The 56,178-nt window shown below is 69.1% G+C and carries 55 protein-coding genes, 1 tRNA gene and 3 pseudogenes; 26 read left to right on the top strand and 33 right to left on the bottom strand.

Annotation, left to right across the window (positions count from 1 at the left end; all coding sequences use genetic code 11):
• Positions 1-558: pseudogene (locus tag AB0B72_RS35865) on the top strand (2-oxoacid:ferredoxin oxidoreductase subunit beta); the annotation flags it as partial.
• A gap of 231 nt (positions 559-789) precedes the next feature.
• Here the strand turns inward: AB0B72_RS35865 and AB0B72_RS35860 are convergent.
• Positions 790-1,065 carry a MarR family winged helix-turn-helix transcriptional regulator gene (locus tag AB0B72_RS35860; RefSeq protein WP_367743933.1) on the bottom strand — a complete coding sequence of 92 codons (276 nt, stop codon included), beginning with the start codon at positions 1,063-1,065 and terminating at the stop codon, positions 790-792.
• A gap of 4 nt (positions 1,066-1,069) precedes the next feature.
• Here AB0B72_RS35860 and AB0B72_RS35855 point away from each other — a divergent pair, with 4 nt between their 5' ends.
• Together AB0B72_RS35855 and AB0B72_RS35850 are read left to right on the top strand one after the other, a co-directional pair.
• A complete protein-coding gene (locus tag AB0B72_RS35855; RefSeq protein WP_367743932.1) occupies positions 1,070-1,426 on the top strand; it encodes a cupin domain-containing protein in 357 nt (118 codons plus the stop codon).
• A complete protein-coding gene (locus AB0B72_RS35850) occupies positions 1,347-2,504 on the top strand; it encodes a dihydrofolate reductase family protein (protein ID WP_367743937.1) in 1,158 nt (385 codons plus the stop codon). The genes AB0B72_RS35855 and AB0B72_RS35850 overlap by 80 nt, the downstream gene beginning before the upstream one ends.
• Here the strand turns inward: AB0B72_RS35850 and AB0B72_RS35845 are convergent.
• Positions 2,495-2,656 (bottom strand): hypothetical protein, encoded by a 162-nt coding sequence (locus AB0B72_RS35845; protein WP_367743931.1) that lies wholly within the window; start codon positions 2,654-2,656, stop codon positions 2,495-2,497. The two genes, AB0B72_RS35850 and AB0B72_RS35845, sit on opposite strands and share 10 nt — an antisense overlap.
• A gap of 480 nt (positions 2,657-3,136) precedes the next feature.
• Here AB0B72_RS35845 and AB0B72_RS35840 point away from each other — a divergent pair, with 480 nt between their 5' ends.
• Both AB0B72_RS35840 and pntB read left to right on the top strand, forming a co-directional pair.
• Positions 3,137-4,672, top strand: a complete 1,536-nt coding sequence (locus AB0B72_RS35840) for a Re/Si-specific NAD(P)(+) transhydrogenase subunit alpha (protein WP_367743930.1) — start codon at positions 3,137-3,139, stop codon at positions 4,670-4,672.
• Positions 4,673-4,674: 2 nt separating this feature from the next.
• Entirely contained in the window at positions 4,675-6,081 is a 1,407-nt protein-coding gene (pntB, locus tag AB0B72_RS35835) for a Re/Si-specific NAD(P)(+) transhydrogenase subunit beta (protein WP_367743929.1), read from the top strand.
• Between the two features lie 12 nt (positions 6,082-6,093).
• Here the strand turns inward: pntB and AB0B72_RS35830 are convergent, their stop codons facing one another.
• From AB0B72_RS35830 to AB0B72_RS35815, 4 genes are all read right to left on the bottom strand, one after another.
• The gene (locus AB0B72_RS35830) at positions 6,094-6,588 is read right to left on the bottom strand and encodes a DUF1992 domain-containing protein (protein WP_367743927.1); all 495 of its coding nucleotides are present in this window, start codon (positions 6,586-6,588) and stop codon (positions 6,094-6,096) included.
• 134 nt (positions 6,589-6,722) lie between these two features.
• Positions 6,723-7,409: a hypothetical protein gene (locus tag AB0B72_RS35825; protein WP_367743926.1), complete on the bottom strand. Its 687-nt coding sequence runs from the start codon at positions 7,407-7,409 to the stop codon at positions 6,723-6,725.
• Positions 7,406-7,891: a sigma-70 family RNA polymerase sigma factor gene (locus tag AB0B72_RS35820; protein WP_367743936.1), complete on the bottom strand. Its 486-nt coding sequence runs from the start codon at positions 7,889-7,891 to the stop codon at positions 7,406-7,408. The genes AB0B72_RS35825 and AB0B72_RS35820 overlap by 4 nt, the downstream gene beginning before the upstream one ends.
• Positions 7,892-8,033: 142 nt before the next feature.
• On the bottom strand, positions 8,034-8,933 hold the full coding sequence (locus AB0B72_RS35815; RefSeq protein ID WP_367743925.1) for a LysR family transcriptional regulator: 900 nt from the start codon (positions 8,931-8,933) through the stop codon (positions 8,034-8,036).
• 141 nt (positions 8,934-9,074) lie between these two features.
• On the opposite strand from AB0B72_RS35815, the gene AB0B72_RS35810 reads away from it, so the two are divergent.
• From AB0B72_RS35810 to AB0B72_RS35795, 4 genes are all read left to right on the top strand, one after another.
• Complete coding sequence (locus tag AB0B72_RS35810; protein ID WP_367743924.1) at positions 9,075-9,488, top strand: nuclear transport factor 2 family protein; 414 nt, start codon at positions 9,075-9,077, stop codon at positions 9,486-9,488.
• Positions 9,489-9,544: 56 nt separating this feature from the next.
• On the top strand, positions 9,545-10,495 hold the full coding sequence (locus AB0B72_RS35805) for a zinc-binding dehydrogenase (RefSeq protein WP_367743923.1): 951 nt from the start codon (positions 9,545-9,547) through the stop codon (positions 10,493-10,495).
• Between the two features lie 119 nt (positions 10,496-10,614).
• On the top strand, positions 10,615-12,072 hold the full coding sequence (locus AB0B72_RS35800; protein ID WP_367743922.1) for a serine hydrolase domain-containing protein: 1,458 nt from the start codon (positions 10,615-10,617) through the stop codon (positions 12,070-12,072).
• 84 nt (positions 12,073-12,156) lie between these two features.
• Positions 12,157-12,894: a MerR family transcriptional regulator gene (locus tag AB0B72_RS35795; RefSeq protein WP_367743921.1), complete on the top strand. Its 738-nt coding sequence runs from the start codon at positions 12,157-12,159 to the stop codon at positions 12,892-12,894.
• A gap of 94 nt (positions 12,895-12,988) precedes the next feature.
• Here the strand turns inward: AB0B72_RS35795 and AB0B72_RS35790 are convergent, their stop codons facing one another.
• From AB0B72_RS35790 to AB0B72_RS35775, 4 genes are all read right to left on the bottom strand, one after another.
• Positions 12,989-14,305: a hypothetical protein gene (locus tag AB0B72_RS35790; protein ID WP_367743920.1), complete on the bottom strand. Its 1,317-nt coding sequence runs from the start codon at positions 14,303-14,305 to the stop codon at positions 12,989-12,991.
• Positions 14,306-14,314: 9 nt separating this feature from the next.
• A complete protein-coding gene (locus AB0B72_RS35785) occupies positions 14,315-14,779 on the bottom strand; it encodes a hypothetical protein (RefSeq protein ID WP_367743919.1) in 465 nt (154 codons plus the stop codon).
• A 27-nt stretch (positions 14,780-14,806) separates the two neighbouring features.
• Positions 14,807-15,736 (bottom strand): copper resistance protein CopC, encoded by a 930-nt coding sequence (locus AB0B72_RS35780; RefSeq protein WP_367743935.1) that lies wholly within the window; start codon positions 15,734-15,736, stop codon positions 14,807-14,809.
• A 351-nt stretch (positions 15,737-16,087) separates the two neighbouring features.
• Entirely contained in the window at positions 16,088-16,711 is a 624-nt protein-coding gene (locus AB0B72_RS35775) for an NAD(P)-dependent oxidoreductase (RefSeq protein ID WP_367743918.1), read from the bottom strand.
• 103 nt (positions 16,712-16,814) lie between these two features.
• On the opposite strand from AB0B72_RS35775, the gene AB0B72_RS35770 reads away from it, so the two are divergent.
• Positions 16,815-17,201, top strand: a complete 387-nt coding sequence (locus AB0B72_RS35770) for a winged helix-turn-helix transcriptional regulator (protein ID WP_367743917.1) — start codon at positions 16,815-16,817, stop codon at positions 17,199-17,201.
• A gap of 167 nt (positions 17,202-17,368) precedes the next feature.
• Here AB0B72_RS35770 and AB0B72_RS35765 read toward each other — a convergent pair whose 3' ends face one another.
• Entirely contained in the window at positions 17,369-17,872 is a 504-nt protein-coding gene (locus tag AB0B72_RS35765) for a DinB family protein (RefSeq protein ID WP_367743916.1), read from the bottom strand.
• 973 nt (positions 17,873-18,845) lie between these two features.
• On the opposite strand from AB0B72_RS35765, the gene AB0B72_RS35760 reads away from it, so the two are divergent.
• Positions 18,846-20,363 (top strand): non-reducing end alpha-L-arabinofuranosidase family hydrolase, encoded by a 1,518-nt coding sequence (locus AB0B72_RS35760; RefSeq protein ID WP_367743915.1) that lies wholly within the window; start codon positions 18,846-18,848, stop codon positions 20,361-20,363.
• A gap of 154 nt (positions 20,364-20,517) precedes the next feature.
• Here AB0B72_RS35760 and AB0B72_RS35755 read toward each other — a convergent pair whose 3' ends face one another.
• Genes AB0B72_RS35755 through AB0B72_RS35745 form a run of 3 tightly spaced genes read right to left on the bottom strand, consistent with a single transcriptional unit; the run spans position 20,518 to position 22,147 of the window.
• Positions 20,518-21,495 carry an NAD(P)-dependent alcohol dehydrogenase gene (locus tag AB0B72_RS35755; RefSeq protein ID WP_367743914.1) on the bottom strand — a complete coding sequence of 326 codons (978 nt, stop codon included), beginning with the start codon at positions 21,493-21,495 and terminating at the stop codon, positions 20,518-20,520.
• Positions 21,492-21,725, bottom strand: a complete 234-nt coding sequence (locus tag AB0B72_RS35750) for a helix-turn-helix transcriptional regulator (RefSeq protein WP_367743913.1) — start codon at positions 21,723-21,725, stop codon at positions 21,492-21,494. Before AB0B72_RS35750 ends, AB0B72_RS35755 begins: the two co-directional genes overlap by 4 nt.
• Positions 21,719-22,147, bottom strand: a complete 429-nt coding sequence (locus AB0B72_RS35745; RefSeq protein WP_367743912.1) for a hypothetical protein — start codon at positions 22,145-22,147, stop codon at positions 21,719-21,721. The genes AB0B72_RS35750 and AB0B72_RS35745 overlap by 7 nt, the downstream gene beginning before the upstream one ends.
• A 599-nt stretch (positions 22,148-22,746) precedes the next feature.
• Between AB0B72_RS35745 and AB0B72_RS35740 the strand changes: the two genes are divergently transcribed.
• From AB0B72_RS35740 to AB0B72_RS35730, 3 genes are all read left to right on the top strand, one after another.
• Positions 22,747-23,895, top strand: a complete 1,149-nt coding sequence (locus AB0B72_RS35740) for a glycoside hydrolase family 11 protein (RefSeq protein ID WP_367743911.1) — start codon at positions 22,747-22,749, stop codon at positions 23,893-23,895.
• 261 nt (positions 23,896-24,156) lie between these two features.
• Entirely contained in the window at positions 24,157-24,678 is a 522-nt protein-coding gene (locus AB0B72_RS35735) for an SMI1/KNR4 family protein (RefSeq protein WP_367743910.1), read from the top strand.
• Between the two features lie 271 nt (positions 24,679-24,949).
• Positions 24,950-25,357: a DUF6461 domain-containing protein gene (locus AB0B72_RS35730; RefSeq protein ID WP_367743909.1), complete on the top strand. Its 408-nt coding sequence runs from the start codon at positions 24,950-24,952 to the stop codon at positions 25,355-25,357.
• A gap of 153 nt (positions 25,358-25,510) precedes the next feature.
• Here AB0B72_RS35730 and AB0B72_RS35725 read toward each other — a convergent pair whose 3' ends face one another.
• Complete coding sequence (locus AB0B72_RS35725; protein ID WP_367743907.1) at positions 25,511-27,283, bottom strand: hypothetical protein; 1,773 nt, start codon at positions 27,281-27,283, stop codon at positions 25,511-25,513.
• A gap of 80 nt (positions 27,284-27,363) precedes the next feature.
• On the bottom strand, positions 27,364-27,567 hold the full coding sequence (locus tag AB0B72_RS35720) for a hypothetical protein (protein WP_367743906.1): 204 nt from the start codon (positions 27,565-27,567) through the stop codon (positions 27,364-27,366).
• A gap of 94 nt (positions 27,568-27,661) precedes the next feature.
• Between AB0B72_RS35720 and AB0B72_RS35715 the strand changes: the two are divergent.
• Positions 27,662-28,300: pseudogene (locus tag AB0B72_RS35715) on the top strand (transposase); the annotation flags it as partial.
• A gap of 974 nt (positions 28,301-29,274) precedes the next feature.
• Here AB0B72_RS35715 and AB0B72_RS35710 read toward each other — a convergent pair.
• The gene (locus AB0B72_RS35710) at positions 29,275-29,907 is read right to left on the bottom strand and encodes a hypothetical protein (RefSeq protein ID WP_367743905.1); all 633 of its coding nucleotides are present in this window, start codon (positions 29,905-29,907) and stop codon (positions 29,275-29,277) included.
• Positions 29,908-30,109: 202 nt separating this feature from the next.
• Between AB0B72_RS35710 and AB0B72_RS35705 the strand changes: the two genes are divergently transcribed.
• From AB0B72_RS35705 to AB0B72_RS35685, 5 genes are all read left to right on the top strand, one after another.
• Positions 30,110-31,333, top strand: coding sequence for a sensor histidine kinase (locus tag AB0B72_RS35705; RefSeq protein ID WP_367743934.1), 1,224 nt, complete (start codon positions 30,110-30,112; stop codon positions 31,331-31,333).
• Positions 31,330-31,989 (top strand): response regulator, encoded by a 660-nt coding sequence (locus tag AB0B72_RS35700; protein WP_367743904.1) that lies wholly within the window; start codon positions 31,330-31,332, stop codon positions 31,987-31,989. The genes AB0B72_RS35705 and AB0B72_RS35700 overlap by 4 nt, the downstream gene beginning before the upstream one ends.
• A gap of 84 nt (positions 31,990-32,073) precedes the next feature.
• A complete protein-coding gene (locus AB0B72_RS35695; RefSeq protein ID WP_367743903.1) occupies positions 32,074-32,358 on the top strand; it encodes a hypothetical protein in 285 nt (94 codons plus the stop codon).
• A 304-nt stretch (positions 32,359-32,662) separates the two neighbouring features.
• Positions 32,663-34,123 carry a hypothetical protein gene (locus AB0B72_RS35690; protein WP_367743902.1) on the top strand — a complete coding sequence of 487 codons (1,461 nt, stop codon included), beginning with the start codon at positions 32,663-32,665 and terminating at the stop codon, positions 34,121-34,123.
• 87 nt (positions 34,124-34,210) lie between these two features.
• Entirely contained in the window at positions 34,211-35,380 is a 1,170-nt protein-coding gene (locus AB0B72_RS35685; RefSeq protein ID WP_367743901.1) for a helix-turn-helix domain-containing protein, read from the top strand.
• Between the two features lie 1,008 nt (positions 35,381-36,388).
• Here the strand turns inward: AB0B72_RS35685 and AB0B72_RS35680 are convergent.
• The 3 genes from AB0B72_RS35680 to AB0B72_RS35670 form a co-directional block, all read right to left on the bottom strand.
• Positions 36,389-37,987: a hypothetical protein gene (locus AB0B72_RS35680; protein WP_367743900.1), complete on the bottom strand. Its 1,599-nt coding sequence runs from the start codon at positions 37,985-37,987 to the stop codon at positions 36,389-36,391.
• Complete coding sequence (locus AB0B72_RS35675; protein WP_367743899.1) at positions 37,984-38,739, bottom strand: hypothetical protein; 756 nt, start codon at positions 38,737-38,739, stop codon at positions 37,984-37,986. The genes AB0B72_RS35680 and AB0B72_RS35675 overlap by 4 nt, the downstream gene beginning before the upstream one ends.
• 217 nt (positions 38,740-38,956) lie before the next feature.
• Positions 38,957-39,826, bottom strand: a complete 870-nt coding sequence (locus tag AB0B72_RS35670; RefSeq protein WP_367743898.1) for a GntR family transcriptional regulator — start codon at positions 39,824-39,826, stop codon at positions 38,957-38,959.
• A 108-nt stretch (positions 39,827-39,934) separates the two neighbouring features.
• Between AB0B72_RS35670 and AB0B72_RS35665 the strand changes: the two genes are divergently transcribed.
• From AB0B72_RS35665 to xerC, 3 genes are all read left to right on the top strand, one after another.
• Positions 39,935-41,302: a replication initiator gene (locus AB0B72_RS35665; RefSeq protein WP_367743897.1), complete on the top strand. Its 1,368-nt coding sequence runs from the start codon at positions 39,935-39,937 to the stop codon at positions 41,300-41,302.
• Entirely contained in the window at positions 41,299-41,505 is a 207-nt protein-coding gene (locus AB0B72_RS35660; protein WP_367743896.1) for a helix-turn-helix domain-containing protein, read from the top strand. The genes AB0B72_RS35665 and AB0B72_RS35660 overlap by 4 nt, the downstream gene beginning before the upstream one ends.
• Positions 41,506-41,609: 104 nt before the next feature.
• Positions 41,610-42,659, top strand: coding sequence for a tyrosine recombinase XerC (gene xerC / locus AB0B72_RS35655; RefSeq protein WP_367743895.1), 1,050 nt, complete (start codon positions 41,610-41,612; stop codon positions 42,657-42,659).
• 59 nt (positions 42,660-42,718) lie between these two features.
• Here xerC and AB0B72_RS35650 read toward each other — a convergent pair.
• The 7 genes from AB0B72_RS35650 to AB0B72_RS35620 form a co-directional block, all read right to left on the bottom strand.
• Positions 42,719-42,790: transfer RNA gene (locus tag AB0B72_RS35650), tRNA-Val, on the bottom strand.
• 15 nt (positions 42,791-42,805) lie between these two features.
• Positions 42,806-43,780, bottom strand: a complete 975-nt coding sequence (locus AB0B72_RS35645; RefSeq protein WP_367743894.1) for an ROK family protein — start codon at positions 43,778-43,780, stop codon at positions 42,806-42,808.
• Complete coding sequence (locus AB0B72_RS35640; RefSeq protein ID WP_367743893.1) at positions 43,777-44,085, bottom strand: hypothetical protein; 309 nt, start codon at positions 44,083-44,085, stop codon at positions 43,777-43,779. The genes AB0B72_RS35645 and AB0B72_RS35640 overlap by 4 nt, the downstream gene beginning before the upstream one ends.
• 75 nt (positions 44,086-44,160) lie before the next feature.
• Complete coding sequence (locus AB0B72_RS35635) at positions 44,161-44,616, bottom strand: peroxiredoxin (protein WP_367743892.1); 456 nt, start codon at positions 44,614-44,616, stop codon at positions 44,161-44,163.
• Positions 44,617-44,697: 81 nt separating this feature from the next.
• Complete coding sequence (locus AB0B72_RS35630; RefSeq protein WP_367743891.1) at positions 44,698-45,126, bottom strand: DUF3052 domain-containing protein; 429 nt, start codon at positions 45,124-45,126, stop codon at positions 44,698-44,700.
• Between the two features lie 139 nt (positions 45,127-45,265).
• On the bottom strand, positions 45,266-45,673 hold the full coding sequence (locus tag AB0B72_RS35625; protein ID WP_367743890.1) for a secondary thiamine-phosphate synthase enzyme YjbQ: 408 nt from the start codon (positions 45,671-45,673) through the stop codon (positions 45,266-45,268).
• A gap of 9 nt (positions 45,674-45,682) precedes the next feature.
• A complete protein-coding gene (locus tag AB0B72_RS35620) occupies positions 45,683-45,892 on the bottom strand; it encodes a DUF1918 domain-containing protein (RefSeq protein ID WP_367743889.1) in 210 nt (69 codons plus the stop codon).
• 114 nt (positions 45,893-46,006) lie between these two features.
• Here AB0B72_RS35620 and AB0B72_RS35615 point away from each other — a divergent pair, with 114 nt between their 5' ends.
• Both AB0B72_RS35615 and AB0B72_RS35610 read left to right on the top strand, forming a co-directional pair.
• Positions 46,007-47,578 (top strand): ATP-binding protein, encoded by a 1,572-nt coding sequence (locus AB0B72_RS35615; protein ID WP_367743888.1) that lies wholly within the window; start codon positions 46,007-46,009, stop codon positions 47,576-47,578.
• The gene (locus AB0B72_RS35610) at positions 47,575-48,258 is read left to right on the top strand and encodes a response regulator (RefSeq protein ID WP_367743887.1); all 684 of its coding nucleotides are present in this window, start codon (positions 47,575-47,577) and stop codon (positions 48,256-48,258) included. The genes AB0B72_RS35615 and AB0B72_RS35610 overlap by 4 nt, the downstream gene beginning before the upstream one ends.
• Positions 48,259-48,342: 84 nt before the next feature.
• On the opposite strand, the gene AB0B72_RS35605 is transcribed toward AB0B72_RS35610, so the two are convergent.
• From AB0B72_RS35605 to AB0B72_RS35585, 5 genes are all read right to left on the bottom strand, one after another.
• On the bottom strand, positions 48,343-49,605 hold the full coding sequence (locus AB0B72_RS35605) for an ABC transporter permease (protein WP_367743886.1): 1,263 nt from the start codon (positions 49,603-49,605) through the stop codon (positions 48,343-48,345).
• Positions 49,602-50,345, bottom strand: coding sequence for an ABC transporter ATP-binding protein (locus tag AB0B72_RS35600; protein WP_367743885.1), 744 nt, complete (start codon positions 50,343-50,345; stop codon positions 49,602-49,604). The genes AB0B72_RS35605 and AB0B72_RS35600 overlap by 4 nt, the downstream gene beginning before the upstream one ends.
• A gap of 7 nt (positions 50,346-50,352) precedes the next feature.
• Positions 50,353-51,423, bottom strand: a complete 1,071-nt coding sequence (locus tag AB0B72_RS35595) for a peptidoglycan-binding protein (RefSeq protein WP_367743884.1) — start codon at positions 51,421-51,423, stop codon at positions 50,353-50,355.
• Entirely contained in the window at positions 51,416-51,961 is a 546-nt protein-coding gene (locus AB0B72_RS35590) for a hypothetical protein (protein ID WP_367743883.1), read from the bottom strand. The genes AB0B72_RS35595 and AB0B72_RS35590 overlap by 8 nt, the downstream gene beginning before the upstream one ends.
• Positions 51,962-52,072: 111 nt before the next feature.
• Entirely contained in the window at positions 52,073-52,642 is a 570-nt protein-coding gene (locus tag AB0B72_RS35585) for a hypothetical protein (RefSeq protein WP_367743882.1), read from the bottom strand.
• A 600-nt stretch (positions 52,643-53,242) separates the two neighbouring features.
• On the opposite strand from AB0B72_RS35585, the gene aceE reads away from it, so the two are divergent.
• The gene (aceE, locus tag AB0B72_RS35580) at positions 53,243-55,996 is read left to right on the top strand and encodes a pyruvate dehydrogenase (acetyl-transferring), homodimeric type (RefSeq protein WP_367743881.1); all 2,754 of its coding nucleotides are present in this window, start codon (positions 53,243-53,245) and stop codon (positions 55,994-55,996) included.
• A 53-nt stretch (positions 55,997-56,049) separates the two neighbouring features.
• Here the strand turns inward: aceE and AB0B72_RS35575 are convergent.
• Positions 56,050-56,178: pseudogene (locus tag AB0B72_RS35575) on the bottom strand (sugar phosphate isomerase/epimerase); the annotation flags it as partial.

Raw genomic sequence — 56,178 nt, 5'->3', positions numbered from 1 at the left:
AAGCCGTTCAACCCCATCTCCCTGGCCATCGGCGCCGAAGCCGGGTTCGTCGCCCGCACCATCGACTCCGACCGCAAACACCTGCAAAGCGTGCTGCGCGAAGCCACCGCGCACCGCGGCGCCTCACTGGTGGAGATCTACCAAAACTGCAACATCTTCAACGACGGCGCCTTCGACGCCCTCAAAGACCCCGGCACCCGCGACCAGATCACCGTGAAACTGGAGCACGGCCACCCGATCGTCTTCGGCACCGGCGACAACGAAAAGGCCGTACGACTCGCCCGCACCGGCGGCGTCGAAGTCGTCCCCCGCGCCGAGATCACCGACGACGAGATCCTCATCCACGACGCCCACAACCCCGACCCGTCACTGGCCTTCGCCCTATCCCGGCTGGACGACCCCGCATTCCAGCACGTCCCGATCGGCGTCTTCCGCTCCATCGACCGACCGGCCTACGACCAACTCCTCAACGAACAACTCCAGGCCGCGACCGCCGACAAGGGCCCAGGCCAGCTCAACGACCTGCTCCTCAGCACGGGCACCTGGCGCATCCGCTGACCGCAGGCGGCGACGGGCCCTGGGCGGTCAATGTTCCCGGGCCCGTCGCCGGTTCCGTCGAGCACGCGGTGGCGCGGAGGGCATCGCGCGCGGGCGGCCCGGCGGCACCGTCTTCGTCAGGGGCCCGCGTAGTCGTTCTTCCCGCCCGGCACGTAGTCGCAGATCGGCTCACGGGGAGGCTGCCCGCGGAAATCAGCGGCAGCCACCTCGCCGGATGGCCGTTGCCGGGCTTCACCGGTCGGGGGCGGTCAGGTGGTGCAGGAGTTTGCGTGCCAGGGCGTCCAGGGTGGTCAGTTCCCGGGGTGTGAGGCCGGCCAGCAGGGCGGTGACGTTCGCGGTGTGCCGCGTCATGGCGGCGTCGACGGCGGCGTAGCCCTGTTCGGTGAGGCGGATCTGGAAGCTACGCCGGTCGGCGCGGTCCAGGGAGCGCTCGATCATCCCGGCGGACTCCAGGGCGCTGCCGGCCGGCGCGTCGGCCACCGGTGGCCTGCTGGGAGTCAGCCGCACGACCTTGGGGCGAGGCAGGGACGGCGCGACCTCGCACTATCACCGCGGCTCGGCCGAGTTGTTCTTCGTCCTGGACGGGCGGCTGCAGGTCCTGGCGGGCGATGAGGTGACGGAGGTCGAGGCCGGCGGCACCCTCGTGGTCCCGCCGCACACCGTCCACGCCTTCGCGGCCGCTCCCGGGTCAGGTTCCGGCACGCTGATCGTGATCACCCCGGGGGTGGAGCGGTTCGCCTGCTTCCGCCTGCTGGAACGCGTCCGCCGCGGCCACGCCGCCCCCCAGGATCTGCTGGCGGTCCAAGACCGCTTCGACACCCACTTCGTCGACAGCACCCCCTGGCGCCGGACTCGCGCAGCCACCTGACCGCCTCCTCGCCCTTGCCGGCACCGAGCCGCACGCATCCTGGGGAGGCATCACGCGAAAGATCATCGCTTCCGCCTACACCACTCTCGACGGCTTCATCGACAATCCACACGAGTGGTCCCCGAGCCACAACAGCGAGGACGCCATGGCCTACGCCCTGGCCCTGACCACCGGCTGCGACGCGCTGCTGCTGGGCCGCGTCATCTACGAGGGCATGGCTCAGGCCTGGCCGAACACGGGCGGCAACCCCTACGCCGACCACGTCAACGCCATGGCCAAGTACGTGGTGGCCTCCCAGCCGGTCGACACCTCCGCGTGGAACCCCACCGTCGTCGTCCCGGGCGACGACTTCACCGCCGGGATCACCAAGCTCATGGAGCAGGACGGCGGCGACATCCTCATCTGGGGCAACGGCCGCCTCACCGACCACCTGGCCACGGCCGGGCTGCTCGACGAGTACCGGATCTGGATCCACCCCGTCCTCAAGGGCCGGGGCGAGCCGCTGTTCCGCCCCGGAAGCGTCACCGGCGTGAAACTCGCCGGCACCACCACTTTCACCTCCGGCGTCACGGTCCTCGCCTACGAGCCGACCTCTGGTCGAACGCCGCGCGCGTACGTCGCCGGGGGTTGCGATCTCCTGCCCTCCGGCCCTGCTGGAGTACCCGCGGCCTGCCGCGGTTCATCGCGGAACGCCTCCTCGGGCAGACCCGGGATCTGGCCGGATGCGCCGGACCGGCTGTGGGGAGAGCGTGCGTGTGGGGAGAGCGTGCGTGTGGGAGGCGCGAGTTTCCCGGCGCCACGTCCTGATGCGGCGAGCACGCCGTCGGGTCGCCTACTGGTCGGGCGGGAGCGCACGAGGCCGGGCGGGGCGGTCAGCGCGAGCGCTTCCCGCAGAGGACGCTTCGGCTCCGGCTACGACGGTGGTGACGTCACCAGCCGGCGGCGGATGCGGATGCGGGCGGCATTGACGTTCTCCCACGATTGTGCGGGGGCGGTGACCCGGGAATACCACGACGAATTCACCGCATTTTCCAGCTCGCGTTTCCGGTCGAATCACCGGGCGGGGATTTACAGATGACCGGTCTGCGTGTGCCAGTGCTCGTTGGCGCTGATCGTCCAGTGCGCCCCATGTCCGGAGGCTGCGACGAGCACGAGCGCGGATGCGGCCAGAAGGCACAACGCGATAAGGAACACGGCCGTGAGGGAATTGATGGAGGAGCGTGCGTGCATTTAACTCACCCTTTTCACCTTGCCGACTTTTTCCCTTACGTCGCCGATATTATGGAAGCGGAATACTCGTTCTATACCGGCGCTCTACCACGCCACTTCCAAAGTGCGGTATCGGCCTCTCCCGTCACGGGCCCGCCGCCCCCGGGTAAGCCGGGAACGCTCGACGTCAAGCCACCGGATCGCGCGGCGGCCACCGGCCGAGGGACGGCGACCTGCCCGGCGTCGACTCCGGGGCGGAGCTGGACGGGCGACGCCGCCGTCGCCCTCCTGGGAGCCGGTGAGGAGCCGCCACACGGCCGGCCGCCGCGGCGATGGGGCCGGTCGGCGACGGGCTTGTCCACAGCGGGCCGGAGCACCTATGACCCGTCGCCTGTCGCATGACACACTCACGATCGGCGATCGACGGCGATCACCGGTGTCCCTCACATCCAATCCGCGCGCCGCCGGCGACTCCCCCTCGGGCCGCGCGAGAAAGGAATCATGATGAGCCAACCAGCGCAGCGCCTGGGCGTCGTCGCCGAGTCGGCGCCGGGCGAGACCCGGGTCGCGGCCACCCCGGCCACCGTGCGCCAGCTGATCTCGCTCGGCTACGAGGTGATCGTCGAATCCGGCGCCGGCACGCGGTCGAGCTTCGCCGACAGCGCGTACGCCGAGGCCGGGGCGCGGATCGGCGACCGCGAGCAGGCGTGGGGAGCAGACGTCGTGGTCAAGGTCGACTCCCCGGACGAGGACGAGATCGCCGCGCTCCACGACGGTGCCACGCTGGTCGCCCTGATCGGCCCGGCGGTGAACACCGGCCTGGTGGACGCCCTCGCGCGGCGGCCGATCACCGTGCTCGCGATGGACGCCGTGCCACGCATCTCCCGCGCGCAGGCGCTCGACGTGCTCAGCTCGATGGCCAACATCGCGGGCTACCGCGCCGTCATCGAGGCGGCCCACGTGTTCGGGCGGCTCTTCACCGGCCAGGTGACCGCCGCCGGAAAGGTCCCCCCGGCCAAGGTCCTGGTCGCGGGCGCGGGCGTCGCCGGGCTCGCGGCGATAGCGACGGCCACCAGCCTGGGCGCGATCGTGCGGGCCACCGACCCGCGTCCCGAGGTCGCCGAGCAGGTGCGCTCGCTGGGCGGCGAGTTCCTCGCCGTCGAGGTCCCGCAGGAGAGCGGCGCGGACGGGTACGCCCGGGCGACCTCGGAGGACTACGACCGCCGCGCCGCCGAGATGTACGCCGAGCAGGCCGCCGACGTGGACATCGTCATCACCACCGCGCTGGTCCCCGGGCGTCCGGCGCCGAGGCTGCTCACCGAAGAGCACGTGGCGAGCATGCGCCCGGGCAGCGTCATCGTCGACATGGCCGCCGCGATGGGCGGCAACGTCGCCGGCACCCGCGCCGGCGAGGCGGTCGTCACCGGCAACGGCGTGACCATCATCGGCTACACCGACCTCGCCGGGCGGCTGCCGGCGCAGGCCTCGCAGCTCTACGGCACCAACGTCGTCAACCTGATGAAGCTGCTCACCCCGGGCAAGGACGGCCGGCTCGTGCTGGACTTCGACGATGTGGTGCAGCGCGCGATGACCGTCGTGCGCGACGGCGAGAAGACCTGGCCTCCTCCCCCCGTCCCGGTGAGCGCGGCACCCGCGGGCGCTAGGCCCGCGTCCGCCGAGAGGGTCCCGCCCCCGCCGAGCCGGCGCCACCTGTTGACCGGCGCCGTGGCCGTCGCCCTGTTCCTGCTGACGGCGTTCTCACCGGACGAGCTGATCGGGCACCTCACCGTCTTCGTCCTGGCGATCGTGATCGGCTACTACGTCATCGGAAACGTGCACCACGCGCTGCACACTCCGCTGATGTCGATCACCAACGCCATATCGGGGATCATCGTCGTCGGCGCGCTGCTGCAGATCGGTCACCCGCACACGGCGGTCACCGCCCTGTCGTTCGTCGCGATCCTGCTCGCGAGCATCAACATCTTCGGCGGCTTCGCCGTGACCCGGCGCATGCTCGGCATGTTCTCGAGGAGCTGACCGTGACTGTCGAAACGGCCGCGCAGGCCGCCTACATCGTCGCCGCCCTGCTGTTCATCCTCAGCCTCGCCGGGCTGTCCCGTCACGAGACGTCGCGCTCCGGTGTCGCGCTCGGGATCTGCGGCATGGTGATCGCGCTCGCGGCGACGATCGCCGGCGCCGCCTCCGGCCTCACCACGACCGGGATCGTCCTGCTCGTGGCCGCCATGGCGATCGGCGCCGCCATCGGGCTCTGGCGCGCTCGCATCGTCGAGATGACCGGCATGCCGGAGCTGATCGCCATCCTGCACAGCTTCGTCGGGCTCGCCGCCGTCCTCGTCGGCTGGAACGGCTACCTCCAGGTCGAGGCGAACGGCGCGGCGGCCGGCGAGGTCGCCGGCTCGCTGCTGGGCATCCATCACGCCGAGGTCTCCATCGGGGTGATCATCGGGGCGCTGACCTTCACCGGGTCCGTCGTCGCGTTCCTCAAGCTGTCGGGCCGGATCGACTCCAGCCCGATGATGCTCCCCGGCAAGAACTACCTGAACCTGGGCGCGATCGCCGCGTTCGCCGTCCTCACCGTGCTCTTCGTCATCTCCCCGGGCCTCGGGCTGCTCATCGCGCTGACCACCGTGGCCCTGCTGCTGGGATGGCACCTGGTCGCCTCCATCGGCGGCGGCGACATGCCCGTCGTCGTCTCGATGCTCAACAGCTATTCGGGATGGGCGGCGGCGGCGTCCGGATTCCTGCTCGACAACAACCTGCTCATCGTCACGGGCGCCCTCGTCGGGTCGTCCGGCGCCTACCTGTCGTACATCATGTGCCAGGCGATGAACCGCTCGTTCATCTCCGTGATCGCCGGAGGTTTCGGCATCGAGATGGCCTCCGCCGACGCGGGCGACTACGGCGAGCACCGGGAGATCACCGCCGCCGACACCGCCGAGCTGCTGAAGGACGCCAAGTCGGTGATCATCACCCCGGGGTACGGCATGGCGGTCGCGCAGGCACAGTATCCGGTCGCCGAGCTCACCCGCAGACTGCGTGAACGCGGCGTCGACGTCCGGTTCGGCATCCACCCGGTCGCCGGCCGCCTGCCCGGCCACATGAACGTCCTGCTCGCCGAGGCCAAGGTGCCGTACGACATCGTCCTCGAACTGGACGAGATCAACGACGACTTCCCCGGCACGTCCGTCGTCCTGGTCATCGGCGCCAACGACACCGTCAACCCCGCGGCCATCGACGACCCGGCCAGCCCCATCGCCGGCATGCCCGTGCTGCACGTGTGGGAGGCGGAGGACGTCATCGTCTTCAAGCGGTCGATGGCCCCCGGGTACGCCGGCGTGCAGAACCCGCTGTTCTTCCGGGACAACAGCCGGATGCTGTTCGGCGACGCCAGGCAGCGCGTCGAGGAGATCGTCGCCGCGCTCTGAAGTGAGGCGAGGTCAGACGCGCCGGCGGCGGCGCGCCCAGCCGAAGAGCGAGCGCCGCTCGCGCGGCGGCTGGGCCGCAGGCGGGGCGGGGGCCGCCGCGGGAGGTGCCGGCTGCCGCTGTCTCCAGTCCCGTACGACGTCGTCGGCGTCGAAGGGCAGCACGACGACCGGCGGGCCGGACAATCCCTTCCGGGTCCCCTCCACGATCTTGTCGTTGATCTGGCCGATGATCTGGCGCACCTCGGCCTCCGTACGCGCCAGCAGGGCCGCGGCGAGAGCCTCCTCGGCCTCCTTGCGCAGGGCCAGCGTGCCGGGCAGCGGGAACGACAGGTTCTCGGCGCGGAGCTTCTGCTTGATCCACCACATCTCGTCGTCCGGCCTGCCCAGGCCGGGAATGGGCTTGCCGGCGCCGGGCAGGTCGTCGAACTCGCCGCGCTCGGTGGCCTCGCGGATCTGCCGGTCGATCCACGTCTCGAAGCCGACACCAGGGGGCTTTCGCTCGGTCATGGCGGCACCTCCACGTCCAGCCGGATCACCCCGAGGATAACCGCGCACCTTTCCCGCCCGTTCACCAGCATCCAGGAGCCGGGAACGCGGACCGCCCCGGCTCACCCGGGTGGGCGTGGAGCCGGGGCGGTGATCTACGGCTTGGCGGTGTCCTTGGGCCCGGGCTTGAGTCCGGGCTTGGGTCCGCGCTTGGAGTCACCCGGGGGGCCGCTCGGGACGTCGGTCGTACAGGTCAGCGGGGCGTCGTCGGGCGCCAGGCTCATCGTGACCCCTACCCGGCTCGGGGAGTCGGGCTGGTAGCCGGCCGTCCGCATGCCGATGATCAGCTTGGTCGCCGGGGGCATCGCCGACGGCGTGATGACCATCACGGGGGTGTCGCCCTGCTTCTCCTGCCCGACGACCTTCTGGAGGGCCGAATCCAGGGTCTGCGACGGCTCCGACGGCCGGCACCACTTGTTGATCGTGATCTGGGCGGGGACGCCGGCCTGGGCCAGAGTCCGCTGCATGATCTCCGGATCCAGCGACTCCTTCTTGGTCATCTTCACGGTGACCGTGCCGTCGGGGTTGGTGTCCACAGAGAAAGCGGCGAGATGCACGTGCACCTCGTTGCCGGCGGCCACGGGCGGAGTGCTCACCGGAGGGCTGTCGACCACCAGTGTGAACGCCACGCCCGCCGCCAGCGCGGCGCCGGCCGCCGCCCCCGCGACTCCGCGGCGCCGGCGGCGAGACCGGCCCGCCGCCACGACCTGCTGCACCGGCGTGCGCATGCGCACCCCGTCCATCCCGTCGCGCACTACACCCAGCACATCGTTGTCATTCATCGTCGGCCCTCCTGGCTGTCGGATGTTGCGAGGTCTCCGCGCAACGCCGCGACGGCGCGCGACAGATGTGCGGAGACGGTTCCCGGAGCGATCCCGAGGGTCCTGGCCACGGTGTCGGTGTCCAGATCGAGGAAGACACGCAAGGCGACCACCTCCCGCTGCCGTCGCGGCAGCCGCCGCAGCGCCAGCAGCAGAGCCGGGTCCACCCCGGCCTCCGCCGGTTCCACGACTTCGCGGTCGGTCAGGGCCACCTCGTTGCGGCGCCGCCGCCACCAGGAGACCCGGGTGTTCAGCGCCACCCGGACGATCCAGGCGCGTGGCGACGGATGCAGGCTCACCTTCCGCCACGACATCCACGCCCGCGTGAACGCCTCAGCGACCAGGTCCTCCGCCAGCTGCCGGTCGCCCGTGGCGGCCACCACCGCCCGGAGACAGACATCCCGGCTTCCCCGGTAAAACTCCTCGAATTCCAGATGCTCCACATCCCGTATACGCAACGACCCAGCCAAACACTTACATACGTTTTCGGGCCCCGCTCTCGTCCCAGGCGGGCGTACGGGTGCGGCCGCGTCGCGTTGCCGCGCACGGGAGAGCGGGGATCACGCGGTCACCCCGTCTGTGGCGTCAGCCGTGGAGCCAGCCGCTCGCGCGGGCGGTGGCGGACGCGACGCGCAGCAGCCGCGTGACGGCCGGCCGGCCTGGGCGGCCCCGGGTCAGTAAGTGGATCTCTATGGTCGCGGCTGGGACCAGGGGCCGCCACACCAGTCCGGCCGGTAGGCCGGGCACCGTGGACTCGCCGACGATGGAGACGGCCCCGCCGTTCGCCACGGGGGTGTGCGCGGTGTCGAAGGTCAGCCGCCGCGCAAGCCTCGGCTCGACTGCGGCGCGGGCGAGAATGCTCATGATCGCGTCGTAGTGTCCGGCGTTGGCCTCGCGCGGGTGAACGAGCAGGGTCTCACCGGCCAGTGCGGCGGCATCGACGACGGGACCGCCGGCGAGGGGATGGTGCCGGGACATCAGGACGCCCTGCCGCTCCAGCCGGACGAGGGTGCGCACCAGTTCCGGAGTGGGCGGTGGACAGCGGACCAGCCCGGCGTCCAGCGTCCCGTCGGCGACGGCCGCCACGATCTCGGCCGTGGGCAGCAGGCGTGTGGTCGTGATGATGCCGGGGTGCCGCCCGGTCAGCGCCGCCAGGAGGACGGGGGCGGTCTCATAGCTGGTGCTGGTGCCGTATCCGATGGACAGGGTGCCCTGCTCGCCCTCGGCGATGCCGCGGATGTCGCGCCACAGCCGGTCGGCCTCCTCGCACAGCGCCGCCCCGCGCTCCATCAGCAGCAGCCCCGCCTCGGTGGGCTCGACCGAGTGGGTGGTGCGGTCGAGGAGGCGGACGCCCAGCTCCTGCTCCAGCTGCCGGATCTGCCGGCTCAACGCGGGCTGGGCGATGTGCAGCCGCTCGGCGGCGCGGGTGAAGTTCCGGTCCTGGGCGACGGCCAGGAAGTACCGGATGCGGCGCAGCTCGGACATGCCGATGAGCATAGGACGGGCTCGAACAGCGACGATGCCGGTCCGGTCTGAGCTCATCGCGAACCGGACTTTCCCCTCCAGACGGTGCTCTTCCTAGGGTTCACATGCCGGAGACAACAGCACCAGAAAGGGCCTGTGCACATGAGCTCCCACGACCTCACCGCGACGAGCAGAGCCGTCGTCCTGCGGTACATGGACGCCCTGGCGGCGGGTGACTTCACGGCGCTGCGCGCTTTCTTCGGGCCGGAGTCCACGTGGACCCTCGCCGGTGACCTGCCGTTGTCGAGAACGTGGACGGGGCCGGAGGAGATCTTCGACGAGTTCGTGCCCGCGATGATCGGCCGGCTGGTGCCCGAGTCGATGGAGTTCGAGTTCGAGGGCCTGATCGGCGAGGGCGACCAGGTGCTGGCGGAATGGAACACCCGGGGCCTCACCCGGTCAGGCGGCCGGTACGACCAGCACTGCCTGGCGGTGTTCACCGTCCGCGACGGCCGGATCGTGGCGGTCCGCGAGTACCTCGACACCCTGCATGCCCAGACCGTCGTCTTCGCCTGAGCGGTTCGCAACCCGATTCGCAGACGACCCGATTCACAGACAAGGGGACGAGATTGATGAAGGCCGTGCTGCCCGGATCGCTGCCCGGATCCGGGTCCGACGCCGGCAAGCCGGTGGTCTTCGGTGACGCCGCCGAGCCCGAGCCCGGGGACGGCGAACTGGTCGTCGCCGTCGAGGCGTATTCCGTCAACCGGGGTGAGACCTTCCAGCTCGACGGCCGGCTCGATCGACGCCGGCCGGGCTGGCGCCCCGGCAAGGACGTGGCGGGGAAGGTCGTGCGGGCCGCCGCCGACGGCAGCGGCCCCCCAGCCGGCATCCGGGTGGTGGCCCATCCGCCCGCATACGGCTGGGCGGAGCGGGTGGCCGTTCCCACCGGCAACGTCGCCGAACTGCCGGACAGCGTGGACGCGGTGACCGCTGCCGCACTTCCTCTCGCGGGGATCACCGCGTTGCGGCTGCTCCGCGTCGCCGGCCCCATCGCCGGACGGCGGGTGCTGCTCACCGGGGCGAGCGGCGGTGTCGGCCACTACGTGACCGAACTGGCGGCCTCCTCAGGCGCCATGGTCACGGTGGTGAGCGCGACCGCCGGGCGCGGCGCCCGGCTGCTGGAGCTGGGAGCGGCAAAGCTGACGACATCGGTGGCCGATGCCCAGGGGCCGTTCGACATCGTGCTGGAATCGGTCGGCGGCGCGTCACTGCCGGCGGCGCTGGCCCGGCTGGCCCCGGGGGGACTTCTCGTGTGGTTCGGCCAGGCCAGCCGCACGCCGGTGACGCTCGACTTCTTCGACTTCTTCAAAGGCCCCAGCCGGGCCCGGATCGAGCATTTCGACTACACCGTCTCCGACACGTCCTACGGTGAAGACCTCGCCACGCTGGTCCGGCTGGTGGCCCGCGGACGACTGCACCCGGAGATCGACTCCGTCCGGGACTGGTCCAGGACCGATGAGGTGATCACCGACCTGCGCGGCCGCAGGGTGCGCGGCAACGCCGTCCTGACCGTGGGATGACACGCGTACCGAAGTGGCCGCGGATCCGGAGTGGCGGGGCGGCCCTGGTTCGAGTCGCCTGAGGAAAAGTCACCCCAGAGCTTGACCTTGCCCCAGGGGCAGGGTTCGAGCATGGCTGCATGAACGCAAACGAACACACCGCGAGTCACCAGGACGACCGTGCGACCGATCTTGACGTCGGCCGTGCCACAAGGCAGAAGGGACACGACGTGCTGCCGGAGTTCGTCGAGGCGACGGCCACGCGGTTCGGCATCCCCGGCGTCGCCGTCGGGGTGTGGGCCGACGGTCGGGAGGCCTTCTCGTGCCACGGCGTGACGAGCCTCGACAACCCATTGCCCGTCGACCGCGACACGCTGTTCGAGCTCGGCTCGGTCACGAAGACCTACACCGCGACCGCGCTGATGCGCCTGGTCGCCGACGGCCGGGTCGCCCTGGACGCGCCGGTCCGCCGGTACGTTCCCGAGCTCGTGCTCGCCGACGAGCGGGCCACGGCGGAGGTCACGGTGTCGCACCTGCTCAACCACACCTCGGGGCTGGACTGGGCGATCCTCGCCGACACCGGTGAGGGCGATGACGCGCTGGCCGCTCATGTGGCGCGGATGGCCGAGCTGAACCTGATCGCACCGCCCGGCGTCAGACCCTCCTACAGCCAGGCGGGATACAACCTGGCCGGGCGGGTCATCGAGAAGGTCACCGGCCTGACGTACGAACGGGCCGTCGCCTCGCTGGTGCTCGAGCCACTGGGGCTGTCGCACAGTTTCTACAACAACGGCGACGTCATGACACGGCGGTTCGCCGTGGGCCACAACCTCGACGAGGACGGAACCCTGGCCGTCGCACGGCTGTGGAAGCGCTGGCGTGCCAACAACCCCGGCGGCGGCCTGATGTCCTCGGTGGCGGACCAGATCCGCTGGGCCCGGTTTCATCTCGGTGACGGGCGCGGCGAGGGCGACGCCCGGGTCCTGCCCGCCGAGGTGCTGCACCGGATGAGGCAGCCGACCGTGGAGTTGCGTGGCACCACGCTGGGCGACGCCTTCGGTATCTGCTGGTTCCTGCGCGATGTGGACGGTGTCCGCACCGTCGGGCACGGCGGGTCGGCGCACGGCCAGTTCGCCGAGTTGCTGATCGTGCCTGAACGCGATTTCGCCGTCGTCTCGCTGACGAACGCCGGACCGAACGGCATCCCGTTCAACCAGACCGTCGTCCGCTGGGCGCTTGAGCACTATCTGGGAGTCGTCGAGCGCGACCCGGAGCCGTCGCCCTACGACCCGGCGCGGGCCGCGGAGGTCGCCGGCAGGTACGACAACGACGCCATGACCCTCGTGATCGCCGCCGGCCCGGCGGGGATGACACTCACGGTCGGGATCAAACCGGAGATCCGCGCCGCGTCGGACAGCGAAATGCCTCCGGACTACGCGCTGGCCGCCATGGGCCTGCTGCCCGGCGACGGCGACGAGTACATCATCACCGAAGGCGGCTTGCAGGGGCAGCGCGGCTTCTTCACCCGCGACGAAGGCGGCGCGATCACCGGCATCGACCTCGCCGGCCGGGTGTCCACCCGGGTCGCGCCGGCCTGAGCGGCCGCGCCGCGGTTCGCCGTGATACCCACGACATGATGTACGTCCCGGGACGATGACCTGGTCGATGGGAGACCGACGCAAATGATCACTATCGGCCAGCTCGCCGGCTACGCGGGCGTGACGATCAAGACCGTGCGCCATTACCACCAGCGCGGACTGCTCGCGGAGCCGCCGCGCGACGCGTCGGGCTACCGGCGCTACAGCGCGCAGCACGCCATCGACCTGGTCAAGATAAAGACGCTCGCCGAGGCCGGTGTGCCGCTTGCCCGCATCGACGAGTTGTTCGCCGCCGACCCCGACCGGTTCGCCGCGGCGATCAGCGAGATCGATCGCGACCTGCAGGCACGGGCAGAAAAGCTTCTCCGCACCCGGGAGCGGCTCGCCCAGCTCAACACGGGCGACCGGCTGTTCGTCTCGGCGGAGGTCGCCGACTACCTCGACCAACTGCGGAACATCGGCGTCAGCCGGCGCGCGGTGCAGATGGAACGCGACGGGTGGATCCTGCTGCGGTCGGTCTCACCGGAACAGGCGGCCGTCTGGCTCGCCGACAAATGCGACGCGATCAGCGACCCGGAGTTCCGCGCCATCTACCTCGACTACGACGCGGCCTTCGACTGGCCCCCGGACGACCCACGCCTCGGCGCGCTGGCCGACCGCGCCCAGCGGTGGCTGGCCAGCCGGCGCGGCACGCCCGAGGACGGAGAGGCGTCGGTGGACGACCCGACCGTGGCCCGGTTGATCGAGACATCGGCCGGCATCTCATCGCCGGCCTGGAGCAGGCTCAATGAGATCGCCAAAGAGCGCGAGGCGGGACGGTGAACCGCCACCCGGCCGGCGGCGTCCATGATCAAGGGGGCGGCAGCGTGTAAGTGCCGGTGGTCGACCGTACTGACACGGGCATGAGCGTCGCGGCTCAGGCGGCGAAAAGGAGGAGCAGGCCCATCACGGTGTAGACCACCATCAGCAGGAGCAGGGGAATCTGCCCGAGTACGGCCGTACGCCGGGGGAACAGGGCCAGCGCGCGGTCGTGGGCCAGTACGGTCCCCAGCACGTGGCCGACGACGATGACCGTGACCTGGAGGGTGGCGACTCCCGCAGGTGTGGTGCCGAGCGCCTGGATGGTCCAGCCGGCGGTGCCCAGCCAGTCGGCTCCGGTGTCCAGCGGGTCGGACAGCAGGGCGATGGTCCGCTGCCCTTCCAGAAGGAACAGGGTGTAGTAGTGGGCGACGAGGTATCCGACGGCTATCGGGACGATCGAGTGGGCGATCTCACCCGGCGTCGTGCCGGGCCGGGCCGCGCCCCATCGGCCGGCGAGTACGGTCGCGGTCCGGTAGGCCACGAGCACCAGAGCGATGACGGTGATCAGGCCCACGGTGCCCGTGACCGGGGCCGGCACCGAGCTTTCCTGCACGAAGCGCACCCATATCGGGGCGTTGGACAGGCTGTCGTACATGGTGGAGCCCAGGAGCACGACGACCAGTGCCGTCAGTCCCGGCGCCGGTCGTAGCTCGGCCATGCCGTCGAGGGAGTTGCGCCAGGCGACGACGCCGTCGCGGCGTCTGGCCGCCGGGGCGAGCCTGCCCACGAGGTCGCTGTAGACCTCGAACGGATCCGCGTGGCCGAACCACCGGGAGCCGAAGACGACCGCTCCGGCGAGCGTGAGCACGGCGTAGACCGCGAGCCAGGCCCCGATGACCGGCAGGGTGGCCCGCTCGGGAGCCACCAGCTCCAGCCAGACGAAGGCGAACAGGCCGGCGCAGCCAGGCCAGTAGCCGACGCCCGGAGGCAGCGGTCGCAGGCCGAGCTCGGGGTCGCGTCCGAGCCCCTTGCAGGCCAGCAGGTGCAGCGTCCGCAGCGGGTTCAGGCCGCGCCACACCGGCCCGAACAGCAGTGACAGCGGCACCAGGCCGACCCAGAACAGTACGTAGAACGCCCCGGCCGTGGGGTTGTCCTCCCGGTCGGGGCCGAAGATCAACCCGATGCAGAAGTAGGCCGCGGCGACGAGCCCGGCGATTCGCCAGATCCATCTCCAGACCGGCCCCGTCACCGCCGTCTGGATGACGGTGGGCAGCGAGCGGACAGCGGCGAGGGCGCCGCCCAGCCGCGGTTCCTTCCACAGGGCGCCGAGCGCCACGAACGACACCAGCAGTGCGAGGACCGCGCCGGCCAGCGCGGCCGAGAACGGGATCGGCAGATCCTGACGGCCGCCGACGCCGTGAGCCAGCAGCATCCCGCCGGCCTAACGCACGAGGAGCTGGAACAGCTGAAGCCCCGACTCGTGGGTCTCCATCTCGAACAGCCCCGTCTCGTCGGCGACGAACTCGATGCTCGCGGGACTGCCGGGCTTAAGCTCGGCCTCCTTGTCGTACCCGTGCAGGTGCGCCTCATCGGCGGCGTCGCCGGTCACCGTGATCCGCACCGTCTGGCCCTTGGTCACCTCGATCCGTCCCGGCGGCGGCGTGACCTTCCGACCGGCGATGGTCACGGTGATCTCCTTCACGGCCGGGCCGGTGGAAGCGGGAGCCTCCGACGGGCTGGGGGCCGCAGGAGCCGGCTCGGTGGCAGCCGGGGCAGCCTGGGTGGCCGGGGCAGCCGACTGGGCAGGGGAGGCGGCCTGTGACCCGCCACAGGCCGACGCGGCCATCAGCAGGGCAACACCTAGCACGGCGAGCAGCGGGCGCACGCGTGCAGAGGCGATCGTCATGGGATCTCCTGAGAGGGGCGGGGACAGTCAGCGTCGCCTGGTCGATTTGGGGCGTTGCCGGGTGCGTGAGGCCGGCGCGCGTGAGGGCGCCTTGCTCTGCGGACGGCCTGAAGGTCGCCTGGCGGCCGCAGCGGCGGGCGCGGGCCGTCGCGCCGCCCGCGCCACCAGGACGCCCGCTCCCACGACGAGGACCGCGGGCACCAGCCACACCGACAGCCCGGTGCCGGAGTCTGCGGACTGCGCTGTCGGGGCGGCAGGACCGGCGGTGCCGGTCTCCGGAACCGCGGCCTGACTGCCGCCGGTCTCGGGCACCGGAGCCTGGCTTCCGCCGGTCTCGGGCACCGCGGCCGGGCTCCCGCCGGCCTGGGGCATCACCGGGCCCAGCGCCGCCGGGCTCCCGCCGGTCTCGGGCACCGGAGCCTGGCTGCCGCTTCCCGGCTGGGGCGAGGCGAGCAGGAGGGGGTCGGGCTCGTTGTCCGGAGCCTTCCAGCCCTTGGGCGGCCCCGAAGTCCTGCCCTTATAGGTGAACCGCAGCTCTCCCCGCACCGGCTCCCCGTCGGACGCGATCGACAGATACTTGACGACGTACTCGCCCCGCTCCGGCCAGTAGGCGACCGGGATCTCCGCCGGGAATCCGGTGTTGTACACCTTCGGCACCCACACCCCGTCGACGAGGTTGAACTCCTGGACCGGCTTGTCGAGGCGCTTGGGCTGACCGTGCGTCCAGGGCCCGTCGAGCCGGGCACCGCTGGGGGCCGTGACCGCGAAGTACGCGTTCGGGGCGGGGGTCTCGGTGAAGTAGAGCTCGACGGACTTCATCGGCTCGCGCACCGTGCTGTCCTTGACCGGTGTCGACAGCGCGAGCTGGCCGTGGGCGGAAGCGGGCGCCGCCAGGGCGGCCATCGCCGCCACACCGACGACGACCGGCAGAAGCAACCGGCCCAGCCAGCGTGCCATCGTCACTTCTGCTCTCCATGGAGTACGGCCCCTGGATGGGGAGATACCACTCGTACCGGTGCGACCTGTTGCACCGAGATTAACGACTTTCCACCCGAATGATCGGAACTTGATGCATTCGCAACAAAAGTACGGCTTTGGCAGTGAGATGGAGGTAGCCGCCGCCCAACCGCGACAGAGGCGCCGCCCGCGGCCCGCGGGAGCTCGCGCGCGGGCCCGCTCCAGAGCCGGGCGACGGCCGGCCCCCGTACTCAGGCGCTCAAGCCGGGGCGGCCCGCCCGGCGCGGCCGATCCTCGAAACGACGGACGAGCTCGGAGACCCGGGGTTCGGATTGTCGTGCACCTCGGGCATCACGCCTCCCGGACGCTGAATGCGGCGCGGTGGTGGCGGGGCGCCTCGACCTCGTCGAGCAGCGCGATCGCGAAGTCCGCGTACGTGATCCGGCTGACCGGGTCGCCGTGATCCGCGACCCGGTATCGCCCGGTGCGCGTACCGTCCCGGTCGAAGTCGCCCGCGGGTGCCACGTACGCCCAATCCAGGTCGCAGGTCCGAAGCTCATCGAGGCCTGCGGCGTGGCCGAGGCAGAAGGCGCGGTACTCGTTCGGGTAGCCGGGCTCGTCCATCAGCGGAGCACCGGACGCCCCGGGCATGATCGATGCGAGTCCGACCACCACCAGGCGGGGCACGCCCGCCTTCGCCAGGCCGGTGGCCAGGGCGCGGGACGACGCGGTGAAGAAATCGTGCGATGACACCGACAGGTCCACGGCGGCGCTGATGGCGGCGTCATGCCCGGCGGCCGCACGCTCGACGCCGACCGGGTCCGTGACGTCGCCCGCCACCACCCGCACGTCACCCAGGTCGCTGTGGTCTGCAGGGACGCGCACCACGGCGGTGACCTGGTGGCCGCGCCGGCGCGCCTCCCCGACCGCCTGCCGCCCGGCCCGGCCACCTGCGCCGAAGATCACGATGTTCATGGCGAACCGCCTCTCACCAGGGCCGGAGCCCGTTCGTCCGGCCGATTTCCAGGACGCTATCCGGAGCCGCGGTTACCGCCGGGATACCGGTTATCGTGAGGCCATGAGGGAACCCCTGCCCGCCGACATGTTCGACGAGCTGTGCCCGTCGGCGCTCAACCCGATCCGGTTCGGCGACAAGTGGGCGCCGCTCGTCATCCATTGCCTGGAGCACGGGCCACGCCGGTTCTCCGAGCTGCGCGTACCTCTGAAGCGCGTCACTCCCAAGGTCCTCACCCAGTCGCTGCGGTCACTCGAACGGGACGGTCTGGTCAAGCGCACCGCCTACGCCGGGGCCACCCCCCATGTCGCGTACGAGCTGACTCCGCTCGGCCGCAGCATGCTCGAACCGATGGCGGTCGCCTATGCCTGGGTGGAGGAGCACTGGGAGGAACTGCTCGACGCCCGCGAGTCGTACGACGACCGCGCCCACGTCGACCGCGCCGGCTGACGCCCTGCGGCACGTGCCCACGCGTACGCCGCCGCCTTTCCCGCCCCACGTGCTCCCCCGCCGCGTACGACCCCGCCGCGTACGACCGCCCCCCGTACGACCCCGCCGCCGTACGACCCCGCCGCCGTACAACCCCGCCGCCGTACGGCCGCGCCGCGCGGGCCGCCTTAGCGGGGGCCGAGACCGGTACGGCCGTCAATGAGCTCCCGGGCGGCGTCGAGATGGCCCAGATGACGGGCGGTCTCTTCGATCATGTGCAGAACGATCCCGCGCAGATCGCTGACCTCGTCGTCCCCCCGGCCGCTTCCGTGCCGTCCCACCGGCTTCGCGTCCAGCGGCGTGGTGGCCAGAATGGCGTTGGCCCGTTCGCACTGCTCCCGGTAGAAGGCGAACACCTCCGCGACCGGATGCTCCGCGGTCAGCGCCTCCCCGTCGTCATCCGGCCATGGCACCTCGGTCGGGGTTCCGCGGAACACCGTCTGGAACCAGTGGCGCTCGGCATAGCCCAGATGCTTGATCAGCCCGAGCGGTGTCCAGCCTGACGGCAGGACTGAGGTTCGCAGCTGCTCCTCGGTGAGTCCGTCGAGGATCGCCAGCGCGCTGGTCCGCTGGGCGTCGAGATAGTGCCGCAAAGCAGCTGCTTCGGTCGTCATCGTGCTGGTGGGAGCCACGGCCGTCCTCTCGGGATACGCAGTCCAGGTGATACACCCATGGACTATTCCAGTTCCGAGGAATACGGGGAAATTCGTGGCCGTTGGGGGCGGACCCGCAGCGCTGCCGGCCTGCCCGGCAAGGACTGGGCTCATCACGAGCAGCGGAACGAGTCGCCGCCGAACCTCGTGCACCCATGACGCACTCCGTGACCGTACGCCGTGACCGTACGCCGCCGGTACGGGTCCGGGGCGTCAGTCACGCGACGTATCCGCGTGCGGAGCAATCGGACGGACCACGGCTGCGCCGGCGATGACACGACGTGACGCAGGCGACCGTCCACGACGTTCTTGTTTGCCGCGGTCTTCTTCGCCGCGGTGAACCTCCTCATCGGTGACTTCCAGAGGGCGGCTCCAGGGACGTGGTGTCTGTCCGCAGGTCCGCCCCGCACCTTGGGCCGCCGGATGGTGGCCCAGGTCAGTTGTTAACGCTCACACTTGCTGCCTGTCGCGGTTCTTTCTCTGTCGGAATGGCTGTGGTGGCAGGTCGGAGCCAACACGAGACGAAGAAGCGACGTCAAGGACGGCACCTCGCGCCCAGGGAGGTTCGGCGGACCGGCGTGCGGCTCATCAGGCGTTATCCAGGGGTGCCACCCGTGACGGCGAAGGCGTGGCTCTGAAACTTTCTTAGAGGGCTTGACACATTTCGGCCTGGTTTCCAGACTGTGTCCCCGAGGCGGATTCCTCCTGCCATGTGGTGGTGAGCGGTGAGGACCGCCGTCCGCGACGCCCTTGTGGTGTGCGTTCCCTGATCACGGGACGCGGCGTCGATCGCGCGGGGTGACCCCCGCGTGTCCGCTTTCCTGCAACGGCTCCATCGCCGCCGGCGGCTCCACGACCTTCGGGTTCACCGCGAACGGCACCTCGGCCCACCCCGGCCACTGCCCGCACCGGCCTCTGACGGCGGCCGGACATGATGATGAGGAGAACACAGATGCGCCTGCCATGGCGAACGCGGACACCGCGCCGCTCCGCCGTCACACCGACGGCGCCGTCCCGATCGGCCGTGCGCCGCGGCTTGACGATCACCACGATCCCGGTCCTGCTGGCGACGACCGGCCTGCTGGCCACGCAGCCCGCGCAGGCGGCCGTCACCTGCCGGGTCGACTACACCATCACTTCGAACTGGCCAGGCGGCTTCGGCGCCAGCGTCACCATCAACAATCTCGGTGACGCGGTCAACGGCTGGCAGCTGACCTGGTCCTTCGGCGCCGGCCAGCAGATCACTCAGATCTGGAACGCCACCCAGACCCAGTCCGGCTCGTCGGTGACCGCCACCAACGTCTCGTACAACGCCTCCATCCCCTCCGGCGGCAGCGCCAACTTCGGGTTCAACGGCTCGTGGAACGGGAGCAACCCCCAGCCCGCGTCGTTCTCCCTGAACGGCGTGGCCTGCACCGGCACCCCCGGCACCCCGACTCCCACACCGACCCCGACGCCGACTCCCACCCCGAGCCCCACGCCGACACCGTCTCCCAGCCCGACCCCGTCTCCCAGCCCGACCCCGACACCGAGCCCCACGCCGACACCGACACCGAACTCGTGTCCTCTTCCGTCGTCGTACCGGTGGACCTCGACGGGCGCGCTGGCGACCCCGAAGTCCGGGTGGGTCTCGCTGAAGGACTTCACCAACGTCGTCTACAACGGCAAGCACCTGGTCTACGCCACGACGCACGACAACGGATCGAGCTGGGGCTCGATGAACTTCGGCCTGTTCACCAACTGGTCGGACATGGCCTCCGCCACCCAGACCAAGATGAACTCCGGCACCGTCGCCCCCACGCTGTTCTACTTCGCGCCCAAGAACATCTGGGTGCTGGCCTACCAGTGGGGCGGGACCGCCTTCTCCTACCGGACCTCCAGCGACCCCACCAACGCCAACGGCTGGTCGGCGCAGCAGACCCTGTCCACCGCGAGCATCTCCGGCTCGGGCACCGGGCCGATCGACCAGACGGTCATCGGTGACGGCCAGAACATGTACCTGTTCTTCGCCGGCGACAACGGCAAGATCTACCGGCAGAGCATGCCCATCGGCAACTTCCCCGGCAGCTTCGGCTCCAACTACACGCAGATCATGAGCGACACGACGAACAACCTGTTCGAAGGCGTTCAGGTCTACAAGGTCCAGGGCCAGAACCAGTACCTCATGCTGGTGGAGTCGATCGGCTCGCGGGGCCGCTACTTCCGCTCCTACACGGCCACCAGCCTGGGCGGGTCGTGGACGCCGCAGGCCACCAGCGAGAGCAACCCCTTCGCCGGCAAGGCCAACAGCGGTGCCACCTGGACCGACGACATCAGCCACGGCGACCTGGTCCGCAACAACCCCGACCAGACCTTTACCGTGGACGCCTGCAACCTGCAGCTGCTCTACCAGGGTCGTTCCCCCAGCTCCAACGGCGTGGACTACGGCCTGCTGCCCTACCGGCCGGGCGTGCTGACACTCCAGCGCTGACGGTGTGACGCCGGTCCACCCCGGGTGGTCCCGACTGGCGGTCGGGATCGGGTGGATCTGGAGCGGGCGGGCTCGGCGATAAGGCCGAGCCCGCCCTTGTCGTTGGAGAGCCCTCCCCGGGGATGGGGCGGCCCTTCGGTAGCCCGCCGCCTTCTCACCCCACGGTGACGACGACCTTCCCGGCGGGGTGGCCTTCGGCGAGGTAGCGGATGGCGTCGGGGGCGTCGGCGAGGGCGTATGTGCGGTCGATGACCGGGGTGACCGCGCCGGATTCGATCAGCCGCGTGAGCTCGTCCAGCTCCTCGGCGCGCTCCTTGGAGATCAGGCCGCGCAGGTGCCGGCCGGTGAACATCGACACGAAGGGGGCGCGCAGCTGGCGGGTGTAGCCACCGAGCAGCCCGCCGGCGTCGTGCCCGCCACCGGCCACCACCAGCGTCCCGCGCGGAGCGAGGGCGCGTCGCAGCAGCCTCAGCGGGCGGCACCCCGCGAGGTCGATGACCACGTCGTGGCACGCCCCGTCGCGGTCGACCTCCTCACGGGTGTAGTCGATCACCTCGTCGGCGCCGAGCGACCGGACCAGTTCCACCTTGTCCGCACCGCACACACCGGTCACACGCGCGCCGGACGCCTTGGCGATCTGCACCGCGAACGACCCGACGCCGCCGGCCGCGCCGACGACCATGACCTTCTGCCCCGGCCGCACCCGGCCGCCGTCGCGGACGCACTCCAGCGCGGTCACCCCGGAGATGGGCACCGCGGCGGCCTGCTCGAACGACAGGTTGGACGGCTTGAGCGCGAGCCGCCTGCCGGAGGCGGCCGCGTACTCGGCGAAGGTGCCGCCCACGCTGGTGCCGTACACCTCGTCACCGGGCTTGAAGCCGTTCACGCCGGAACCGGTCGACACCACGACCCCGGCCAGCGCCCGGCCTCGCACCGCCACCCTGGGTCTGGTCAGCCCGAAGACGACACGCGCGCCGTACGGCCGGCCGGTCATGCAGACCCACACGCCCGGGTCGACTCCCGCGGCGCGCACCTGGACCAGCACCTGGTCCTCCCCGATCGACGGCCGGTCCACCTCGCGTAGCCGGAGCACATCGGCCGAGCCGTACACGTCCTGAGCGATCGCTTTCATTTCGTCCCCTCCAGGGGGTTGGGGTATTGGAAGACCTCGTCGAGCGGAACCTTGAACACGCGGGCGATCTGGAAGGCCATCTCCAGGGACGGCGAGTACCGGCCCTGCTCGATGGCGATGACGGTCTGCCGGGTCACACCGAGGCGCTCGGCCAGCTCGGCCTGGGTCATCTCGTCGTGCGCGAAACGCAGCGTCCGGATGCGGTTCGTCACACGGGTCGGCTTCACCACCGAGGGAGGCTCCCGCCGTACACGACGACCTTGGTGACGTTGCCCAGGAGCGACGACAGCGCGAAGCAGAGGTAGATCACGTTGGCGATCCAGAACCGGTCCCACCCGGCCACGGCCATGAGCATCGCCGCGACCGCGCCGATCACCACGAACGACTGGCCGACGTGGTCGCCCAGCCGCCCGATCTCCCGATCCCGTACGTCCTTGACCAGGGACGCCTTCGGGTTCACCGCACCGATCACGACCTCGGCCACGATCGTGGCGACGATGGCCGCCCCGATGCTCCACAGCAGCGCCGCGGCGTAGGGCGCCTCGGTCAGCGGCCGCCCACCGGTCCGGCCCAGGACCACGGCCACATACCCGCCGTACGCGGCGACGGTCACCACCAGCCGGATCCACGCCCGTCTCTGCTCGAGTGTCATGTGCCATCTCCCGGGATGTAAAGAATCTTCGACATCACCAAAGTAGCGAATCTTTGACCTCGTGTCTAGAAAGTTTTACATGCGATCCGCGGCGAGGGCAGGCTCGAGCGTGGATCCGCCGGCCGGGCGAGGGCTTCCCACTCGCGTCCCCAGGGTCCGCGCTGTGGCCGAGACGCCCGGAAGGGCCATCGGCGGATGTCGGGCGTCCCCGAAACTTTCATCACCACGGACCGGCCCCTGGCCGGCCGGACCGGGTATGTGGCCAGGCCAACGCCGCCTCTGTCTCACGTGGCGGAGCGCAGGTCCTCCGCGATTCTCCCGATTCATTGACAGCCCGGCAGAGCCAGCCCGACACTTTCGCCATCGGCCCGATACTTTCGACAGCAATTTCGACATCGACGCAGCTCGACCGCTGTCGATCCGGGTCACCCGCCGCGACCCGGTCCTCCGCTCGCCGACCGCACGACGACCGGCCAACCTCCGCCGCGTTGTACGTCGCCGACGCCCGGTGGCCGTGACCCCGGCCACCGGCACAAGCCTCACCGGGTCGTGCTCGCCGCCTGGCTTCCCGCCAGCCTTACGAGGAGGAAGAAACGCACATGAACGACTCCCCAGCCCAACCGAGGAGCCGCGGACGCCGCCGCGTCGTGAGGCAGCTCATGCGCGGCGCCTGCGCCGCGGCGCTGGTCCTTGTCTCGGCGGTCCTGCCCGGCACGGCCCACGCCGACACGACCATCACCTCGAACCAGACCGGCACCAACAACGGCTACTTCTTTTCCTTCTGGACCGACAGCCCCGGGACGGTCTCCATGACCCTCGGATCCGGAGGGAATTACAGCACCTCATGGCGCAACACCAATAACTACGTCGCCGGGAAGGGCTGGAAGCCCGGCGGCCGCAAGAGCGTGAGCTACTCCGGCAGCTTCAACCCGTCCGGAAACTCGTATCTGTCTCTCTACGGCTGGACGACGAACCCGCTCGTGGAGTACTACATCGTCGACAACTGGGGCACGTACCGGCCCACGGGAACGTACAAGGGCACGGTCACCAGTGACGGCGGCACGTACGACATCTACGAGACGACGCGTTACAACGCCCCCTCGATCATCGGCAACGCGACCTTCAACCAGTACTGGAGTGTCCGGCAGTCGAAGAGAACGGGCGGGACGATAACCACCGGCAACCACTTCGACGCGTGGGCCCGCTATGGAATGAACCTGGGCAGCTTCGATTACATGATCCTCGCGACAGAGGGATATCAGAGCAGCGGGAGCTCGAACATAACGCTGAGCGGCTCCAACCCGTCGCCGTCGCCGTCGCCCTCGCCCTCGCGTTCCCCCTCCCCCTCGCCTTCACCGTCGCCGTCGCGTTCCCCCTCGCCGTCCCCATCGGCCTCGCCTTCACCCTCACCCTCGCCCACCGGAGGGAACGGCGCCTGCCGTGTGTCCTACACCAAGAACGAGTGGAACACCGGCTTCACGGCCGACGTCTCCATCACCAACACCGGCAGCGGCACGATCAACGGCTGGACACTGACCTGGTCCTTCTCCGGCGGCCAGCAGGTCACCAGCGGCTGGAACGCCGCCATCAGCCAGAGCGGCTCGTCGGTCACCGCCCGCAACATGTCCTACAACGGCTCGCTGGCCCCCGGCGCCGGCACCTCGTTCGGCTTCCAGGGCACCCACACCGGCAACAACCCCAATCCCTCGGCGTTCAGCCTCAACGGCTCGGCCTGCGCCACCGGCTGACCGGCCCCTCCCCGCACGGTGGAACCCGGATGCGGGGAGAGCAGCCTGAGTGACGCCCGGGGCGGCGACCGACCGTCCCGGGCGAGCCGCGGCCGTATCCCCGGGCAGGGGCGGGAGCTCATACAACTCCCGCCCCTGCCCGGCGGACGGGCGTGACCGTGTACGCCGGCCACGGTCTCTGTGGGGTGCGGAACCACCGGCCTTGAGGCGCGGAGAGGATGGATGATCTCTTCTCTTCACAGCCGGCGCTAACCTAACCGGATGATCCTCGATGGAGATCGCGATTTTCCCCCGGCGCTGACCGCCGTGGCCGGAGTCACGTTCGAATTCACCAGGGACGGCGGGGTGGATTACGAGCCCTACGAGGAGTTTCCCTCTACGGAGGAGACCACTGCGTGGTTCCGGGCCTGGACGGGGAACGCTGAAGTCAGCGGTGACGCCTTCCGCGTGTTCGGCCAGGACGGTACGGGTGGCCTTGCGGCGTTCTGGCTCGTTCTCCCGGAGAAGGGGCTTGCCGATCAGCCGATCGTCTTCTTCGGGTCGGAGGGCGATCGTGGAGTGATCGCCCGTGACCTGGGCTGCTACCTCTGGTTGCTGGCCGACGGCTTCGGCCCCTTCGAAGCCGTCGCGTTCCCTGACCAAAGCTCGCGCCCCAATCCTGAGATGACCGCCATTGCCGAGCAGTACGCACCCGATCTCAGGAAGCCCGCGAAGACGGTGATCAGGGAGGCTGCGGAGGAGTTCCCCCACTTCAATCGCATGATCGAGGAGCTCTGCCGCTAATCGGCCGGCGACCTCAATTCAGGACGACGGCGGGAGAGCGGACGCATGGAGGTCACTTATGACGATGTCGCCTGGCTCGCCCGTGACTACTCGCTCCTCGGCATTTGGTGTCTGACTTTTGTTCGTGAACTCGACGAGGCGGCTGCGCTTCGGCGCGTGGGCGTCGAAGAGGGGAGTATCCGGCCGCTTACCTATGGGGAGCTGATGGATGAGTGGCCGTTTCCCCCTACCCCCTAACAAGGTTTTGGCGGGACGTCTGGGTGGCTGGACCGTGCTCATCGAGGTGTTCGGCTGGAAGGCGTTGGACGCCTTGCAAGCGCTGTCGGTAGGGACGGAGGCCGTGTCGGTGCGGAGGCACGATGACTCGTCTGACCGCTTCGCCTATGCCGTCGACGGAGAACAGGTGACCGCCTTCGATCCCATGATTCCCGCATGGCGGTATGGAACCGATCCGGATCGGCTGGTGGAGCTGATGAGGGACGTTGGCTTTGATCCTGCGTACGAACCCAGCGTCGAAGACGACGAAGCGGATGAGAACGAGGAGGGAAGCTTCGATCGCCCGACAGTGGACGGAGCTTTGATGCTCGCGGCGCGATTGACCGGGGTCATATTGACTCCGGACGTCTTGGATGGGCCGTTGCTGGGAGCCGATATAGCGGATCACTGGTCTCAGGACTGACGCCGGCGGCGGGGGATGATCGGCGAGTTCGTCAGGTACGGCGTGGTGGGCGTGTGGCGGGGCGGCCGGAGCCGCCGCCGACCGGAATCGGCTCCCAAGGCACCACGCTCAGACGGCGAGCCGGCGACCGGCCGCGGTGCGCCCCGCCACCGCTCACGACTTCAGCGTGAGCCTCTTCCTCGACGCACCCGGGAACACGACGACCAGGTGCTCCTCCCCTGCATCGCCGACTCGCACGTAGACACGGAGCCGGTAGCGGCCCTTCCCCGCGATCGCCAGGTTCGGCATCGGGGCACCCGCGCCCACGTCTCCGCCGCCCATCTCCGGCACGGTGAGCTCGCCGCCGCGGCTGACGATCGGCACCTCGTTGACGTAATCCCACCCGGCCACGCGCTGTGGCGGCGCGGTACGGAAGGCCTTCACCGTAAGGCAGAGATCGACGACGTCTTCGACATGCCCGACGAGCACCGCGCTGCCGGCCACCCCGATGAAGGCGCTGTCGTCGTAGGACCTGTTCGTCGCCTGCTCCGCCGCCTCCTCGGCCGCTTCGTCCTTGGGGTCGTAGACCAGATAGCCGGGATCGCCGTCGACGAAAAGGAAGTAGTTGGCCGTGGCCTGGACCACACCCTTCGTCCGGGGCCACGGGTCGCGGCACTTCGCGTTCTCCTTGGCGATGTAGGCGGTGTTGGCCGCCTCCGTCTCCTTGGATGACCGCAGCAGCTCGGGATGGGTCGCGCCGACGATCTCGGGGCAGACGTAGACGAGGTCCCACACATCCGCGCCCCAGGCGGGCCGCGCGCTCCCGGCCCGCGTCAGAATCGCCTTCTGCTCGTCGCGGTCCTTCGCACGGCACAGCGCCCGCCCGTACGCGAGGATCTCCTGGTCCGACAGGCTGTCCGGAAACATGGGCGGGACTCCGCTGTCCGTGCTCCGCGCCCGGCACAGGAACGCGTCGTCGCGTTCCGCTGGTTTGAGGTCGCCGAAGCTGGGCCGGTCATAGCAGTCCATCGACCAGCCGGTGTAGGTGAGGCGCGGGGTCTGCTCCGGGTGGATCATCGCGATGATCGGCAGCACTGCCAGGGCCGCCACCGCGACGCGGATCAGGCGCCGCCGCGCAGGCGGAAGGTCCGCCGGGCGGCCCTCAGCGGGCAGTTCACGGGCGGTCGCCGCGAGCCACACGGTGATGACGAGCCCCACCGCGTCCATCATGATCTCCATCGTCAAAGTGCCGATGGAGATCCTTCCGATGAGAATGCTGAACGGGATCCCCAGCGCGCAGACGCCCGCCGACAACCACCCGGCGACCTGCGTGCCGCGACTCCACCGGCCGTCGCGCCGCTGCCCGACGACCGTGATGACGGTCGCCGCGAGTCCACCCAGCATCAAGCCCAGTTCGACGATGCTGCCCCGCCCAAGCTCTGGGAGGTCGAGTTCGTCGAGCAGTTCGTTGGCCATCCCGGCCAGCTCGACCGCGAACATCGCTCCGGCCGCCGCGCGCAGCATGCGGGACCGCCAGCGGATGACGAGCAGGTAGAGGACGTCGATAGCGGTCCACAGCGCGAGCTGGAATGCCGCATCGACCGCGTCCGGGAGCAGCGCGATCGGGCACCACAGCACGAGGACGTACGCCACCGCCAGATACAGCAGCCGGCGCAGCGCCTTCGTCCGGCGGTCCAGCGGTCCCGGCAGGGGGGCACGCAGGATCAGCCACAGGAGTGCGGCCTTCACCATTGCGGCCACGAGCAGCGCCACAGCCGTCTGTGCGTCAAAACCGCCGGGCGCGTAATACTTCACATAGACCGGCGGCGACCATTCGGCGGCCACCCATAGCCAGGCGTCGCCGAGCACCAGACCCGCGACCGCCGCCGCTAGAACCAGACTTACTAATCCGGTCCTGATAATCCGCCAGGAACCACCCGAAAGCATGGGACGCGATCTTAGTGCGGCACCGCCGTACGAGCGGACACAGCGGAACGAGCGGCTCCATGATCTTCGACGCGATGCGGTTACGCGACGGCAGCCTGGACATCGGCCGCGCTCTCCGCCACCACGATCACCGCGGGCACCAGCTCGTGATTCAGGTTGAAGACGGCGCGTTCGTCGTCGTATGCCGCGTCGCCCGGCAGCAGAACCGAACCTGCCACTGCGGCCACGAGGGCCGCGGCATCCTCCGGAACGACCGGCGGCAGGGACGAATCGTCGAAAGCCATGACATACATCCTGTTACTAGTGCGAATATTTCGGAGCCGAGACAACCGGACGGGCCGGTGTCACCGTCTCTCCCCAGGCGGGCAGTACAGCGGGCGGCTGTCGTACTCCATCGGGTTCACCCTCACCGAGGAGCTCCAGCAGACGATCCTTGCCCTGCCCGAGCAGGCGTGGACGCCCGCCTACGACGCCGAGGGCCAGGTACGCGCCGGTGCGTGGGTCGCCGAGCTGACCGGCCTGGTGAAGCTGGAGGGCTGGCCGAAGAGGATGCGCCTGATCGTGCGCAAAGAGCACCCCCATCCGGGCGCGCGGTTGCGCTTCACCGACATCGATAGGCACCGCTTCACGTGCTTTGTCACCAACACAAGGCGGGGTCAGCTCGCCGACCTGGAGTTACGGCACCATCGCCGCGCCCGCTGCGAGGACCGCATCCACACCGCCAAGGACACCGGACTGCGCAACCTGCCGCTGCACGACTTCACCCAGAACCAGATCTGGACGGAGATCGTCGCGCTGGCCTGCGAGCTCATGGCCTGGATGCAGATGCTCGCCTTACACGAGACCCCCGCTCGCCGTTATGAGCCCAAACGGCTGCGGTTGCGCCTGTTCGCCGTCGCCGCCCGCCTGGCCCGCGGCGGACGACGCCTCCGCCTACGTGTGGCCGCGTCCTGGCCCTGGGCCCGCCAGCTGGTCACCGCCATCACCCGGCTCCAAGCCCTGCCGGCACCGACCTGACCAGCGCAGAATCATCCCTACAACCAGGAAGGACACCCCGCGGGCCCGTGGAACCCCGCCCACCGGCGCGACAGCCGGGCCATCACCCTGACCACGACCGCGAAATCACACTCCAGCCGGATAGCTCAGCCAGCCAGCGGATGGGCGCGAAAGATCGAGGCTAATGGCACATTAATGGCACGAAGCCCCGTTTCGATCATCGGAACGGGGCTCTTTTCGCAGGTGGGCGGTACTGGGTTCGAACCAGTGACCCCTCGCTTGTAAGCCAACCCAGGAAAGGGCAGGACCAGCACCTGCACCCACCCTGACCTGAGCGTACGGTGCACCGTTGTCCACCGCTGTCCGGGCTCGTCCAAGGTAATTGACACCCAGATAGTCACTCGGGATGACTGGGCCTGCGATCAGCCGGACAGCAGCGTGAAGGCATCGACGTGGCGTGGGCGCACGATTCGGAAGTGCCGATGGTCGACTGTTGCGACCTCTCTCAGCCCCAGGCGTTCGGCGGCCGCGATAACGGCGACGTACGTCTCAACGAGTTCCGCCATGCGAGGCGTCAGGGGCCCATCTCGGACTGCAGGATCTCATGGCGTTAGACGAGATCCGGCTCAGCCTCAAACGACGCAAGAAGGGAAGATCACGCTCCGCCAGGACCGGCTCGTCCAGCCGCCCACGGATCAACTCCAGAGCGGACCGTAGCTCCGGCTCCGGCAACTGGTCCACGAGATAGCGCGGCTCCTCTCGCATGGCGCTCATGCCCCCAGCCTAGGTCGGAGGCCTGGCGAGGACACGAGCATCGAAGCCAGTCAGCCTCCTGAGAGATCATCAGTAATGATCCCAGACCTTCCTCTGGGCGACAGGCCCTCCACGCTGGTTTGAGGCGGCCGATGTCGGCCGGGCATCCCAACGCCGGCGAGGAGGGCGAGTCCTCGGTGCTCTGTACGGACAGGCGCCGCCCCCACGGCGGGACGAGAAGATCATCCCTGGGCGCTGACAGCCTCCTGTCCGACCGTCGCGGGGGTACGGTGCGGCCGCCCCCGCAGGGCGAAGGTGCCGATGGCGAACAGCGCCGCGAAGAAGACGCCGTCGGGCACCAGGAACCAGGCTCCGGGCAGCCCGAGGGCGCCGAGGAGGCACGAGACGATCAACGCGATCCCGATCCACCACGGCAGCATCCGCGCCCTCAGCACAGCGATGCCGAGGCAGATCGAGCCGACGACCAGCGCCAGGAGCGCGACACCCTCGAAGACCGCGAAGCCCGCCGGCTCCTGTGCGGGGATGCCGCCGTGGCCGACCAGATAGGGCTTGACGAACGCCTCAGTGGTGCCCTCGCCGATGTTGAGCATCATCAGCGCGGCGAATATGCCGACGTAGCCGACGATGTGCAGCTTCGGCGCACGCCCGGCGAAGGTCAGGATCACCGGCAGCCCCAGTGCGACGATGACGTCCCCGACCAACGCGATCCCCTCGAACAGAGCCCAGTTCTGGTACCGGAACACCTCGTCGCCGCTGCCCGGCGCGAGCAGGTTGGCGGCGAGGTAGCCCACCTCCGCGACGATCGTGCCGATGATGAGCGCCCATCCGGCGAGGCGTCTCACGTTCACGGTCATGGTCTCCTCCATGGTTTGCAGCGCCAGGCGCTGTGCGCGATGCCGTCCGTCGGCGGCGCGTCCTCAGCGTCGGTCCTGCGCACCCGCGGCGTCGTCGTACCGGGGTCGGCGCCGGTTCATACCTCGGTCCCGAACCTCGCTGCCGGAAATGCGACCTGCGGATGACGCCACGCGAGCGCGCCCGCAGTAACTTGCGGGTGTGATGGACGTGACAAACCCGGTCCGGACCCGGGTGGAGTCGCCGGCGCGTGCGTGGCTGCGGCACAGGTCGGCCGAGCTGCTCCCCGACGCGCTGCTCGCCCTTGTGATCACCGGCTTCGCCCAGGCCGATCTTGCGTTCCATCTCGACAACTCGACGCCGTACGGCCCGATGCCGGCCGTGGTCGTCTGCACGCTTGTGGCGACCTCGATTCTGGCGTTGCGCCGGGTGACGCCGCTCGCCACGGCCGTGATTCTCGCGGTCGCGATCGCCGGGCCGATGCTGGCGACTCCGCTGACGGTCACACTGTGGGGCGACTTCCTGCCCATCCTGGTCGCCACCTACTCGGTGGCCCGGCACAGTGTGTCGGCGCGGGCCTTCATCGGCGTAGCGGCCGTCGGCGTCGGCTTGGTCGTAGTCTTCCTGCGCAATCCGGAGTCCGGCACCGTCGGCAACATCCCGTTCATCGCGGTGCCGCTGGCGGTGTGCTTCGTCGCCGGCCGGGTGCTGCGTGCCCGCGCCCGTAGCCACTCCGACGACCGCGCCCGGACCCGGCAACTGGAGGCCGAGCGTGAGGAAGCGATCCTGGTCGCGCTTGCCGACGAGCGCGCCCGCATCGCGCGCGAGCTGCACGACATCGTGGCCCACTGCGTCAGCGTCATGGTGGTCCAAGCGGGCGCCGCCGAGGACCTGCTCGACCGCGACCCGCAGAAGGCGCGAGCACCGCTGCGTTCGATCCAGGAAACCGGACGGCAGGCCGTCGGTGAACTCGGGCGCATGCTCGGCCTGCTGCGCGGGGAACGGGCCAAGCTCGCGCTCAAGCCGCAGCCGGGCGCGGCCGACCTGGCCGAACTGGTCGACCACATGGCCGCGATCGGCCTGCCGGTCGAGCTCACAGTGGAGGGTTCGAGCCTTCCGCTCCCACCCGGCGTGGACCTGACCGTCTACCGGATCGTGCAGGAGGCGCTCACCAACGTGCTGAAACACGCCGCGCCGACCACCGCGCACGTCAGGTTGCACTACGACGATCAGTCCGTACAGGTAAGCATCCGCGACACCGGGAGAACAGGCGGGTCGGGCGGAGCCGACACCAACCGCGTCGGGCACGGCCTGATCGGCATGCGGGAACGGGTCGGGCTCTATGGTGGCTCGCTTGAGACAGCGGGCACGCCCGGCGGTGGCTTTACCGTGACGGCACAGTTGCCGCTGGAGGCGGGCCAGCGATGATCAGGGTCCTGCTCGTCGACGACCAAGCCCTCGTACGCGGCGGCTTCCGCTCGATTCTGGAGGGTCAAGACGATATCGAGGTGGTTGGCGAGGCGGTCGACGGCATCGAGGCCATTGACCGGGGGTCCGTGCTGCAGCCCGACGTCATCCTCATGGACATCCGTATGCCGCGCCTGGACGGCATCGAGGCGACACTCCACCTGCTGAACGGCGGCACCTGCCGGGCGCGCATCCTCATACTCACGACATTCGATGAGGATGAGTACGTTTACCAGGCGCTACGGGCGGGGGCGAGCGGCTTCCTGCTCAAGAGTGCACCGCCGCGCGAGCTGGCCGGGGCCGTCCGTACGGTCGCCGCGGGCGAGGCACTACTGGCACCAGAGATCACACGGCGAATGATCGAGGATTACGTCCGCCGCCCCCGGCCGGGCTCTGACCGCCCAGCCGGGCTCAAGACGCTGACCCCGCGGGAACTCGAGGTACTGAGGCTCATCGCCCGAGGCTGCTCCAACGGAGAGATCGCCGCCGAGCTTTACCTTAGCGGGCCAACGGTCAAAACCCACGTGACCCGCATCCTCGCCAAGCTGGGTCTCCGCGACCGAGTCCAGGCCGTAGTCTTCGCCTACGAATGCGGCCTCGTCCACCCCGGCCGCTGACCACGGCCATGCACCAGACGCACCACTGCGCCGAAGAGGATCAACCCGCGAGGTGTCCGCGACATCCAGCCGATCCTGTCCGCGTTGACCGGCGACGTCCGCTGCGGCGGCCGAGTGGTGGCGAGGTGGCCGGTCGGCGCAGCCGAACATCACGTTCTGCGAAACCAGCCCCTACACCGCAACCTTGGTGTCATCGACAGGCTGGCCAAGGCCGGTCCGGCTTTGGGCCGTCCGCTCATGGACACCTTGGAAGACGACGACCTGAACAATTTGAAGGAATTGCGCCCGCTCCCGAAGCCGCTCAGAGATCCGGATGACCGGAGGCAGGGCTCTTTTCGCAGGTGGGCGGTACTGGGTTCGAACCAGTGACCCCTCGCTTGTAAGTCAACCCAGGAAGGGGCGGGACCAGCACCGGAACCCGCCCTGACGTGGGCGTACGGTCCACCGTTGTCCACCGACATCCGGGCTCGTCCACAGCGATTGTCACCCAGATAGTCACTCAGGACGACCAGGCCTCCGATCAACCGCGAGGCATCTTCAACGCCTCCGCATGCGTGGACAGTGCTCCAAGGGTACGTCGTTGGCGCTGATCTTATCTTTGCCATGGCCATGCCGCACCAGCCCTTCACCTGTACAACTGCATGGTGAACATCGAACGTGATACCTCGCTGAGATGATCAGAAGTGGGACGGCGCTGGGCGCCCTCGGCTCGCTGCTGGATAGGTCGCTCGTACAGATCACGGAAGCGTCAGCAGACGGGCGGACGTACGACCGGCAAGCGATCTACAAGGTCGCGGACGTGTGGGACAACAACACCTTCCCTCTGTTCCATGCTGCGACCGCCTTCACCTCCGTCGGGCGGGAACGGCGTGCCCGCGCTGCCCTCGCATGGATGGCCGATCTCGGATCGAAGCGGCGAAGCTGGATGGTCGAGCAGGCCGAGATGGCAGGGCACCCGCTGGAGCGCTTCCTGCCGCCATCGGTTCCGGAAACTCCACACCTAAGGGACTATCTGGGGCGGGTGAGGCCGACGTTCAGCCGGCTTACCGCCGAAACTGCACTCGAACTCGGAACCGACTATGACCTGGCCGCCGCCGAGGTCCGCACCCTAATGCTCGAACGTGTCGGCACTCGGTTGAATGGGTCACTCGTACTGGCCGCCCCGCGCCGCTATGAAGCTGGCCAACAGGCGGGAGAACCGCTCAGGTTGAACCTGTGGCTGGAGGATGTCACCGATGTACGCTTTGACTCCGCCGACCGGGAGGGAATCGCCCTACATAGCGAGGCGGAGGGGATAGTGATTGGCGTCGGCGCGAGCGGAGAGCTACGCGCGACCAGCGGCGCCGCGAACCCCGATGACCGGTCCTGGCATCTTTCCACTGCCGGCCGGACCGCCGACCGAAAGACCCCACCCCGTGAGGAACAAACCCGCCGCACACCTGAACGACGGCGACCATACCCAGAGGGCGCCGTCCTGGTCGCCGCCAGGATTTTGCACAGTGTGATGCTGGAGATCCGCATGGTCCGCTATGCCCACCTCGCCGATCGGATCCCCGTGCGGTTGCTCGCGAGCGCACTCGCCGGCGCGGGGGCGGACATCCTGGCCGCAGGCGCCCTCCGAGGTAGTCGCCGCGAGAAGGCATTCCACAACCTGATCGAAACCTGGATCAAGAAGGGTGGCTCCGCCCTGGCACCCTGGTTCACCGGTGAACTACGTCGTGTCACCCGCGAGGAGCGACTCCCGGACACCACCAAAGCATGGAGCGAAGGAATCACCACACCAGAGGCGAAGCACCCGCGCCTCGTTACGGCATCGGATCTCGACCTGTCCCCACAGGGCGAGCTCCGGCTCGCCAAGTACACGGTCGCACGCACCCGTCATGAGACGCCGCAAGACCCCGTCGCCGTCATAGTTCTAGCCCATCCTGAACAGGACTCCCCCAATCGGCCTTGGCAGCTCCGTGCTCTCACGATCGATAATGTGAGCCGGTTCCGACTGCGGGCCGATGCCTTCGACGGCCCACACGAATTGCGGGCAGTCGGGGGGACACCCGGCGTGGAGTCTCTGATCCTCGGCCGCGACTTCCTCGATGTTCACGGGGGAAAGCCCGGCCTTGACGCGCCAGCAGGCTGAGACGCTCGCGCGCCCTCCTCTCCATGTTCTGAGGGGCAGGATTCGAGATCACGCGACGCTTTAGCACGCCGTCTTTAGCATGGATTCATGGCCACGATAGGCGAACGCATCCGCAGCGTCCGGAAGCGCCGGGGCCTGACTCAGCAGGGCCTCGCCGACCTTGCCGGCGTGTCCGCCTCGCTCATCCGGAAGCTTGAGCAGGACGCACGGAGAGACGTGCGTCTGGAAACGCTGCGCAGGATCGCGGTTGCCCTCAAGGTGCCGACAACCTCGCTGATGATCCGGCACGACGCGGAGCCAGCCGACGAGCAGACTCTCGACCTGTGGGGGCCGGTACGGCGGACGCTTTACGGCCTCGAGGGTCCGCCCTCAGAGGCGCCGACCCGAGAAGGACTGGGCTCAGCCCTGGAAGCGTCGATGCCGCTGTGGAAGCAGGATCGCTATTCGCAGATCGCGGCCATGCTGCCGCTGATGCTTCGGGACGCCGATGCCCTGATAGAGACGGACCCGTCTGCGCGCCACGTACGAGGCAGGCTGCTGCACCTTGTCGGCTGGCTGATGACCCAGACCCGCCAGTTCGACGAGGCCGAGTTCGCGCTGTCGCGGGCCATGGACGACATGAACGACCCGCTGGACGCGGCGGCGACAGTCAGCACCCATTGCTGGCTTCTCCTACGCCAAGGGCGACTCGACGAAGCTCGCCAGATGGCCACACAGTGGGCAGACGACGTGGAGCCGAGAATCTCTCGTGCAACGCCACACCAGTTGTCCGCCTGGGGCTGGCTGCTGCTTCGCTCTTCCGCCGCCGCCATCCGGGACAACCGGCCCGGTGAGGCCGATGACACGATCCGTCTTGCGCGAACCGCGGCCGTCGCCATGGGACGCGACCTGACACCGGACGAGGACTTCTTGCGCACATTCGGCCCGATCACCGTCGCCATGAAGCGCGTGGAGAACGCCATGATCGAGGATCGGCCGGACAAGGTCCTCCAGCTCTCGCAGTCGATCCCGGTTACGGACCTGCGGCCCACCTCCAACAACCGGAATCGCCATCTCCTCGACGTGGCCGAGGCGCACCGCCGGATGCACCGGCGCAGCGAGGCCTTTGACATCTTGCAAGGTGTTCGACGTGATGCCCCGGAGTGGATGACTAACCAGCGATACGCCCGAGACATCCTCAAGGGAATTATCGGCAGGCGGCGTACGCTCACTGGCGAAATGCGCGACCTCGCAGACTTCGTACGGCTTGATTACTAAGTTGTGACACCGCTCGTGTCACTTCCGTTTGCAGGCATCAGGAAGTGACACGAAATCGCACTTCCCGGCTATTGTGCCCGCTCATAGCGTTGCAACATGCATCCGGCCATGACGGGATTCCACCCCATCAACGCAAGAAGGAAAACGCCCACAACGCCATCACTAGCCGCTGAGCGATTGAGCGATGAATTGGCGGCTCTCGGCATACGGACTGACGTCCACGAGGGATATGGGCTCGCCTTGGTGTCTGTGTGGGTCGAACTGGTTGTCTGGACGGATGGCCGGTGCTACCGCTGGTGGTCGGGGCGTAAGTCCGCCCGCACGCAGCGGTGGGTCTACGCGTTCGGTCCAGTCGACGACCCGGTTACGACCGCTCGCCGAATCGCCGTCCGATACAAGGATCTCCGCCAGCATCATCCGCTGTCCGCCCTGCTGACGAACAGCGCATCGTGATCGCCTCTGACAAGTGTCTGGCTCCGCATGTGCCTTTGGCTCAGCGAGGGCACCTCGAGCTGGCTTGGCACGAACCGTTCTACAGGTTCGGACGCGCCCGAGTTCTAGCTTGGACCTGCGACTGCCGGGCGACAATCTATGAGCTATGCCAGGCCGGCGGCCAAGCCTTCATCCGCAGCACCCTCCAGTCTGAGCCCCAACATGAAATCAAGGAGACCCACCGCTGGCCACTCCGCCAGGCACGTGGCGTCTGGGCTGCCTTACTCTCGGGCGAGGCACGTTAGCCACCCACTTCCGAGATTTGCGTCATCGAGAGCCAGGAGCACCGACAGACCTGGCCACACTTCCCCTGCCCCCGATAGCTGCCGACATCGTGGCCCGACCGAGGTGTCAATGCCGTCTTCGCGTGTCCATCCACCAACGACCTCTACCGCACCTTGTGCCCAACAGCAACAGACGGCGTTGACACCGACAGAGGGGCACGAATACTGAGGTAGCGGGGGCAGGGAAGAGGTGTCGGTGTCGGACCAGTCAGGTCGGCACCTCAAAGGTGATTCAGCCGGACAGATATTCCAGGACAGCAGTAGTAGCGATATTCATCATTTGTCGCGACCGCACAGGCCCCACCCACTTGGCCTGTTGAAAGTCGCTCTCGGAAGCCGCTAGGATTTTTCCGACAGTAGTGAATCCGAGCTGCTTGAGTACCCCCCTGGAGAAAGCAGTCATATCCAACTGATCGACAGAGCGATGCAGTTGGGACTTAAGAAATTCCCGCCTCTCTTCGTCCATTTTGTCGACGTCAAGTCGAGCGATCCCTTCATACAGATCATGATTGGCGCCGAACTCCATCATTCGCTTGATAGAGATATTTTTGCGTAGCCAGGTGGTGGCGGACACGGGCTCCGGCTCTGTGCCTGTCCTGGTGCCAATGTTTAGCATGTAGCGAGTTCCGATTAGGCCACGAGTAGCTACGAGACCGCTGCCAGCCTCATGAAGGATGCCACTGTAGCAGAGGAGCCGCAGGGCCTCTTTGACCGCAGCTGGCGCGTCTCGGTGAATCCAGAGAAATACGCGACTGTCGGGTCCCTCGCTTTGTCGCTGCCTCGCTCGCATCGACGGGATGACGTGAGCCTGCAGGAACTCCCTTCCCCAGTCGATCACGGCGCGGTGGCCTACATAGCGGTCGGCTAGCGCAGAGTGCTCACTCCAAATTGTCTCGCGGTAGTACTCCCTCATGACGCGCTGGGCGTTACTAGTATTTAGAGGAGAGGCTGCGGAAACCGTCTTGAGAAGGGTCCGCGGATTGCCGCTGGCCGCGAACGCTAGAGCGTCAAACACTTCCCCATTCTTCTTCACCTGAGCAAGCAGGCTCGGATCCTGGCGAAGCACTATCTCGCGCATAGCGTTCAGATATTCTGAATCTAGAATATCTCGATTGACATTGATCAGTTCCGCATCGTGGCTCAACTGGAAGGAGTCACCGAAGTAGGTAACACCAGGATAGACCGCCGCCTTGACTGAGAGATAAGGACTACGAAGATCTCGCATCAGAGTGAAGAATTGCCGTTGCTGCTCCGGAATGAAGACATGCGCGGCTTCATCCACCAGAAGAACGACCCTCTTGACCTTGGTCTGAAGGCATAGGTCCTCTACTGCGTCCTTGATCACTTCTGGATCGATTCCAGAGTCAATTTCAGATAATGCAACCTCGTTCTTCCAAGCGTCCTCCAACTCCTCCTCTAACTTCTGCAGGCGGATCTGAGTTCCTTCGTCGGTCCCGTCCCGTGACAACGTGGCAAAAATAGTGCTTCGTTGGTGAAGCGCTCCCTTCTTACGCGCCTCGCGAATCACCCTGTTGCAGATCTTTGCCAGCATCCAATGCTTGAATCGCTCGGGATTAGAGGTCTGAAGCAATCCCGCCTTGTTGAAAGTTACATAAACAGCAAGGATCCGCGAGTCAGGGAATGAGTCATCTATTTCCTTTTGGGCCACCTTCAGAAGGAAAGACTTACCAACGCCTCTCGCACCTTGCAAGACCACCGTTTTCTTGCTCTTCAGCTTGTCGATCGTCTGCCGATCCATGCTGGTCTCTACGAAATAGTCGCCGACCTCTTCAAGGGTGAGGTCTTCTGTCCGGAAGTTAAGCTCGCTCACGCCTCCGACCTTTCCTTCTCCACGGGTAGACCCAACAGCGTTCGGATTGAAGCTAAGTGTGAGAAATGATCCTCAAGCGAGGCCTCAACGGCCTGTTTCTGGAACTTACTCAGATCCTTATAGTACCTGACCATGAAGCAATGAATCATCGAACCAAGGATGGACGCCGCAACCGATAACCACTCTTTCATCAGCTCCTCTTTGAATGAGATATCCGGAGGAAGCATTTGAGATGCCGCAACATTGCCATGAATGTATTCCGAACATCTCCGATACGAGTTTTTCAGACTGGCGACCATCTCTCCTTGTTCAGGAATTGCCTCTGGACAGAACTCCCAAAGAAAGGCGGTTGAATATATCCCATCTTCGCTGGAGATGATTGCCGACCAGCTTATATCAAGCTTGCCATTGATCCACTGGCGTCGCTTGAACTCTAGGGAACTTAGATAAGCGGCACCTGCCGTCACTTCGAGAAATGACCTTAGGCTCGAAAATGCTTGGCGATACAGACCGCTCATAGCGGCATAGAATGCGAGCCCAAAGTCCTGATGAGCGGATCGCAACTGCTGCACTTCTGGACGCTCGCCCAGGACATGCAGCCACACAGCAAAGTCGGCCTCTAGATGCAATACTCTGTTTATCTCCTGCTCTACTGACTTCGCCGCTTGTTCGATATGATCCATGCAAGCCTTATGTAGCTTCAGCATGGTCACCTGAACACTGTGCGCGTTTGCAGCGATTCGCTCCGTCACGAAGGCCAAATTTAGCACTGCTTGTGCTATCTGTCCTGTGCTTCTCTGCAGAGGATTGAGCCGGCTTTCCTACGTCAGTCGCGCCCCGGCGGCGCCGGCCGGGACCGGCCGGAGAGCCGCATGCCCGGCCGGCTGGCCGCCCGGCGCGCAGCGAACCGCCGCAGGCGGGTCGCCTTGAACCAGTAAAGAAATTCTGAGCCACCCAAAACGGCGGGTTCTAGATCACGAGGTCGATGCCGTTGTCGCTGAGCTCCTGCGGGGTGAGGTCGGCGGCGGGGTCGTCGGCGAGTTCGGTGTGGTGGCCGATCTCGTAGCGGTTGGCGGGGGCTTTGACCTCGGTGACCTCGATGGGGCGGCCGTTGGCGTGGGCCATGGTCCGCCGGACGATCAACAGGGCCTCGGCGTAGTCCATGGCCAGTAGGGCGCGCTCGTCTTCGTAGGCGATGCGGGCCGTGGTCAACGTCATCCATCGGACGGGGCCGTGCTCGCGGATGAGTGACTGGTAGAAGAAGCCGGAACGCTTGCGGTACTGGTGGTAGCGCTTGGGGTCGTCCCAGTCGGGGAGCATGTCGGCGTTCGTATAGGAGTTGATCTCCAGCCGGGCTGACGCACCGTGGATACGTGCGGTGTGGCCTCGGTACCACATGCTGCGGCGATGGATAACCGGGTGTCCGGGCCGGACGCCAAGCATGATCGCGATGTCGCGGTTGGCGCTGATCTTCTCGTCGGTGAACAGCGGGGCCTCGGGCTCGACATCCTTCATGGCCAAATCCCAGCCGAACTCCTGCACATCGGGATGGTTGCCAGGCGCGGCCAGGTCCGGCCGGTCCCTGTCTGTGATGATGATTGCGCGCCGCTCGGGCATGGGACGGACGAACGAGCCGCGTCCGCGCATGACATAAGCCAAGCCCTCGGAGACAAGCGTGTCGATGGCCTTGCGCACGGTGGGGCGGGAGACCTCGTACTTCCTGACCAGCTCTGGTTCGCTCGGGAGTGCCCCGCCGGGCGAGTAGCGGCCGTCAAGGATGGCGGCGCGTAGATCGGTGGCGATGATGCGCCACCGGGCGTCCTTCTCTTCGGTCTCCATGCGGTTCCCTCACTTTCCTCATCACAACTTGTACTACAGGTTGACGAGCAAGGCAACGTAAGTCAACATGTACTACAGGTAGTGATACGACCGAGGAGGTGGTAGATCATGAACGCTGACGACGAACACCCCGACTGGATGATCGACCTCGTCCGGGTCATCAACGCACCCGGCTACGACCGGTGGCGCTCGATGGTGGCCGCCACCGGCGGCTGCGCCCATCCGATCCACCTGGCCAGCGAGTCGGCCATCGTGGACGCGGGCACCGGCGAGGTCCTCCACACCTACACCACCGCAGACGAACCCGGCGGCCGGCTGCTGGTGGCCTGCGGCAACCGGCGCGCCTCAGTGTGCCCGGCCTGCTCGGAGGTCTACCGGGCCGACACCTTCCACCTGATCCGCGCTGGCCTATCGGGCGGCAAGGGCGTCCCGGAAACGGTCAGCGCCCACCCGCGAGCCTTCGTCACGCTCACCGCGCCGTCCTTCGGCCCGGTCCACTCCCACCACGAGGGACGCGTCTGCCGTCCCCGCAAGCGCACCAAGGTATGCGAGCACGGGCGCCCGGTCGGCTGCCATACCCGGCATGAGCCACGCGATGACCGGCTCGGACAGCCCATCTGCCCGGACTGCTACGACTACATCGGGGCGGTCCTGTGGCAGGCACACGCGGGCGCGCTGTGGCACCGCTTCACCCTGGCCATGCGCCAAGAGCTGGCCGCCCAGGTCGGGAGGAGCCGCCGCGCCTTCGGCGAACAGGTACGGGTCTCCTTCGCCAAGGTCGCCGAGTACCAGCGGCGCGGCCTGGTCCACTTCCACGCGGTCATCCGCCTCGACGGCCCAGCGGGAGCCCACGAGCCCCCTCCCCCCTGGGCCGATCACCACCTGCTCACACGGGCCGTCCCCCCAGCGATTGCCCGCGTCCGCCTCACCTCCCCCGCAAGCAACCTCGGCCAACGGGAGCTGACCTGGGGTGACCAGCTCGACATCCGGCCCATCCTCCTCGACGCAAACGCCGAAGGGCTCAGCGAACGGGCGGTGGCCGGCTACATCGCCAAGTACGCCACCAAAGGCGCCGAAGCCTCCGGCACCGTCGATCACCGCCTGTCGTGCCCGGCCTGCGGCGGTCGCGGACGGCGCACCCTGATCGCCTCCTGCGGTCGCTGCCAGGGCACTGGGCTCAAACCTGGCCTCCACCTGGACGCGCTCCCGGTCACCGAGTACGCCCGGCGCATGATCCGCACCTGCTGGGACCTCGGCGGACGCTCGGAGTTCGCCGACCTTCGGCTACGGCCCTGGGCGCACATGCTGGGCTTCCGGAGCCACTTCTCCAGCAAGAGCCGCGCCTACTCCCTCAAGCTCGGCCACTGGCGCCTGACCGGGATCGGCCACACCCCCGGCGAAGCGCTCATGGCCGAACACATCCGCCAGCGCGTCCAGACCGCCCGGCACATCGCGACAGAACGCGAGACCAAATGACCCCACCCCCACCCGCCGACCGGCGGCTCTCCCGCATCCCCGACGCCATGCGCCTGCTCAGCCTGAGCCGCAGCGTGATCTACGAACTCATCCGATCAGGGCGGCTGCGCTCGGTCCGCCAGGGCCGTACCCGGCTCATCCCGGCCTTGGCCATCGACGACTACATCGGCCTACTCGAACAGGAGGCACGAAAGGCATCATGACCACCAGACGCAGCAAAGGAGACGGCGGCCTCCACTAGGACGAACAACGGCAACGCTGGATCGCCTCGGTGACACTGGGCTACTCCCCTGCGGGGAAACGCATCGTGAAGAAGGCCAGCGGCAAGACCAAGACCGAAGCCAAGAGCAAACTCAAAGAGATCGTCCGCGACCACGAGGACGGGCTGGCCATCGCCCCGACCAACTACACCGTGAGCGATGCCGTCACGTACTGGCTCGCTCACGGCCTGGGCGGCCGGTCCCCGAGCACGGTCCGGATGTACACCACCTTCGCTCAGACTCACGTCATCCCAGCACTCGGCGCGCGCAAGCTGCGAGACCTGTCCGTCGAAGACGTGGACGCGTGGCTGACGAGCAGGAAAGGAGAACTCAGCACGCGCTCGCTCAAACTGATCCACGGCATCCTGAACCGGGCGGTCAGGAGCGCGATGCGCCGCGACAAGGTGAAGCGGAACGTCGTCGATCTCTGCGAGATCCCCGAAGGGCGCGCCGGTCGTCCGTCCAAGGCACTCACGATGGCACAGGCTCAGGCCATCCTCGACGAGGCGGCCAAGGCCAACCCACGCATGCGGGCGTACATCGTGCTCTCGCTGCTGATCGGCGCCCGGACCGAGGAGCTTCGCGCCCTCACCTGGCCACACGTCGTCGCCTACGACACCAAGCGGCAAGCGTGGGTCCCCGTCGCCGAAGCCGGCTGGGAGCACGAGGAGTTCGCAATCCACGTCTGGCGCTCAGTCCGGCAGAAGGGCGATACCAAGACCGTCAAGTCGCGGAGGTCCCTCAAGCTCCCCCGCCTCTGTGTAGACGCCCTTCACGCCCTGGCCGACGAGCAGACCTCCAGCGAGTACGACCTCGTCTTCCGCACGAAGAACGGCACGGCGCTCACCGCGCACAACGTACGACGCGACTTCCGCAAGTCCCTCGACGGCGCCGACCTTGGCGGTAAGGACTGGTCTCCGCGCGAGATGCGGCACAGCTTCGTCTCGCTGCTGTCCGACTCCGGTGTCCCGATCGAGGACATCTCCCGCCTCGTCGGCCACCGCAACACCGTGGTCACCGAGACCGTCTACCGCAAGCAGATCCGCCCGGTCCTCATGCAGGGGGCCGCGAAAATGGACAGCCTCTTCGAGGCATAGTCACTCACTTAGTCACTCAGGCCGTAGAAACAAGATCGCCTAAGGTGAGTTTTCGCAGGTGGGCGGTACTGGGTTCGAACCAGTGACCCCTCGCTTGTAAGGCGAGTGCTCTACCGCTGAGCTAACCGCCCGGACGGGAATACACCCTACGACACGGTGCCGCCTTTCAGCACATCGAGCGGCACATCGAGCGACCAGTCGCGTCCCGCGTCGCCCACTCCCGCGGCCTGCCAGCCGAGCACCGCCGCGCCGAGCATGCCCGCGTGCACGCCGAGCGCCGCCTGGCGCAGCGGCGGCGGCTCCCGGAAGGCCAGGCGCGCCGCCAGGCGTGAGCCGAGGGGATCGAGCAGCGCCGGGCCCGCCTCGGACAGGCCGCCGCCGATGACGATCAGCGAGGGGTCCAGCAGGAGCACGTACGACGCCAGGGCGATGGCGAGGGCCTCGATCGCCTCGTCGAAGACCTTCCGTGCCACCGGGTCGCCGCCGGCCGCGAGGGCCACCACGTCCTTCGCCGTCGCAACAAGCCCTGATCGCGCCTCGAACCGCCGCGCGAGCGCCGAGGCCGAGGCGTAGGTCTCCAGGCAGCCGATCTGGCCGCAGGCGCACTTCTCCCCCGCCGGCCAGACGGGCGCGTGGCCGATCTCGCCGCCCCAGCCCTGGGCCCCGCCGTACGGCTCTCCACCGATCACGACCGCGCCCGCGATGCCGGTGCCGATGGGGAGGAACAGGAAGTCGCCGGCGTCTCGGCCCGCGCCGAAGAGGCTCTCGGCCAGCCCCCCGGTGCGTACGTCGTGCCCGAGCCGGGCCGGGACGCCGGGCGGCACCAACGCGGCGGCGGGCACGTCGCGCCAGCCGATGTTCGTCGAGTACAGCGCCCTCGTCGACGTCACGATCCCCGGTACGGCCAGGCCGACCCCGGTGGGCGGCGTGCCGAAGCGGGCCGTTCCGAGCGCGGCCAGCTCGCCGGCGTAGGCGCGGACGGCCGCCACGACGGCCTCCGGGCCGTTCTCCCTGCCGGTGGGCCGGCCCTCCAGGGAGGTCACCTCACCGTGCCGGGTGACCAGGCCGCCCTTCATGGAGGTGCCGCCCACGTCGAGCCCGACGACGTACGTCACGGTCACGAACGGCCGAGGACGCGGTTGAGAGCGGCTTCGACCTCGGCCGCCAGGCCGGGCGCGCCGGCCGGCACCAGCGAGTCGCACGACCGCGCGAGCCGTACGGAACCGCAGGAGCGGCACTCGACCTCGCCGAGCCTGCAGATGAGGGCGATGGAGCCGCACGAGGCGCAGGTGTCGAGATCGATGTCGTGCTCACGCTGGCAGTCCGGGCAGACCAGGACCTGCGCCTCCTGGCGCACTCCCCGCTTCCACGGGCTGGCGCCGCGGACGGGATCGGTCTGCCTGGCCCCGCACCGGTAGCAAGGCATCGTGGCCTCCAATGGGCAATGAGGACAGGTGGCGGACAGGGATATGTCAGTGCCCACGAGAGGGCGGTCTAACGATCAGATTCCGGCGAGCGCCTTCCGGTACTCGTCGAGGTCTCTCGCCGTTCCGATCGTGTTGACGACCTTCCAGCGGACGATGCCGTCGCCGTCGATGATGAACGTGCCTCGCAGCGCGAGGCCCTTCTCCTCGTCGAAGACACCGTACGCCCGCGCGACCTCACCGTGTGGCCAGAAGTCCGAGAGCAGCGGGAACGAGAAGCCCTCCTGGTCGGCCCAGGCGCGGTGGCTGAACATGGAGTCGACGGAGATGGTGAGAACCCGCACGTCCGGGGGCACGGTGCCGGCGAACCCGTCCCGGATCGCGGCCAGCTCGCCGTGGCAGACGGGGCTGAACGCCAGCGGGTAGAAGATGAGCAGCACCTTTCCGCCCCGGTGGTCGGAGAGCCTCACGGGGGCGCCGTGCTGGTCCTTGAGCTCGAAGTCCGGAGCCCGCTGTCCGACCTCAACCGCCATGAGCTGCCCTCCCCGGCGATCCGGTGATTCCGCCCATAATCCTGCCGTACGGCAATGCCGCACCGTACGGCAGGGCAACGCTCAGCGGCGGGCCTTGGGGGCGACGAGCCGCGTCCCCGACCAGTCCCGCGCCGCGCTCACGCTGCTCGTCTGGGACAGCCCGGCGGTCGCCGCGTCCTCACCGATGTCGCTGGGCTCGACGTGGCCGTCGCGACCCGCCTTGGGGGTCAGCAGCCAGATCTGGCCTCCGTCGGCGAGTGCGGTCATCGCGTCGCTGAGGGCGTCGAACAGGTCGCCGTCCCCGTCGCGCCACCACAGCAGCACCACGTCGACGACGTCGTCGACGTCCTCGTCCACCATCTCGTTGCCGGTCAGCTCCTCGATGGACTGGCGCAGCGCCTCGTCGCAGTCCTCGTCCCAGCCGACCTCCTGCACCACCTGACCGGCTCTGAGGCCGAGTCGTTCGGCCAGGCCGCGCTCGCCCTGCGCCTGACCCGCGGTCGCGCTCACGTTCATCCCTCCTGCTTGGGTGACCCCGCCTGAATATGCGGCTGTCCGGCTCCCTGAGAGCCATGCTTCGGCACAGTCCACACGCTGTGACCCATCGTCGTCAACGGTCGCCACGGCGGGTGACCCGCACCGTTATCTCCTAATCGGACAAAAAAGACAAACGGACATGTCTGTCCGGGTTGTCGACGTTGAGATCGACCAGGGCGACCGACTGCCAGGTCCCCAGGGCCAGCTTGCCGTCGAGCACGGGCACCGTCGCGTACGGCGGGACGAGGGCGGGCATGACATGCGACCTCCCATGTCCCCGTGAACCATGGGCATGCCGCCACCGGTCGTCGGCGGGCAGGACGTCCCCGAGCGCGGCCAGCAGGTCGTCGTCGCTCCCCGAGCCGAGCTCGATCAGCGCCACTCCCGCGGTGGCGTGCGGCACGAAGACGTGCAGCAGCCCGTCTCCCCCGCAGCGCCGCGCGAAGTCCGCGCACTCCCGTGTGATGTCGTGCACCCGTTCGCGCGATCCGGTACGCACCTCGATCATCGTCGATTTCACACCGTGATATTACGAGCCGCCCCGGGCCGCTCCACTGTGAGCTGGAATCACGACCGCGTCCGGACCCGGGAACACCAGGCCCTCGTGCCCGTCGTCGAAGCGGACCATGAAGGGCGGCCCGCCGCCGGGGCCGCGGACCTCGATGATCTCGCCCTGCCGGTCGTGCTCCCCCACTACGGCGCCGTGAACCACGAGCCGGTCGCCCACCGCTGCCTGCATCTCGATCCCTCCCTCTCTCCCGAGCCTGGTACGCCTATCGCCACCTGGAAAGAGGAGAAACCCCTCCCTCCACAGAGGGAGGGACAATGCATACCAAAAGGTTACGCTGCGCGCATGGGGCTCAGGAGGCGGATGGCCGCCTCGTATGTCATGGTCACCGCGGCCGCAGTGCTGGCCGTGGAGGCCGTGCTTCTCGGGCTCTACGTGCCGTCCCTCGTCAGCGGATCCGACCTCCAGTCCCGCCTCCAGGACCAGGCCGGCCGGGACGCCAAGGTGCTCAGCCTCACGCTCACCAAGCTCGCCGCCCTGTCTCCCGGCGTCCCCGTGGAGGAGCTGCTGGTCATGGCGGCGAGGGACTCCGGTGACGCGATCTCCCTGAGTGGCACGCCTCTCGGCGACGACAGCGGTGTCATGATCAGCAAGACGGGCACCGGCAGGAGCGGGCGGCCGATCGAGGTGCTCGCCGACCGCCGGGGCCAGGTGATCGGCAGTTCGGCGCAGGACGTCTACGCCACCGGCTCCGTCCTCCCGGTCCCCCTGTCGAGCGGCGGCAACACGGGCAAGACTCCGGCGGGGAAGGCGATGTGGTGGGTGAGCCCCGTCCTGTTCTCCTCCACCGGGATGCCCGGCGGAGGCCAGGCCCCGGCGAAAGGCGCGAGCACAGGGGGCAAGGCCGGGAAGGACCCGTCACGCGGGGAGGGGTTCACCACGGCGGCGTACGTCTTCGTCCAGGCGCCCCTCGGCTACGCCGCCCCCCCGGGCACCTCGTCCTCCCTCTATCCCCTGCTGCTGCCCGGAGTGCTCGCGCTGAGCCTCGTCCTGCCGGTCGGGCTGCTGTTCGGCATGCTCAGCACCCGGCGGCTGATCGGCAGGGTCCAGCGGCTGGCCGCGGTGACCGGAGCCGTCTCCCAGGGCGACTTCCGCCCGCGGGTGCCCGTGACGCCGGGGGACGAGGTCGGCCGGCTGGAGGAGTCGTTCAACGCGATGACCGAGCGGCTCAGCGGCTCGGTCGCCGCGGAGCGGCTCCTGGCCGAGGCGGACGCCCGGCAGGCCGAGCGGGCGAGGATCGCCCGGGAGCTGCACGACTCGATCTCGCAGGACCTGTTCTCGCTCAGCCTGCTCGCGGCGGGCATGCGCCGCGCGGCGCCGCAGACCCTGCGGCCCCAGGCCGACTCGATGGAACGCACCGCCGCCCGCGCCATGCGCGAGATGCAGGCGCTGCTGCTGGAGCTGCGTCCCGTCGCCCTTGAGGACGCGGGGCTGGTGCCCGCCCTGCACGAGCTGTGCCGCGCGTACGAGTCCCGGCTGGGCATCCGGGTCGACGCCGTGCTCGACGAGGTCACCTTGCCCCCGGCCGTCGAACACGCCGTGCTGAGGCTCGTCCAGGAGTCGATCGGCAACGCGATCAAGCACGCCGAGCCGGAGCTGGTCGAGGTACGGCTGCGCCGTACCGGGGACGCGGTGACCGTGGAGGTGCGCGACGACGGCGAGGGTTTCGATCCCGCCTCCGCCGCCGCCGGTCACGGAATGGGGCTGACGATGATGCGTGAGCGCGTGCGGGAGCTGGGCGGCAGTCTGAGGCTGTCCACGGAGCCGGGTGACGGCACGACGGTGACGGCCCGCCTGCCCCTCCCCCCGGCGCGGTGGGAGAGCGCGCCGGGGGCCGGCGAGGAGCCGCCCCGATGATCCGCGTCCTCGTCGTCGACGACCACGAGGTCGTACGGCACGGCCTGCGGTTCGTCCTCGAACAGGAGGAGGGGATCGAGGTGGTCGGCGAGTGTTCGAGCGGTGAGCGGGCGCTCGCCGTCATCCCCGCGCTGCGGCCCGACGTGGTGCTGCTCGACATGGTCATGCCCGGCATGGACGGCCTGGGCGTGCTGCGCCGACTGCGCGACACCCGGGGCGGCGATCATGACGGGGGCCGGCCTCCGGCGCGGCCCGCGGTGATCGTGCTGACGTCGTTCCTGGAGGACGAGCGGGTGGTCGAGGCCGTACGGCTGGGCGCGCTGTCCTACCTGCCGAAGACGACGGCCGTTGACCGCGTGGTCGAAGCGGTGCGGGAGGCGGCCCACGGCGGGAGCGTGCTGGAGCCGGGAGTGGCCGCCCTCCTGATCTCGCGCGTACGGCACGGCGACCGCGAGCGGCCCCTCGACCTGCTGACGCCCAGGGAGCGGGAGGTGCTCACCGCGCTCGCCAGGGGCCGGTCGAACGCGGAGATCTCCCGCGCCCTCGGGATGGGGCGGGAGACCGTCAAGACCCACGTGTCGAGCATCCTGGCCAAGCTGGGCCTGGCGGACCGGACCCAGGCGGCCATCTTCGCGCTCCAGCAGGGCCTCGTCCCCCTGGACGAGGCCCTGGACGGCTGACCCCCTCCAGCCCTTCACGGGGCTCCTGGCGGGCCCTGAGGCCCGCCCTGCCCGCCTGGCGGCTTCGCGGGCCGTGCGGGGCCCTCAGATCGACTTGAGGGCGTCGGTGGGGGCGAGCCCGGCCGCGCGGAGGGCCGGGTAGAGCCCGGCGAGCGCGCCGACCACCACGGCGGTCGCGACTCCGCCCCACAGCGCCTCCACGGGGATGAGGGTGTCCCATCCCCGTGATCGGGCCAGCCCGGCGGTGACGAGGCAACCGATGGCGACTCCCGCGCCGCCTCCGAGGCCGGCGAGCACGAGCGACTCGGTGATGAACTGGCTCGCCACGTGCCGCCGCCGCGCGCCGAGCGCCCGCCGCAGCCCGATCTCCCCCCGCCGCTCCAGCACCGAGATCACCATGATGTTGCCGATCCCGATGCCGCCGACCAGCAGGGCGATCGCGCCGAGGCCGAGGAACAGCGCGGCGCCCGACTCGGCGACGGCGATCCGGGCGGTGAGCGCGTCGGAGGGACGGCTCACCTCGGCCTCCTCGGGATGCGCCGGGCTGGTGGTCATGGCCAGCAGGCCGGAGACGTCGTTCACCCGGCCCTGGGCCGCCCGGACGTACAGGCGGCTGGGATGGCCGTCGTAGCCGAGCATCCGGGCGGCCACGGGGAAGCCCACCAACGCCGACCGGTCGATCTCCGGGGCCAGCACGAGCGGGTCGAGGATCCCCGCGACGGCGAACCAGTGACCACCAAGCCAGACCCGGGTGTCCTGGTCGACCCGGGTGATCCCCAGCGTGCGGGCCGCCTCGAAGCCGAGCACGGTGACCGGGTAGGACGAGGTCGCCGCGTCGAGGAACCGGCCCCGGCCCACCCGCCCGTCGAGGGTGCCCAGCAGGGACTGGTCGCAGGCGCGGACCGCGAGCCCGCCTGTCTGACCGCCGAGGATCTTCTGGTTGCGGTAGACGTTCAGCGCCGCCAGCTGGGTGGTCGGCGCGACGTGCAGCACGCCCTCCACACGGCGGATCATCCGGGCCGCGTCGACCGGCAGCTTCGCCTCGGCGTCGCCGAATCCCCTGCCGCTCGCGACCGTGAGCAGGTTGGTGCCGAGGCGGTCGATCTGCCCGAGCAGGGCCGACTGGCTGGACCGCGTCACACCCAGGACCGCCACGATGGCCGCGATCCCGATGGCGATCCCGAGCGCCGACAGCACCGCCCTGGCCCGCCGGGTCCGCAGCCCCAGCGTGCCGGTCGGCAGCAGATCGGCCGCCCGCATCCTCGGCAGCGGGACCGCCACCGCCTCAGCCACCGCCTCCGTCCCGTCACCGCTCCGGATCCGGCCACCGTCCTTGACGCCGCTCACCTGGGCCACCGCCCTTCCCGATCGTCCGGGGCACGGCCCGGCTCGTCCTGCCGCGCGCCGGACGACGTCGCGACCACCTGGCCGTCGCGCAGCTCGACGCGGCGCCGGCAGGCCCCCGCCACGCCGGCGTCGTGGGTGACGATCACGAGGGTCGCCCCCTGGCCGTTGAGCTCGCGCAGCAGCGCGATGATCCCGGCTCCGGTGGCCGAGTCGAGGTTCCCGGTCGGCTCGTCCGCGAAGAGGATCGACGGGCGGCCGACGAGCGCCCGGGCGATGGCGACCCGCTGCCGCTCCCCTCCCGACAGTTTCCCCGCCCGGTGGCCGGTGCGATGTGCCAGGCCGACCCGCTCCAGCGCCTCGGCCGCCAGGTGGCGCCGTCGCCGTACGGGGACGCCCCGGTAGAGCAGCCCGGTGGCGACGTTCTCCAGCGCGGTCAGCGGGTCCATGAGGAAGAACTGCTGGAACACCACGCCGACGTGATGGGCGCGCAGCCCCGCCAGGCGGCGGTCCGGCAGCCCCTCGACCGCGTGACCGGCCAGCCGTACCGAACCGGAGGTGGGCCGGTCGAGCGCGGCCATCAGGTGCAGGAGGGTGGACTTGCCCGACCCCGACGGCCCGAGGATCGCCACCATGTCGCCCTCGTCCACCGTGAGCGAGATGCCGCGTACGGGCTCGACCGGGCCGGGGTAGACCTTCCGGACGTCGTTCAGCTCCAGGACGCCCGTTCCGGACGCCGTCATGACACGGTCATTGCGCTGGCACCTCCACCAGCGCCCCCTCGGGCACCCCGGTCACCTCGACGACCCCGGCGATCTCGTCGAACAGGCCGGTCTCGACCGGCGCCGTCGTGCGGCGGCCGCCGGAGGAGACCGTGACGACCGCGAACGACCCGCCGGGGCGGGCCAGGAGCGCCACGGTCGGCACGGCGAGCACCCCCCGGCGCCGTTCCGTGGTCAGGACGACCTGCACCAGGGCCTGGTCGAGCAGGCGCGGCGGCCTGCCGCCGAGCCGGATCGTCGCCGGCACGGACGACTGCTCCTGCTGCCCCTGCCCTCCCTGCCCTCCCGGGCTCGTCACCGCCACGCCGCTCACCTCGGCCACCCGGCCCCGCCGGGTGCGGCCGTCCGGGAGCGTGACCGTGACCCGGTCGCCCCGCCGGACGTCGGGGGCGGAGGCCGGGTCGAGCTGGATCGACACGACGGGGGTGAGGCCGCTGCCGTGCAGGATCTGGCCGGACGCCGGCGCGCCCTGGGCCGCGTCGTGGCCGGTCACCCGCAACGGGCCGGGGAGGAACACCACGCTCCCGATCGGGAGGCTCCCCGTCACCGGCAGCCGCAGGTGCCGCTGCCAGCTCCGGACGGCCCAGTAGGTGCCCAGGTCGAAATGGGAGTCCACGGTGAAGCCGCCGTAGCCGAGTGCCTTGAGGTTGCGTTCGAGCTGCCGGACGTCGGCGCCGTTCGTCATCCCCAGGGCGAAGGGCCGCCAGGCCGGGCGGGAGCCGTACAGGAGGGGGACCCTCCGCCCGTCCGCCTCGAAGACGGCCCGGCCCCGGCGGACCACGGAGCCGACGCGCGGCAGCCGGGTCAGCCGGCCGGTGCCCGCGGCCTGCACGGTGAACGAGCCGTCGTACGTCAGGGTCCCGTTGACCTGGGTGGTCTCCTCGACGTCGGTACGGGCGACAGGGGCGGTGCCGGTGACGATGGGCGGGGCGGCGGCCGCCGGAGCGGGACCGCCGGCCAGCAGGGCGTGGCCGCCCACGGCGATCCCCAGCAGGGCCGCCCCCGTCACGGCCGCTTTGAGTACGACGCGCTCAGCCATTGCCCGCCGGATCCTGGATCGAGATCCCCTTGGGGGCGAGGGGCTTGCATGCCTGCATCTGCGAGAAAAAGCCCCGCTTCCCGAGATCGAACAGGCGGCGGGGAAGCGGGAAGGCGCCGCGCGCGTTCGGGTCGGGCCAGTCCGGCAGCCCGTGCTCTCGCATGCACGCGGCGAACTGCCGGAGCTTCGCGATGTCGGCGGCCGTCGCCGGGGCGTCCCTGCCGACATCGGGCAGCTTGCGGATCTCCGCCTGGCACGCGTCGATCGCCGCGCGCGGCGGCTTGGGGGCGTCCGCGGGGACTTCCGGCTGGCCCGACACCATCACCGGGTCGGGGAAGCCGGGCATCCCGTGGGACCGCAGGCAGCGGACGGCGTCACGGTAGGCGGCGAACACCTGCTGCGCGCCGCTGGGAACGGCGGTGGGACTGCCGGCCGGAGTAGGGCCGCCGGCGGAGCAGGCCGCCAGCGGCATCGCGAGCACGGCGGCCGTCAGCACCGCGGCGGCACGGGAACGGCTCACGCCGCTCTGGGTCTTCATGTTCTCTCCTTGGGGCCGATGTCCGGCCGCGGTAGACGGGGTGCGGCATGGGGGCCGGTCACGAGTTCCAGCGGGGCCGCCCCGGCGACGGCGGCCCGCAGAATGGGGCGTTCAGCCATCGGCCGCCGTCCCCGAGTCGCCCGGCATGAACTGCCGGCACGCGCGCAGCTGCGACGACATGCCGCCCTTCCCTAGATTGCGCAGGCGGCGGGGAAGCGAGAAACCGCCGTCCGCGTCCGGGTCCGGATAGTCGGAGAGCCCGTGCTCTCGCATGCACGCGGCGAACCGCCGGAGCCTCGCCACGTCAGCGGTGGATTGGGCCGGCAGCCATTCGCCACCCGGGAACGTGCGGATGATCGGCTGGCAGGCGTCGACCGCCGCCTTCGGCAGGTCGGCGATCGCGCGGTGGGGCCAGCTCCACCGGCCGGACGCCGTGTCGATCGCCGGATCGGGGAAGCCGGGCTCCCCATGGGCCCGGAAGCAGCGGGCCAGCTCGCGGTAGGCGGCGCCCTGCTGGGCGCCGGTGGTGGCCAAGGTGGCGGTGGCGGCCAGGCTACCGGATGCCGCCGGAGCCGGTCCGGCCGCGGAGCAGGCCGCCAGTGGCGGCCCGAGCGCGGCGGAGAGCAGCACCGCGGTCAGACGGTGGCGGCCCGGGCCGCGGAGGACGGTGATGCGTTTCACGGCACCCTTCCTGCTGAGTGGACGGCTCCGCGGCGATCCGCGAAGCCGTGTCCTCAGGCTGGTGCCGGCTCCCGGCGCCCGCATCGCGCGCCGGCGGGGGCGGGGATCCCCCCTCTGGGGGAGAGCGCCGCCCCGGCCGTCCCTCGCCGTTCCGCCTCGCCCCCTGGCCGCCCCACGCCGCCCCCTGGCTGCTCCGCGCCGCCCCCTGGCCGCCCCTGCCCGCCCTGGCCGTACGGCGGCCGGCACGCCGTATCCTTCGACAGCGACGCTTCCGCGACGGGGGCCGAGTGAGGCGTGACGGGACCGGGTAGGGCAGGCTATGGCGGAGGGCCGGCCCTCCTTACACTCCGTTGAAAGAACCCCGCTTCCCTCCGGGAGTGGGCCATCTGCGAAAATCGTCCTACCATCGGTGGTCTACGCCATGTGGCCCTGCTGCCAGCAGGGACGGCACGGTTACCACGAAGTAGAGATGCGCTTTCCGCGGTGACGAGCCAGGATGGAAGACGACCAAGACACGCGATCCACCAGCAACACATCGCAGCAGGCAACAGACGTAACAGACCGACGTGACTCCAGTCCATTCTCGGAAGGCGAGACCCTGTGGCTTCCGGACGCCAGCGTTTCTCGATCATCAGTGACGGCCTACCCAGCCAGTTGCCTGATGTCGATCCGAGCGAGACCCATGAGTGGCTCGAATCGCTCGACAACGTCATCAAGACGGAGGGCCGCAGCCGCGCCCGCTACCTGATGCTCCGGCTGCTTGAGCGCGCCCGGGAGCACCAGGTCGGCGTGCCCGGTCTGCGCAGCACGGACTACATCAACACCATCCCCCCGGAGCGGGAGCCGTGGTTCCCCGGCGACGAGTACGTCGAGCGCCGCATCCGGGCCTACATCCGGTGGAACGCCGCGGTCATGGTGACCCGTGCCAACGCCCGGACCAACGTGGGCGGGCACATCGCCACCTACGCGTCCGCGGCGTCGCTGTACGAGGTCGGCTTCAACCACTTCTTCCGCGGCAAGGACCACGGGGAGTCGGGCGACCAGGTCTTCATCCAGGGCCACGCCGCCCCGGGCATCTACGCCCGCGCCTTCCTTGAGGGCCGCCTGTCGGCCGGCGAGCTGGACGCGTTCCGCCAGGAGCTGTCCCACGGGATCAAGGGCCTGCCGTCCTATCCCCACCCGCGCCTGATGCCGGACTTCTGGGAGTTCCCCACCGTGTCCATGGGCCTCGGCCCGATCGGCGCGATCTACCAGGCGCGGTTCAACCGCTATCTGCTCAGCCGGCAGATCAAGGACACCAGCCGCAGCCACGTGTGGTGCTTCCTGGGCGACGGCGAGATGGACGAGCCCGAGTCGCTCGGCGCGATCGGCGTCGCCTCGCGCGAGGAGCTGGACAACCTCACGTTCGTCATCAACTGCAACCTGCAGCGGCTCGACGGCCCGGTGCGCGGCAACGGCAAGATCATCCAGGAGCTGGAGTCGTACTTCCGCGGCGCCGGGTGGAACGTCATCAAGGTGGTCTGGGGCCGCGACTGGGACCCGCTGCTCGCGGCCGACGTCGACGGCGTCCTGGTCAACCAGATGAACACCACCCCCGACGGCCAGTTCCAGACCTACTCGGTCGAGTCGGGCGGCTACATCCGCGACAACTTCTTCGGCGGCGACCCGCGCCTGCGGAAGATGGTCGAGCACATGAGCGACGACGACATCCGCAAGCTGTCGCGCGGCGGCCACGACTACCGCAAGGTGTACGCGGCGTTCAAGGCGGCCCGTGAGCACGTCGGCCAGCCGACCGTCATCCTCGCCCAGACGATCAAGGGCTGGACGCTCGGCAAGGACTTCGAGGCCCGCAACGCCACGCACCAGATGAAGAAGATGAGCAAGTCCGAGCTCAAGGACTTCCGCGACCGGCTCTACCTCCCGATCCCCGACAAGGATCTCGAGGCCGACCTCCCGCCGTACTTCCACCCCGGTGAGGACAACGAGGAGATCGCCTACATGAAGGAGCGCCGGGCGGCGCTCGGCGGCTACCTCCCCAAGCGGGTCGTGCGGGCCAAGCCGCTCAAGCTCCCCGGCGACGCGGTCTACAGCGGCCTGCGCAAGGGCTCCGGCAAGCAGAACGTGGCGACCACGATGGCGTTCGTCCGCCTGCTCAAGGACCTCGTCAAGGACAAGGAGATCGGCGCCAGGTTCGTGCCGGTCATCCCGGACGAGGCGCGCACGTTCGGTGTGGACGCGATGTTCCCGACCGCCAAGATCTACTCGCCGCACGGGCAGACGTACGAGGCCGTGGACCGCGAGCTGCTCCTGTCGTACAAGGAGTCGACCGAGGGCCAGATCCTGCACGAGGGGATCAGCGAGGCCGGTTCGATGGGCTCGGTCATCGCGGCGGGCAGCTCGTACGCCACGCACGGCGAGCACATGATCCCGGTCTACATCTTCTACTCGATGTTCGGCTTCCAGCGGACCGCCGACCAGATGTGGCAGCTCGCCGACCAGATGGGCCGCGGCTTCCTGCTCGGCGCGACGGCCGGCCGCACCACGCTGAACGGCGAGGGTCTCCAGCACGAGGACGGCCACACCCCGCTGATCGCCTCGACGAACCCCGCCGCCGTGTCCTACGACCCGGCGTGGGCGTTCGAGATCGCGCACATCGTCAAGGACGCCCTGCGGAGGATGTACGGGGACAACCCCGAGAACATCTTCTACTACCTCACCGTCTACAACGAGCCCTACCAGCAGCCGGCCGAGCCCGAGGGGGTCGACGTCGAGGGGATCCTCAAGGGCCTCTACCTCTTCGCGCCGGGAGACGGCAAGGGCACCAAGGCGAACATCGTGGTCTCCGGCGTCGCCGCCCCGTGGGCCCTGGAGGCCCAGCGGATGCTCGCCGAGGACTGGGACGTCTCCGCCTCCGTATGGTCGGCCACCTCGTGGAGCGAGCTGCGCCGGGACGCGGTCGCGGCCGAGGAGCACAACCTCCTCAACCCCGAGGTGGAGCCGCGCGTGCCGTACGTCACGAGCAAGCTGTCCGGGGTGCCCGGGCCGTTCGTCGGCGTGAGCGACTACATGCGCGCGGTGCCCGACCAGATCGCCCAGTGGGTGCCGGGTGACTGGGCCGCGCTGGGGACCGACGGGTTCGGCCTGTCGGACACCCGGTCGGCGCTGCGCCGCCACTTCCACGTGGACGCGGCCTCCATCACGCTGGCGGTGCTCACGCAGCTCGTCAAGCGCGGCGAGGCCAAGGTCGAGGTGCTGCAGGAGGCCATCGCCCGCTACCACCTGAAGAACGGCGTGACCGAGATCGCCATCCAGTCCACGCCGGAGACGAACGACACCCAGTCGATGGGCGTCTGAAACGCGTACGGGGGCCGGGCGGATCACCGCCCGGCCCCCGCTTGCGTAACGTGTCAGCCCTCGGAGGAGAAGGCGGCGTCGAAGGAGGCGGTGGGCGGGGTGATGGCGTTGAGGCCGCGGATGTAGGCCAGGGCCTCCGGTGCCCCGTGCAGGCGGTCCATCCCGGCGTCCTCCCATTCGAT

The organism is Microbispora sp. NPDC049125 (assembly GCF_040802045.1).
In the GTDB taxonomy this organism is placed as follows: Bacteria; Actinomycetota; Actinomycetes; order Streptosporangiales; family Streptosporangiaceae; genus Microbispora.
This window is presented reverse-complemented; position numbering and strand designations above follow the sequence as displayed.

Excerpts from the sequence above, each read along its gene's own strand:
- AB0B72_RS35700 (WP_367743904.1), top strand. The coding sequence starts at position 31,330 with ATGATCAGGGTCCTGCTCGTCGACGACCAAGCCCTCGTACGCGGCGGC.
- AB0B72_RS35590 (WP_367743883.1), bottom strand. The coding sequence starts at position 51,961 with ATGAAGACCCAGAGCGGCGTGAGCCGTTCCCGTGCCGCCGCGGTGCTG.
- AB0B72_RS35690 (WP_367743902.1), top strand. The coding sequence starts at position 32,663 with ATGATCAGAAGTGGGACGGCGCTGGGCGCCCTCGGCTCGCTGCTGGAT.
- AB0B72_RS35665 (WP_367743897.1), top strand. The coding sequence starts at position 39,935 with ATGAACGCTGACGACGAACACCCCGACTGGATGATCGACCTCGTCCGG.
- AB0B72_RS35735 (WP_367743910.1), top strand. The coding sequence starts at position 24,157 with ATGATCCTCGATGGAGATCGCGATTTTCCCCCGGCGCTGACCGCCGTG.
- AB0B72_RS35815 (WP_367743925.1), bottom strand. The coding sequence starts at position 8,933 with ATGTCCGAGCTGCGCCGCATCCGGTACTTCCTGGCCGTCGCCCAGGAC.
- AB0B72_RS35640 (WP_367743893.1), bottom strand. The coding sequence starts at position 44,085 with ATGCCTTGCTACCGGTGCGGGGCCAGGCAGACCGATCCCGTCCGCGGC.
- AB0B72_RS35595 (WP_367743884.1), bottom strand. The coding sequence starts at position 51,423 with ATGGCTGAGCGCGTCGTACTCAAAGCGGCCGTGACGGGGGCGGCCCTG.
- AB0B72_RS35775 (WP_367743918.1), bottom strand. The coding sequence starts at position 16,711 with ATGAACATCGTGATCTTCGGCGCAGGTGGCCGGGCCGGGCGGCAGGCG.
- AB0B72_RS35830 (WP_367743927.1), bottom strand. The coding sequence starts at position 6,588 with ATGACCGAGCGAAAGCCCCCTGGTGTCGGCTTCGAGACGTGGATCGAC.
- AB0B72_RS35615 (WP_367743888.1), top strand. The coding sequence starts at position 46,007 with ATGGGGCTCAGGAGGCGGATGGCCGCCTCGTATGTCATGGTCACCGCG.
- AB0B72_RS35710 (WP_367743905.1), bottom strand. The coding sequence starts at position 29,907 with ATGACCGTGAACGTGAGACGCCTCGCCGGATGGGCGCTCATCATCGGC.
- AB0B72_RS35755 (WP_367743914.1), bottom strand. The coding sequence starts at position 21,495 with ATGAAAGCGATCGCTCAGGACGTGTACGGCTCGGCCGATGTGCTCCGG.
- AB0B72_RS35685 (WP_367743901.1), top strand. The coding sequence starts at position 34,211 with ATGGCCACGATAGGCGAACGCATCCGCAGCGTCCGGAAGCGCCGGGGC.
- AB0B72_RS35760 (WP_367743915.1), top strand. The coding sequence starts at position 18,846 with ATGCGCCTGCCATGGCGAACGCGGACACCGCGCCGCTCCGCCGTCACA.
- AB0B72_RS35790 (WP_367743920.1), bottom strand. The coding sequence starts at position 14,305 with ATGCTGCTGGCTCACGGCGTCGGCGGCCGTCAGGATCTGCCGATCCCG.
- AB0B72_RS35635 (WP_367743892.1), bottom strand. The coding sequence starts at position 44,616 with ATGGCGGTTGAGGTCGGACAGCGGGCTCCGGACTTCGAGCTCAAGGAC.
- AB0B72_RS35770 (WP_367743917.1), top strand. The coding sequence starts at position 16,815 with ATGAGGGAACCCCTGCCCGCCGACATGTTCGACGAGCTGTGCCCGTCG.
- AB0B72_RS35620 (WP_367743889.1), bottom strand. The coding sequence starts at position 45,892 with ATGCAGGCAGCGGTGGGCGACCGGCTCGTGGTTCACGGCGCCGTAGTG.
- AB0B72_RS35840 (WP_367743930.1), top strand. The coding sequence starts at position 3,137 with ATGATGAGCCAACCAGCGCAGCGCCTGGGCGTCGTCGCCGAGTCGGCG.
- AB0B72_RS35805 (WP_367743923.1), top strand. The coding sequence starts at position 9,545 with ATGAAGGCCGTGCTGCCCGGATCGCTGCCCGGATCCGGGTCCGACGCC.
- AB0B72_RS35670 (WP_367743898.1), bottom strand. The coding sequence starts at position 39,826 with ATGGAGACCGAAGAGAAGGACGCCCGGTGGCGCATCATCGCCACCGAT.
- AB0B72_RS35825 (WP_367743926.1), bottom strand. The coding sequence starts at position 7,409 with ATGAATGACAACGATGTGCTGGGTGTAGTGCGCGACGGGATGGACGGG.
- AB0B72_RS35660 (WP_367743896.1), top strand. The coding sequence starts at position 41,299 with ATGACCCCACCCCCACCCGCCGACCGGCGGCTCTCCCGCATCCCCGAC.
- AB0B72_RS35610 (WP_367743887.1), top strand. The coding sequence starts at position 47,575 with ATGATCCGCGTCCTCGTCGTCGACGACCACGAGGTCGTACGGCACGGC.
- AB0B72_RS35785 (WP_367743919.1), bottom strand. The coding sequence starts at position 14,779 with ATGACGATCGCCTCTGCACGCGTGCGCCCGCTGCTCGCCGTGCTAGGT.
- AB0B72_RS35705 (WP_367743934.1), top strand. The coding sequence starts at position 30,110 with ATGGACGTGACAAACCCGGTCCGGACCCGGGTGGAGTCGCCGGCGCGT.
- AB0B72_RS35795 (WP_367743921.1), top strand. The coding sequence starts at position 12,157 with ATGATCACTATCGGCCAGCTCGCCGGCTACGCGGGCGTGACGATCAAG.
- AB0B72_RS35745 (WP_367743912.1), bottom strand. The coding sequence starts at position 22,147 with ATGACACTCGAGCAGAGACGGGCGTGGATCCGGCTGGTGGTGACCGTC.
- AB0B72_RS35845 (WP_367743931.1), bottom strand. The coding sequence starts at position 2,656 with ATGCACGCACGCTCCTCCATCAATTCCCTCACGGCCGTGTTCCTTATC.
- AB0B72_RS35800 (WP_367743922.1), top strand. The coding sequence starts at position 10,615 with ATGAACGCAAACGAACACACCGCGAGTCACCAGGACGACCGTGCGACC.
- AB0B72_RS35740 (WP_367743911.1), top strand. The coding sequence starts at position 22,747 with ATGAACGACTCCCCAGCCCAACCGAGGAGCCGCGGACGCCGCCGCGTC.
- AB0B72_RS35780 (WP_367743935.1), bottom strand. The coding sequence starts at position 15,736 with ATGGCACGCTGGCTGGGCCGGTTGCTTCTGCCGGTCGTCGTCGGTGTG.
- AB0B72_RS35725 (WP_367743907.1), bottom strand. The coding sequence starts at position 27,283 with ATGCTTTCGGGTGGTTCCTGGCGGATTATCAGGACCGGATTAGTAAGT.
- AB0B72_RS35810 (WP_367743924.1), top strand. The coding sequence starts at position 9,075 with ATGAGCTCCCACGACCTCACCGCGACGAGCAGAGCCGTCGTCCTGCGG.
- AB0B72_RS35720 (WP_367743906.1), bottom strand. The coding sequence starts at position 27,567 with ATGGCTTTCGACGATTCGTCCCTGCCGCCGGTCGTTCCGGAGGATGCC.
- AB0B72_RS35600 (WP_367743885.1), bottom strand. The coding sequence starts at position 50,345 with ATGACGGCGTCCGGAACGGGCGTCCTGGAGCTGAACGACGTCCGGAAG.